Origin of the sequence: Sporichthya polymorpha DSM 43042 (assembly GCF_000384115.1) — a bacterium.
Taxonomy (GTDB): Bacteria; Actinomycetota; Actinomycetes; order Sporichthyales; family Sporichthyaceae; genus Sporichthya; species Sporichthya polymorpha.
Genome location: NZ_KB913029.1, coordinates 2,685,232 through 2,742,902, shown reverse-complemented (window position 1 = coordinate 2,742,902; position 57,671 = coordinate 2,685,232). Strand labels below are relative to the sequence as shown.

Annotated in this window: 47 protein-coding genes and 2 pseudogenes (2 of these 49 only partly in view); 20 read left to right on the top strand and 29 right to left on the bottom strand. The window is 71.4% G+C overall.

Going from position 1 to position 57,671, the window contains the following annotated elements; genetic code table 11:
- Nucleotides 1–957 carry the 3' portion of an FAD-dependent oxidoreductase gene (locus SPOPO_RS0113440; protein WP_028984756.1) on the top strand. The gene continues 360 nt to the left of window position 1, outside the view, so the window shows 957 of its 1,317 coding nt (coding positions 361–1,317); its start codon lies off the left edge, out of view; it ends in the stop codon at nt 955–957.
- A gap of 8 nt (nt 958–965) precedes the next feature.
- On the opposite strand, the gene SPOPO_RS0113435 is transcribed toward SPOPO_RS0113440, so the two are convergent.
- The 9 genes from SPOPO_RS0113435 to SPOPO_RS0113395 form a co-directional block, all read right to left on the bottom strand.
- Nucleotides 966–2,417: an HNH endonuclease signature motif containing protein gene (locus SPOPO_RS0113435; RefSeq protein WP_084671074.1), complete on the bottom strand. Its 1,452-nt coding sequence runs from the start codon at nt 2,415–2,417 to the stop codon at nt 966–968.
- A 200-nt stretch (nt 2,418–2,617) separates the two neighbouring features.
- Entirely contained in the window at nt 2,618–3,115 is a 498-nt protein-coding gene (locus tag SPOPO_RS0113430; protein ID WP_019875336.1) for a hypothetical protein, read from the bottom strand.
- Between the two features lie 121 nt (nt 3,116–3,236).
- Nucleotides 3,237–4,898, bottom strand: coding sequence for a PEP-utilizing enzyme (locus SPOPO_RS0113425; protein ID WP_019875335.1), 1,662 nt, complete (start codon nt 4,896–4,898; stop codon nt 3,237–3,239).
- Between the two features lie 9 nt (nt 4,899–4,907).
- On the bottom strand, nt 4,908–5,207 hold the full coding sequence (locus tag SPOPO_RS0113420) for a cytochrome C oxidase subunit IV family protein (protein ID WP_245541712.1): 300 nt from the start codon (nt 5,205–5,207) through the stop codon (nt 4,908–4,910).
- 26 nt (nt 5,208–5,233) lie between these two features.
- On the bottom strand, nt 5,234–5,827 hold the full coding sequence (locus tag SPOPO_RS0113415; protein WP_019875333.1) for a cytochrome c oxidase subunit 3: 594 nt from the start codon (nt 5,825–5,827) through the stop codon (nt 5,234–5,236).
- On the bottom strand, nt 5,824–6,573 hold the full coding sequence (locus tag SPOPO_RS0113410) for a hypothetical protein (RefSeq protein WP_019875332.1): 750 nt from the start codon (nt 6,571–6,573) through the stop codon (nt 5,824–5,826). Before SPOPO_RS0113410 ends, SPOPO_RS0113415 begins: the two co-directional genes overlap by 4 nt.
- The gene (locus SPOPO_RS32835) at nt 6,570–7,304 is read right to left on the bottom strand and encodes a DUF4386 family protein (protein WP_019875331.1); all 735 of its coding nucleotides are present in this window, start codon (nt 7,302–7,304) and stop codon (nt 6,570–6,572) included. The genes SPOPO_RS0113410 and SPOPO_RS32835 overlap by 4 nt, the downstream gene beginning before the upstream one ends.
- Before the next feature lie 106 nt (nt 7,305–7,410).
- Nucleotides 7,411–8,946, bottom strand: coding sequence for an acyl-CoA synthetase (locus tag SPOPO_RS0113400; RefSeq protein WP_019875330.1), 1,536 nt, complete (start codon nt 8,944–8,946; stop codon nt 7,411–7,413).
- Between the two features lie 9 nt (nt 8,947–8,955).
- The gene (locus SPOPO_RS0113395; protein ID WP_156869871.1) at nt 8,956–9,627 is read right to left on the bottom strand and encodes a hypothetical protein; all 672 of its coding nucleotides are present in this window, start codon (nt 9,625–9,627) and stop codon (nt 8,956–8,958) included.
- A gap of 185 nt (nt 9,628–9,812) precedes the next feature.
- Between SPOPO_RS0113395 and SPOPO_RS0113390 the strand changes: the two genes are divergently transcribed.
- Nucleotides 9,813–10,709 carry a hypothetical protein gene (locus SPOPO_RS0113390; protein ID WP_019875327.1) on the top strand — a complete coding sequence of 299 codons (897 nt, stop codon included), beginning with the start codon at nt 9,813–9,815 and terminating at the stop codon, nt 10,707–10,709.
- 7 nt (nt 10,710–10,716) lie between these two features.
- Nucleotides 10,717–12,495 carry a GMC family oxidoreductase N-terminal domain-containing protein gene (locus tag SPOPO_RS0113385; protein ID WP_028984754.1) on the top strand — a complete coding sequence of 593 codons (1,779 nt, stop codon included), beginning with the start codon at nt 10,717–10,719 and terminating at the stop codon, nt 12,493–12,495.
- Here SPOPO_RS0113385 and SPOPO_RS0113380 read toward each other — a convergent pair.
- Both SPOPO_RS0113380 and SPOPO_RS29485 read right to left on the bottom strand, forming a co-directional pair.
- The gene (locus SPOPO_RS0113380; RefSeq protein WP_019875325.1) at nt 12,461–13,576 is read right to left on the bottom strand and encodes a hypothetical protein; all 1,116 of its coding nucleotides are present in this window, start codon (nt 13,574–13,576) and stop codon (nt 12,461–12,463) included. The genes SPOPO_RS0113385 and SPOPO_RS0113380 overlap by 35 nt on opposite strands.
- Entirely contained in the window at nt 13,573–15,678 is a 2,106-nt protein-coding gene (locus SPOPO_RS29485; RefSeq protein WP_019875324.1) for a galactose oxidase-like domain-containing protein, read from the bottom strand. The genes SPOPO_RS0113380 and SPOPO_RS29485 overlap by 4 nt, the downstream gene beginning before the upstream one ends.
- 151 nt (nt 15,679–15,829) lie before the next feature.
- Between SPOPO_RS29485 and SPOPO_RS0113370 the strand changes: the two genes are divergently transcribed.
- Entirely contained in the window at nt 15,830–16,687 is an 858-nt protein-coding gene (locus SPOPO_RS0113370; protein WP_033385031.1) for a LuxR C-terminal-related transcriptional regulator, read from the top strand.
- A 494-nt stretch (nt 16,688–17,181) separates the two neighbouring features.
- On the opposite strand, the gene SPOPO_RS0113365 is transcribed toward SPOPO_RS0113370, so the two are convergent.
- From SPOPO_RS0113365 to SPOPO_RS29475, 3 genes and pseudogenes are all read right to left on the bottom strand, one after another.
- Nucleotides 17,182–17,826, bottom strand: a complete 645-nt coding sequence (locus tag SPOPO_RS0113365) for a TetR/AcrR family transcriptional regulator (RefSeq protein WP_156869869.1) — start codon at nt 17,824–17,826, stop codon at nt 17,182–17,184.
- Between the two features lie 98 nt (nt 17,827–17,924).
- Nucleotides 17,925–18,770 (bottom strand): annotated as a pseudogene (locus SPOPO_RS32010) (mycofactocin-coupled SDR family oxidoreductase).
- Nucleotides 18,771–18,821: 51 nt separating this feature from the next.
- A complete protein-coding gene (locus SPOPO_RS29475) occupies nt 18,822–19,748 on the bottom strand; it encodes a TIGR03621 family F420-dependent LLM class oxidoreductase (protein WP_019875319.1) in 927 nt (308 codons plus the stop codon).
- 30 nt (nt 19,749–19,778) lie between these two features.
- Between SPOPO_RS29475 and SPOPO_RS0113350 the strand changes: the two genes are divergently transcribed.
- The 3 genes from SPOPO_RS0113350 to SPOPO_RS0113340 are packed head-to-tail and all read left to right on the top strand — an operon-like array spanning nt 19,779 to nt 23,580.
- Nucleotides 19,779–20,780 (top strand): DUF2889 domain-containing protein, encoded by a 1,002-nt coding sequence (locus SPOPO_RS0113350; protein WP_019875318.1) that lies wholly within the window; start codon nt 19,779–19,781, stop codon nt 20,778–20,780.
- A complete protein-coding gene (locus SPOPO_RS0113345) occupies nt 20,777–22,306 on the top strand; it encodes an aldehyde dehydrogenase family protein (protein WP_019875317.1) in 1,530 nt (509 codons plus the stop codon). Before SPOPO_RS0113350 ends, SPOPO_RS0113345 begins: the two co-directional genes overlap by 4 nt.
- 38 nt (nt 22,307–22,344) lie before the next feature.
- Nucleotides 22,345–23,580 (top strand): acetyl-CoA hydrolase/transferase family protein, encoded by a 1,236-nt coding sequence (locus tag SPOPO_RS0113340; RefSeq protein ID WP_028984753.1) that lies wholly within the window; start codon nt 22,345–22,347, stop codon nt 23,578–23,580.
- Nucleotides 23,581–23,585: 5 nt separating this feature from the next.
- On the opposite strand, the gene SPOPO_RS0113335 is transcribed toward SPOPO_RS0113340, so the two are convergent.
- Together SPOPO_RS0113335 and SPOPO_RS29470 are read right to left on the bottom strand one after the other, a co-directional pair.
- Nucleotides 23,586–24,680 (bottom strand): acetate/propionate family kinase, encoded by a 1,095-nt coding sequence (locus SPOPO_RS0113335; RefSeq protein WP_019875314.1) that lies wholly within the window; start codon nt 24,678–24,680, stop codon nt 23,586–23,588.
- Nucleotides 24,677–27,055, bottom strand: coding sequence for a phosphoketolase (locus SPOPO_RS29470; RefSeq protein ID WP_033385029.1), 2,379 nt, complete (start codon nt 27,053–27,055; stop codon nt 24,677–24,679). The genes SPOPO_RS0113335 and SPOPO_RS29470 overlap by 4 nt, the downstream gene beginning before the upstream one ends.
- Nucleotides 27,056–27,209: 154 nt before the next feature.
- Between SPOPO_RS29470 and SPOPO_RS0113325 the strand changes: the two genes are divergently transcribed.
- Entirely contained in the window at nt 27,210–27,524 is a 315-nt protein-coding gene (locus SPOPO_RS0113325; protein WP_019875312.1) for a hypothetical protein, read from the top strand.
- A 45-nt stretch (nt 27,525–27,569) separates the two neighbouring features.
- Here SPOPO_RS0113325 and SPOPO_RS0113320 read toward each other — a convergent pair whose 3' ends face one another.
- The 8 genes from SPOPO_RS0113320 to SPOPO_RS0113285 form a co-directional block, all read right to left on the bottom strand.
- A complete protein-coding gene (locus tag SPOPO_RS0113320) occupies nt 27,570–28,823 on the bottom strand; it encodes a methyl-accepting chemotaxis protein (RefSeq protein ID WP_019875311.1) in 1,254 nt (417 codons plus the stop codon).
- On the bottom strand, nt 28,820–29,374 hold the full coding sequence (locus tag SPOPO_RS0113315; protein WP_019875310.1) for a PAS domain-containing protein: 555 nt from the start codon (nt 29,372–29,374) through the stop codon (nt 28,820–28,822). The genes SPOPO_RS0113320 and SPOPO_RS0113315 overlap by 4 nt, the downstream gene beginning before the upstream one ends.
- 193 nt (nt 29,375–29,567) lie before the next feature.
- On the bottom strand, nt 29,568–29,900 hold the full coding sequence (locus tag SPOPO_RS0113310; protein ID WP_019875309.1) for a cupin domain-containing protein: 333 nt from the start codon (nt 29,898–29,900) through the stop codon (nt 29,568–29,570).
- Nucleotides 29,901–29,931: 31 nt separating this feature from the next.
- Nucleotides 29,932–30,648 carry a respiratory nitrate reductase subunit gamma gene (gene narI / locus SPOPO_RS0113305; protein ID WP_019875308.1) on the bottom strand — a complete coding sequence of 239 codons (717 nt, stop codon included), beginning with the start codon at nt 30,646–30,648 and terminating at the stop codon, nt 29,932–29,934.
- A gap of 1 nt (nt 30,649) precedes the next feature.
- Nucleotides 30,650–31,366, bottom strand: a complete 717-nt coding sequence (narJ, locus tag SPOPO_RS0113300; RefSeq protein ID WP_019875307.1) for a nitrate reductase molybdenum cofactor assembly chaperone — start codon at nt 31,364–31,366, stop codon at nt 30,650–30,652.
- Nucleotides 31,366–33,033 carry a nitrate reductase subunit beta gene (gene narH, locus SPOPO_RS0113295; protein ID WP_019875306.1) on the bottom strand — a complete coding sequence of 556 codons (1,668 nt, stop codon included), beginning with the start codon at nt 33,031–33,033 and terminating at the stop codon, nt 31,366–31,368. The genes narJ and narH overlap by 1 nt, the downstream gene beginning before the upstream one ends.
- The gene (locus SPOPO_RS0113290) at nt 33,033–36,731 is read right to left on the bottom strand and encodes a nitrate reductase subunit alpha (RefSeq protein ID WP_019875305.1); all 3,699 of its coding nucleotides are present in this window, start codon (nt 36,729–36,731) and stop codon (nt 33,033–33,035) included. Before SPOPO_RS0113290 ends, narH begins: the two co-directional genes overlap by 1 nt.
- Complete coding sequence (locus tag SPOPO_RS0113285) at nt 36,728–37,975, bottom strand: MFS transporter (RefSeq protein ID WP_019875304.1); 1,248 nt, start codon at nt 37,973–37,975, stop codon at nt 36,728–36,730. The genes SPOPO_RS0113290 and SPOPO_RS0113285 overlap by 4 nt, the downstream gene beginning before the upstream one ends.
- A 145-nt stretch (nt 37,976–38,120) precedes the next feature.
- On the opposite strand from SPOPO_RS0113285, the gene SPOPO_RS0113280 reads away from it, so the two are divergent.
- Nucleotides 38,121–39,008, top strand: a complete 888-nt coding sequence (locus tag SPOPO_RS0113280; protein ID WP_019875303.1) for a universal stress protein — start codon at nt 38,121–38,123, stop codon at nt 39,006–39,008.
- A 32-nt stretch (nt 39,009–39,040) separates the two neighbouring features.
- On the opposite strand, the gene SPOPO_RS0113275 is transcribed toward SPOPO_RS0113280, so the two are convergent.
- Complete coding sequence (locus tag SPOPO_RS0113275; protein WP_028984749.1) at nt 39,041–39,901, bottom strand: universal stress protein; 861 nt, start codon at nt 39,899–39,901, stop codon at nt 39,041–39,043.
- 289 nt (nt 39,902–40,190) lie between these two features.
- On the opposite strand from SPOPO_RS0113275, the gene SPOPO_RS0113270 reads away from it, so the two are divergent.
- The 5 genes from SPOPO_RS0113270 (at nt 40,191) to SPOPO_RS0113250 (ending at nt 47,440) form a co-directional block, all read left to right on the top strand.
- Nucleotides 40,191–41,888, top strand: coding sequence for a SulP family inorganic anion transporter (locus SPOPO_RS0113270; protein ID WP_019875301.1), 1,698 nt, complete (start codon nt 40,191–40,193; stop codon nt 41,886–41,888).
- Nucleotides 41,889–41,983: 95 nt separating this feature from the next.
- On the top strand, nt 41,984–42,748 hold the full coding sequence (locus SPOPO_RS0113265; RefSeq protein WP_019875299.1) for an ABC transporter ATP-binding protein: 765 nt from the start codon (nt 41,984–41,986) through the stop codon (nt 42,746–42,748).
- A gap of 50 nt (nt 42,749–42,798) precedes the next feature.
- Nucleotides 42,799–45,303 (top strand): ABC transporter permease, encoded by a 2,505-nt coding sequence (locus SPOPO_RS0113260; RefSeq protein WP_156869867.1) that lies wholly within the window; start codon nt 42,799–42,801, stop codon nt 45,301–45,303.
- 3 nt (nt 45,304–45,306) lie between these two features.
- Complete coding sequence (locus SPOPO_RS0113255) at nt 45,307–45,945, top strand: hypothetical protein (RefSeq protein ID WP_019875296.1); 639 nt, start codon at nt 45,307–45,309, stop codon at nt 45,943–45,945.
- Between the two features lie 49 nt (nt 45,946–45,994).
- Nucleotides 45,995–47,440 carry an HNH endonuclease signature motif containing protein gene (locus SPOPO_RS0113250; RefSeq protein WP_169577196.1) on the top strand — a complete coding sequence of 482 codons (1,446 nt, stop codon included), beginning with the start codon at nt 45,995–45,997 and terminating at the stop codon, nt 47,438–47,440.
- A gap of 10 nt (nt 47,441–47,450) precedes the next feature.
- Here the strand turns inward: SPOPO_RS0113250 and SPOPO_RS34820 are convergent, their stop codons facing one another.
- From SPOPO_RS34820 to SPOPO_RS0113235, 3 genes are all read right to left on the bottom strand, one after another.
- Nucleotides 47,451–47,708, bottom strand: coding sequence for a DUF1918 domain-containing protein (locus tag SPOPO_RS34820; protein ID WP_281168165.1), 258 nt, complete (start codon nt 47,706–47,708; stop codon nt 47,451–47,453).
- Nucleotides 47,705–48,433 (bottom strand): Rossmann-fold NAD(P)-binding domain-containing protein, encoded by a 729-nt coding sequence (locus SPOPO_RS32830; protein ID WP_019875293.1) that lies wholly within the window; start codon nt 48,431–48,433, stop codon nt 47,705–47,707. The genes SPOPO_RS34820 and SPOPO_RS32830 overlap by 4 nt, the downstream gene beginning before the upstream one ends.
- Before the next feature lie 118 nt (nt 48,434–48,551).
- Nucleotides 48,552–48,962: a hypothetical protein gene (locus SPOPO_RS0113235; RefSeq protein ID WP_019875292.1), complete on the bottom strand. Its 411-nt coding sequence runs from the start codon at nt 48,960–48,962 to the stop codon at nt 48,552–48,554.
- Between the two features lie 281 nt (nt 48,963–49,243).
- Here SPOPO_RS0113235 and SPOPO_RS29460 point away from each other — a divergent pair, with 281 nt between their 5' ends.
- The gene (locus tag SPOPO_RS29460) at nt 49,244–49,795 is read left to right on the top strand and encodes a hypothetical protein (protein WP_156869865.1); all 552 of its coding nucleotides are present in this window, start codon (nt 49,244–49,246) and stop codon (nt 49,793–49,795) included.
- A gap of 40 nt (nt 49,796–49,835) precedes the next feature.
- Here the strand turns inward: SPOPO_RS29460 and SPOPO_RS0113220 are convergent, their stop codons facing one another.
- A complete protein-coding gene (locus SPOPO_RS0113220; protein ID WP_019875289.1) occupies nt 49,836–50,462 on the bottom strand; it encodes a DUF305 domain-containing protein in 627 nt (208 codons plus the stop codon).
- A gap of 309 nt (nt 50,463–50,771) precedes the next feature.
- Between SPOPO_RS0113220 and SPOPO_RS36055 the strand changes: the two are divergent.
- The 5 genes and pseudogenes from SPOPO_RS36055 to SPOPO_RS0113195 all read left to right on the top strand — a co-directional run.
- Nucleotides 50,772–51,512 (top strand): annotated as a pseudogene (locus SPOPO_RS36055) (glycosyltransferase family 2 protein); the annotation flags it as partial.
- Between the two features lie 204 nt (nt 51,513–51,716).
- Complete coding sequence (locus SPOPO_RS36050; RefSeq protein WP_342672911.1) at nt 51,717–52,925, top strand: glycosyltransferase family 2 protein; 1,209 nt, start codon at nt 51,717–51,719, stop codon at nt 52,923–52,925.
- A gap of 33 nt (nt 52,926–52,958) precedes the next feature.
- A complete protein-coding gene (locus SPOPO_RS33775) occupies nt 52,959–56,894 on the top strand; it encodes a glycosyltransferase (protein ID WP_019875287.1) in 3,936 nt (1,311 codons plus the stop codon).
- Nucleotides 56,891–57,283, top strand: coding sequence for a hypothetical protein (locus SPOPO_RS0113200; protein ID WP_019875286.1), 393 nt, complete (start codon nt 56,891–56,893; stop codon nt 57,281–57,283). The genes SPOPO_RS33775 and SPOPO_RS0113200 overlap by 4 nt, the downstream gene beginning before the upstream one ends.
- Nucleotides 57,268–57,671, top strand: partial view of a GDP-mannose 4,6-dehydratase gene (locus tag SPOPO_RS0113195; protein WP_019875285.1) — the beginning only. It continues 571 nt past the right edge of the window; only the first 404 of its 975 coding nucleotides appear in the window; its start codon is at nt 57,268–57,270; its stop codon lies beyond the right edge, outside the window. The genes SPOPO_RS0113200 and SPOPO_RS0113195 overlap by 16 nt, the downstream gene beginning before the upstream one ends.

Genomic DNA, 57,671 nt, shown 5'->3' with positions numbered 1-57,671 from the left:
CCCGGCAGCATCGCGGCCACCGACTTCGTCGCCTGGTACTGCGGGCACCCCGACGCCGAGACCCAGCCGGTGCAGCTCGACTCCCAGCACGCCGCGGTGATCGGCCTGGGGAACGTCGCCCTCGACGTCGCGCGGATCCTCGTCCGCAACCCCGAGGAGCTCTCCCCCACCGACGTGCCGGACACCGTCCTCGACGCGCTGCGCGCCTCCCAGATCCGCGACGTGCACATCGTCGGCCGTCGTGGCCCGGAGCACGTGAAGTTCACGCTCAAGGAACTGCGTGAGATGGGCGAGCTCGAGGGCGTCGACGTGATCGTCGACCCCGCGCACTTCGCGGACATCCCAGACGAGCTCGAGAAGAACCTGCAGAAGATGGTCGACGAGATGCGCTCGTGGTCGACCCGCGAGCGCACCGGCGCCGAGCGTCGCCTGCACCTGCACTTCTACGCGCCGCCGCAGGAGGTGCTCGGCACCGACCGCGTCGAGGGTCTGCGCATCAAGGCCGGCGACGGCAGCGAGGACCTCCCGGTCGGGCTGGTCTTCCGCTCGATCGGCTACCTCGGTGTCCCCGTGCCGGGCGTCCCGTTCGACGAGGCGAACAAGGTCGTCCCGACCGAGGACCACCGCGTCATCGGCGGTCAGGTCGAGCTCGGCGAGTACGCCGCCGGCTGGGTCAAGCGCGGCGCCACCGGCGTCATCGGCACCAACCGCTCCGACGCCGACCACACCGTCGAGGTGATCCTCGGCGACCGCGACGAGCTCCTGAAGCGCGAGGTCAGCCCCGGCGCCGCGCTGGAGCTCGTCCGCTCCCGCGTCGCCAAGCTCGTCGAGCTCGAGAACTGGAACTCCCTCGACGCCGCCGAGAAAGCCCTCGGCGAGAAGCGCGGCAACGCCGCCCGCGTCAAGGTCCACACCTGGGCCGGGATGCTCGAAGCCGCCGGCCACACCCTCGACTGACCAACGTTCTACTCGCGGCGGGGCGTTTCCGGTGGGGGCCGTGGCGGTTCCTCCGGCGGAACCTTGAGGCCGTTGCGGATGAGTTGCCAGTGGGCGTTACGTCTCGGGCGTTGCTCCGGGTCCACCCACTTCGGAGGGATCATCTCCGGATGGCCGTCGGCGGCCATCCGCACTCCCCAGCCCTTCCCTTGCAACGCGGTCAGTGGTTGCGGTGGGTCTCTGCGCGGTGATGATCGGATCAGATAGTGTTCGTGGGAGCAGACCAGGGCCATCTTGTCCACGTCGGTCGGTCCGTCGTCCCGGTCCCACCACTCAATATGGTGCGCTTCGCACCACGCTGCGGGACGGGTACAGCCGTCGCCGATGCAGCCGATGTCCCGGGCGACCAGCGCCGCCCACTGGGCCGGGGTGGCGGTGCGGACCTCGCGGCCCATCGCCAACGGCACCCCGAGGGTGTTCGCCACGATCGGGGTGATCCCCGCGTCGCAGGCGATCCGCTGCACGGTGGCGATGTCCAGGTCCTCACCGGTCGCGGTGCGGGCGAACGGGTGCCCGGTGTCCCCGGCCATGGTCTCCACCGACGCGGTCACGTGCAGGTGCGGCCGGACACCGTGGGACGGGGGGAGATCCCCGAAGCGCAGGAACTGGCGGAACACGTCCCCGAGCGCGTCGTGCCGGCGCTGCAGAGCTGATCGTTCGTCGCGCTGGCCGTTCACGGCGGGTCGCGGGGCGGCGAGGGGGTCGAGGGCGGCCTTGACCAGGGCCGCGACCTCGTCAGTCAGCTCCCCGCGGACGCGGTGCAGCCCGTTGCCCAGATCCGTGATCGTCAGCGACCGCTTCCGCTGCGCGCGGGCCGCTCGCTTGGACTCCGCCGGGGCGTCGCCGGTGGGGTCGTCCGGGTCCGGTGCCGGGGGTTTGCCGTCCTCGTCGATGACCTCTTCGATGTGCTTGCCCAGGCGCAGGATCGCCCCGGGGTCCACGCCGTGGGACTTGGCCAGCAGGAACGTCTCCGCCTTCGCGAGTTCCGATGCCGAGCCGATGGGTTCGATCTTGCGCAGACTCCGCGCGACCGCGCGGGCCTGATCCCGGTTGAGCTTTCCGTCGGCGAGAGCTTCGACGGTGGCGGTGCCCTTGCGAGAGAGGATGTCGGCGTCCTTGACCCGCGCCCGCGCCTCGACCGGGTGCAGGTTCAGCTTCTGGCCCAGCCAGACCGCGGTCGAGATCTTCCCGTCGGCCAGCGAAAGCCCGCGGACATCGGCCTCCCGCACCGCCCGCACCCCGACCGCCGCGACCGCGGAGTCGAGCTCAGACTGGGCGCGAAGGGTCAGCTCCAGGTCGGCGCTGGTGAGGGTCCAGACCTCTTCCGGAGCGAGCATCGCCACGGCCTTGCGAGTGAGCTCGGCGGCGTCCGCCAGCAGCGTCACTGCCGGATGCGTCCCCGCCACCGCCCCCACGGTCATGGACAGAGCTTACCGGTATTCGAACATATGTTCTAGTACTATGGCAACCTCGCCTGCCCCTGTAGTCACAGATTTCTGACGCTAAGTCAGCGAAGCGGAGCCCCGGTCTTGGCTGCACACGCCGACACGGGGACCCCCCGTGAGGGTCCCCGTGCCGGTACGGGCGCCGGAGGCGGGTGCGCCCAGGATCTGACGCGGCGTCAGCCGAGAAGGCCGCCGATGTTCAGGCCGCCGTCATCGTCGTCATCGGCGTCGCGATCGTTCCAGCGACGGTCCTCGAGGTCCTCGTCGCCGAGGTCAAGGTTGAGAAGCTCGACGCCCTCGGTGACGGTGATCAGCTGGAGGCCGCCGAGCTCGAGGACAGAGGCGCCGTCGTCGGAGTCGGAGTCGTCGTTCTCCCAGCGGAAGTCGCGGTCGTCGTCCTCGTCCTCGTTCTCCCAGTCCCACCGGTCGCTGTCCCACCGGTCGCTGTCCCACCGGTCGTCGTCCTTCCAGCGGTCGACCTCCTCGGTCCACCGGGACTCGTTCTCGTCCCAGTCGTGGCCGTCGCGGTCGCCGACGCGGTCGTGGGCACCGCCGAGGATCGCGCCGAGGACGCCGTCGTCGGCGGGCCGGGCAGCGGGGGACGCGGCCGCGGTCCCGAGGACGAGCGCGGCCGAGGAGCCGAGGACGAGCGCAGCGCGGGTGAGCTTCCGCATGAGGGCCTCCGACAGGCGAAAAATTCAGGTGCCCATCGTTCCGCCGGTCCGCCCAACCCCGGCTCATCCGAACGTGAGGAAATTACCAGGATTGTCCGATTTGTCCCTCAAGTCCCGACAATCACTCCAGCACCGTGACGATGCCGGCGTCGCCGTCGACCCGCACCCGCTGGCCGTCGGCGATGCGGCGGCTGCCGTCCTCGGTCCCGCAGACGCACGGCAGGCCGAGCTCGCGGGCCACGATCGGGCCGTGGCTGAGCATGCCGCCCTGGTCGGTCACAACCGCTGCGGCGACCAGGAAGAGCGAGATCCAGCCCGGGTCGGTGTTCTCGCAGACGAGGATGTCGCCGTCGTCGAACTCCGCGGTCGCGGGGTCGCGGACCACACGGGCGCGACCCTCGGCGACGCCGCTGCTGGCGGCAAGACCCTTCACGACCGCGCCGACCGCCGAGCCCTCGGCCGAGGGCTCCTCGACCTTGGTCAGCACCGGGACGCCCTGCCACGCCTGCGGAAGGCGCAGATCCGTGCGCTCCTCGTACAGCGCCCGCCGGGTCGCGACGAGGTCGGCCACCGAGAGCCCGCCCGGCAGGTCGGTCAGCCCGTCGACGAGCTCGCCGTGGGTGAGGTGGAAGACGTCCTCCGGGTCGGCGAGCACGCCGCGCTCCACGAGCAACGCCCCGAGCCGCCGGCAGGCCGCCTTGGTCACGTCGAAGGTCAGCAGGTAGCCCGCCTTGCCCTGCTCGCGCAGCGCCAGGAAACGGGCCGTCAGTTTCACCAGGAGCCGGACCTGCGCGCCCACGACCCGCGACGTGCTGCCGAGTTCCGCCGCCGCCTCGGCCCGCAGCCGCGCCTGCGCGGCGCTGCGGTTGCGCGGCGCCCGCGGGTCGTCGGCCGCAATGTTGCGGTAGTCGGCGAGCCGGTTCAGCACCGGTGACGGGTCCTCACGCCAGGAGACGCCGGAGATCTGACCCTCGTTCGGGCCGTGGTACCCGTGCCGGTCGAGGAACTCCGCCAACGAGAGCTGCTCGTGCGCAAGCTCCCACAGGTCGTTCGCGACCTCGTTCTCGTCCGACCCGACGCCGGAGAGCAGCCGCGCCTCCAACCCGGGCAGCCCGGCCTTGGTCGTGAGGTCGGTCAGCCGGTCGGCAAGGCCCGAGCTGACGAACGCGACGATGAGGTGCTCGAGCATGAAGCGCCCGAAGCGGTGCTTGGCGTCGCCGATCAGCTCGAGACAACCCGCCTCGTCGAGGTCGGGGACGCGCGCGAGCGACGCGAGGCGCCAGGCGCGCAGGTCGGCGAACATCGCGTCGTGCCGCTTCGGCAGCGTGGTCACCGCACGCGGCGCCTTCGCGAGGATCGCGGGGTACCGGTGCAGGCTGTTGTCGTCGACGGTCTCCGGCCGGACGTAGCCGAACAGCTGCTGCTCGATCGCCGTCGCCGACGTCCCCGGCAGCAGGCCGGCGACCCGACGGAACTGGTCGATGTTCGCCGCGGCCCGCCCGGCGAAGGCGTTCCAGAACTGGTCCTCCAGCCGCGGCGAGACGCTGAGCTCGTCGGCGGTGAAGACCCCGAGCGTGTGGAACATCCGCCGCATCGCGATCTCCATCGGCTCGTGCACGAAGGAGAAGGTGAAGGCGGTGAACACACCCGGGAAGGCGTCGGCGACGTTGCCCGTCGTCCAGCAGACGTCGGGCTTGCAGTCCGCGTTGTCGAGCGTGTCGACACGGCCTTCTGACCCCCCGACGAAGCGGGAGGCGGACCAGCGGGAGGAGGCGTCAGGCATTTCTCTCCGTCAGACGAACAGGTAGATCCCCATGAGGACTCCGAAGATCAGGACGCAGTAGGCCTCGAACGCGAGGCGGAGGGCGATCGGGGCATGGCGCAGCTCCATGAAGTGCAGCCCGACCAGGCGGACCTTGATCGCGCCGATGCCGATCACGACGGCGGCGGCCAGTTCCTTGTTCTCGATCAGGTGCTCCCCACCCAGGGCGAAGGAGGCGACCGTGAACACCACCAGCGCCGCCCACACCACGAACGAGGCCCGCACGGCCGGGCTCCTCAGCGCAGAGCCGGTCATCGATTCGACAGTCATCGGGGATTCCGCAGTCGGCGAGGTCATCAGCGCACCAGGTAGAGAGTCGCGAACAACATGATCCAGAGCAGGTCGACCAGGTGCCAGAAGCTCGCGACACCCTCCAACGCAGCCATCCGGTGAGTGCCACTGGCCGTCGGACGCGAGATCCGCATCGCGACCAGCAGACCACCCATGCCCAGCACCACGTGGCCGAGGTGGATGCCGGTGAACATGAAGTAGTAGGTGTAGAAGTCGTTCACCGACGCGGTGTGGTCGTCGGAGATCAGCGAGGTGTACTCGATCGCCTTCACCCCGGCGAACAACAGCCCGCACGCGATCGCGGCCAGGAAGAACATCGGCGCCCGGTGGTGCCGTGCCCGCGCCAGATGCATGCCGAGAACCACGAACAACGAACTCGTCAGCAGCACGATCGTGTTCGCGACACCCCACTCCAGGTGCAGCGTCTCGGCCGAGGAGGTGAACATCTCCGGCTCCCGGCCCCGCAGCACCAGAATCGTGCCGAAGAAGATCCCGAAGACCACCATGTCCCCGAGCAGGAACACCCACAGACCCGGTTCACCCGGGACATGCCCCTTGCTGGCTGGGCGTTCCGGCGGGGCTTCCACCTCCGCGGTCATGCGGGCACTTCCTTTCCGACGAGCGGGTTGGGAACGGCCTGCGCCGCCTCACGGTTGACCGCGCGCAGCGTGGACCAGAACAGGACGAGGATCCAGGAGAAGAACAGCACGGCCGCGAGCCAAAAGGCCAGCACGCCGTTCCAGGCAAAGATCCCGGTCTTGAAGTACGTGAGCGCGGCTCCGGGCAGGAAGCCGATCGCCACCCACACGTTCAGATACGCGACCCAGCGCGGGAAGACGGGCTCACCGTCGCCGGAGTGCTCCCCGCGGTCGGAGAAGATCGCGATCGCAATGACGACCGCCTGGCACGTCACCGTGCCGAGGTTCCAGACGAACAGGAACCAGCCGAGGTCGTTGAGCATCTGCGTGACATCGGGGTTCTGGCCGGGCCGGAACGCCGCGACGGCGAAGACGATCGGCGGCAGCGTGAAGACCCACACCGCGATGCCACCGGCCACCAGTTGGGCGAGCGCGAGTCCGTCGAACCGCCCGCGGATGCGGCGCATCTGCAGCGTCAGCACGGCGAAGAACGGGATCATCAGCGCGCCACCGAGCATCATCAGCAGCGTCCCGGTGCGGATCCGCCCGGTGTTCGAGGCGAAGAAGTCGGAGATCTCCTCGGCGCTGTCGTTCGGCGACGGCGGCGGGACGAAACCCGCGAGCAGGATGCCGGTGCCGTAGACGGCGCAGAACGCGAGGGCGCAGTAGGTCATCCCCCGCTGGGTGGTGGTCGAGAGTGTGTTCATGCAGGCAACAGGTCCGGAATCTGGGCGTCGGTGTCGGTGCCGCCCGCCGCGAACTGCTGCTTCACGGCGCGCAGGCAGGCCCAGGACATCACGAGATAGAAGCAGCCGAAGAAGACCGCGGCCAGCCAGAAGGTGAGCAGGCCGTCCCAGGCGAAGGGTCCGTCGTAGAAGAACGGCAGGGCGCAGGCCGGCAGGAACGCGATCGCGGTCCACATCAGGAAGTACGCGATCCACCGCGGGAAGACCGGGTTCGCCCGCCGGTCCGTGAAGATCACCGCCGCGATGCAGAGCGCCTCGACGAACGCCGGCGGCCAGTTGATGATGAACGGCACCCAGACGAAGTCGTTCAGCGCCTGGAGCAGTTCCGGGTCGCGGTTCTCGGGCCGGTAGGCGATCCCGAGAAAGAGCAGGACCGGCAGCAGAGCGGCGACCGTGCCGACCGCCCCGGCGACGAGGTTGAGGTAGGTCAGTGGCGTCCACCGGCCCTCGATGCGCGCCATCTGCGCGCTGACGATTGCCGCGAACGGCATCAGGAAGACGCAGCCGATCATCATCAGGACCATGCCGGCGCGGATCCGGTCCTGGTCGGCGACGTAGCGCTCGGCGATCTGCTGCGGGGTGTCGTCGGGCTGGATCGGCGGGAAGAAGCCACTGATCAGGAAGCCCGCGAAGAAGACCACGACGAACGCGACGCCGCTCCACGCCATCACGGTCTGGACTTGCTTGCTCACCGTCGTCTCCTGACGATCCCTCGGAGGACGCGGGATGCCTGTACAGAGTGACTGGACAGAGTGTCTATCCTGAAGGACGGCACACGGCCGGGTCAACCCCGGATCGTCACGACTTATGGCTCGAGCTGCCTCTCAGCCGGCCCTTCACGAGCTTCCCGGTGGGGGTGCGGGGCAGCGCGTCGACGAACGTGACCGTCCGTGGCGCCTTGTAGTGGGCGATCCGGGCGCGGACGAACTCGCGGAGCTCGGTCGCGAGCTCGTCGGACGGCTCGACCCCCGCCGGCACCTCGACGAAGGCGGCGACCGACTCCCCCATCTCGGGGTCCGGCACCCCGACCACCGCCACGTCGGCGACCTTGGGGTGCAGCGCGAGGGCGTTCTCGACCTCCTGCGGGTAGATGTTCACCCCGCCGGAGATGATCAGAAACGCCTTGCGGTCGGTCAGGTAGAGGTAGCCGTCGGAGTCGACGTAGCCGAGGTCCCCGACCGTCCCCCAGTTCGGGTGCTCGGGGTGCTGCGCGGACCGCGTCCGCTCGTCGTCCTTGTGGTACCGGAACGGCAGGTACTCCCGCTCGAAGTAGACGGTGCCGACCTCACCCGCCGGCAGCTCGCGCCCGTCGGAGTCACAGATGTGCAGGACCCCGAGCACCGGCTTTCCGACCGAGCCCGGCCGGGCCAGCGCCTGCTCGCTGTCGATGATCGTGACCCCGAGCGACTCGGTGGAGCCGTAGTACTCCCAGACGATCGGGCCCCACTCGGCGATGATCGCCTCCTTGACCTCGACCGGGCAGGGCGCGGCCGCGTGGACCGCGACGCGCAGGCTCGAGACGTCGTACCGGGCACGCACCCCGGGGTCGAGCTTGAGGATGCGGATCAGCATCGTCGGGACGAACTGAGCATGCGTCACCCGGTAGCGCTCGATGGACCGCAGCGTGGCCTCCGCGTCGAAGCGCTCCATCATCACGACGGTGCCGCCGTAGGCGTGGACGGAGTGGCACCACTTCACCGGCGCCGAGTGGTAGATCGGCGCCGGCGACAGGTACACGGTGTCGGCGTCAACGCCGTAGACGTCGTGGTTGAGCTGCACCAGCGGGTCGCCGGGCTCGTCGACCGAGGTCCGCGGCAGCGGCGGACGGACACCCTTCGGCCGGCCGGTCGTCCCGGAGCTGTAGAGCATCATCATGCCGCGCGGCTGCTCGGGCAGCGGGTCCGTCGAGGCGGCGGCGAGGACCTCTGCGTAGTCGTCGTAACCTGCGACGGGCCCGCCGAACGCCAGCGCGACCGCGACGTCCGCCGCCGGGCGCACCGCCGCCGCCAGCTCGGCCTTGCCGGCCGAGACGACGAGCGCCTTCACGTCGGCGTCGCGCAGGATGTACTCCACCTCCTCCGCCGCGAGGTGGTGGTTGATCGCGGTGAAGTACAGGCCCGAGCGCAGCGCGGCCCAGTAGACCTCGAAGGCCTCCAGGCGGTTGTCGGTCACGATGCCGACGACGTCGCCGCGGCGCAGCCCGGCGGCGCGGAACACGTGCGCGAGACGCAGCGAGGCCTCGTCGAGCTGACGGTAGGTCAGCGTCTCGCCGGTGCCCGCCAGGACGGCGGCCGGCTTGTCCGGCGTGGACGCAGCATGAACCCCGGGAAACACCCGGCGAGGTTACCCAGCCGCAGTTGCGCGCCGGCGCACCACCGTGACGCCGGCCGCGGCCACCCCGAGAGCCAGGGCCCCGAAGCCCGCCAGCTCGGGCAGACCCGTCGACCCGCCCGCCGGACCGGCGACGCCCTGCATGGGGACCCAGGCGTAGTCGCCGCCGAGCGCGGTGGCGGAGGTGTCGACCTGGAGCGGGAACAGCATCCCGCGGGTCCGGGACGGCGTGGCCGCCGCGTCCGGGACGGCCGCCGGCCGGGCGCTGCTCGGCCGGGCCGCGGCCGGGGCGCCGCGGACGCTGTCGACCGTCGTGCCGAGCGACGAGGCGGTCGGCCGCGCGACCCGGTCGACGACGCCGAGCTGGTCCCGGACCGTGTTGGTCTGGGTCTGGGTGCGCGCGTGCACGCGGGTGGCGTCGAGCCGCAGGACCGGACGACCGGCCGGGTCGTTCAGCGACACGAGGCGCTCGGGCGCGAGCGGCACCAGCCAGGCCGGGACCGCGAACTCCGCGTGGACCGCGACGGGGGTCGATCCGACCTGCATGCCGACCTGGCGGTGGGCGAAGGAGGGGGCCTCTCCGTCGGTCGTGCTCGCGTCCGCGAGGGCCGGGTTGGCGCCCAGGACGACAACGGCGGCCGCGGTCACGACCGCGCCGCCGGCGCTCCGAGCGTTCCACCGCACCTTCACAGCTCTCTATCAGATCACTGATGGCCCCGATTCGGTAGTCACAAAGGGGGTAAACCTGGCCCTTCGAACGAACGGACAAACCCGTGCGTAGGCCTCGCCAGCCCGCCCGAGCGATGTTTGAATCCGAAGTCCGCGCCCGTTTCGCCTGTTTCGCCCCCGGACGGCGGTGACCGATACCGATGCCCGACCTCGAGCGCCGCCTCCTCGGCCGGCGGCAGTTCCTGGTGCAGTTCGGCGTCCTCGGCGCGAGTCTGCTGGTCGCCCCGACGGCAGCCCGGGCCGACTCCCTGACCGAGGCCCTGACCGCGCCCCGCGCCGCGGCTCCCGCGCCGGCGGCCGACCCCGGGGCCGCGCTGCACGTGCTCTCCCAGGACACCTACCGGGGCCTCGCGGCCTGGGTGGTCCCGGGGAAGGACCCGTACTCGGTCGCCCAGGGCGAGACCAGCCCGACGCCGGGCGGTGTCGAGGCGGGCGCCGGCGAGTTCCTGCTGTACGGCCTCGACCGCTACGTCCCGGCCTCCGACGAGATGCTGCGCCCGGTCGCCCAGGCCCTGGCGACGGGCGTCAGCAGCACCGCGCCCGCTCCCCTGCCGGCCGTCCCACTCGAGGCGTTCACCGCCGTCGACGACGAGCTGCAGGCGCTGTTCGCCGGCGATCGGACGGTCCCGATCACGCTGGTCGTCGCGATGCTGCTCAACGGCCTGGCCGTCCAGGTCGACCCGGCGTCGGTCGCCGGGCCGTTCCCGGCGTCGCCGTACGCGAACCTCTCCCACGCGGGCAAGACCGAGGCGTTCCGGCGCCTCGAGGAGGACAGCCCCGCGATCGCCGAGCGCATCGACGGCGACCTCGCCGAGCCGATGCGCAGCGCGTTCTCCGGCGTCCTCGGTCTGCTCGGGGCGTCGCTGCCGAACTTCGCCGCCTTCGCGGTCTACAGCGAGTTCGCCGTCTTCGACCGCGCCACCCGCACCGCCCGCGAGCGGCCGCTCGGCTGGACGCTGTCGAACTTCGCGCCGGGGCGGAAGACCCCGCCGAACGGGCACGCCGAGTTCCGGGGCTACCACCGGGGGCTGCGGTGATGTCGGAATGAGGGACGTGATCGTCGTCGGCGCCGGAGCCGGCGGGCCGGTGGTGGCGAAGGAGCTCGCGGCACAGGGGCTCGACGTGCTCCTCCTCGAAGGCGGCCCGCGGCACGCGAAGCCGGAGTCGGAGTGGACCGACTACGAGAACGACGCGAACAACCTGATCGACGGCTACTTCCGCGTCGGGCCGAGCGACCGCTTCGGCGCCCCGCCGTGGTTCCGGGAGCTGCCGCAGCCGTCGTTCCTCTGGCAGGTCGCGGGCGTCGGCGGGACCACGCTGCACTACTACGCGAACTCGCTGCGCGCGATGCCCGGGGTGTTCGCCGGGTACACCGGGGCCGACCGCGCGGCCTACGACACCGCGCACCCGTTCCCGTTCTCCTACCGGCACTTCCTGCCGTACTACGAGTGGGTCGAGGAGACGCTGCCGGTCGCGCCGGCGGCGATGGGCACCAAGGAGGAGGTCATCTTCCGCGGCGCGCAGAAGCTGGGACTTCCGCTGAACCGGGGCCGGAACGTCGCGCGGAACTCCTACCGTCCGCAGCCCAACGCGATCCTGCAGCCGGAGGGCACCGCGGGCCGCACCAACGACGACCGGAAGCTGCTCTACCCCCAGGCGAAGGGCTGCACGATGTGCGGCTACTGCTTCCAGGGGTGCATCCAGCCGCGACGGGCGCCGCGCAACCTCAAGGCCAAGCGCTCGACGGACAACTCCTACATCCCGATGGCGATCACGGCTGACGCCTGGTCACCCGGCGGCCGGGCCGTCGAGCTGCGCGCGGACTCCTACGTCACGCAGGTGCACTCCGAGCAGCGCGGGTCCGAGACCGTGGCCACCGGCGTGACGTGGCGCGACGGCCGGACCGGCGAGCACCACCGCGAGGACGCGAAGGTCGTCGTCCTCGCCGGCGGGTGCGTGGAGACGCCGCGGCTGTGGTTGAACTCCGGCCTGCCGAACCCCAACGACTGGGTGGGGCGCGGCTTCACCGACCACGCCTTCGACTGGCTCGTCGGCGTCTGCGACTTCTACACCGGCTCGTCGAAGGGCACCGGCTCCTCGGCGCGCGTCGACTTCCCCGGCCACGGCTGCCTCGAGCACGTCGGGCTCCCGCCGGCGTTGCAGGCGTTCGCGACGACGTTCAGCGACTCGGGCGTGCGCGGTGCCTACACGAACGGACGCGGCATCACGGGCCCGTGGGACGGCCCGTCCGGCCGCCCGATCGGCAACGAGCTCAAGGAGATCCTCTCCGACGTCGACCGGCTGCTGAACTTCGTCACGCTCGTCGACGACGACGTCGAGCCCGGCAACCGGACCTCGCTGTCGGCGATGGTCGCCGACGAGCACGGCGCCGCCCCGAAGGTCAGCTTCGCCAAGCGCGCACGGAGCCGGCGGACGCTGGCCAACCGCGAGTTTCTGGCCCACCGCGCGGCCGAGGTCCTGCGCGCGGCCGGGGCGAAGAAGGTGATCCGGCTCGACTGGCCACCGCTGATCCTGCACGTGCAGTCGTCGATGCGGATGGGCCACGACCCTGCCGACTCGGTCCTCGACCCGACCGGCGAGGCGCGGTTCGTACAGCGGCTCTTCGTCGCCGACAACTCGGCGCTGCCGAACGCGATCGGCGGCCCGAACCCGACGCTGACCACGCAGGCGCTCGCCACGCGCACGGCCGAGCAGATCTTCGTCAAGTACTTCGGCGGCGATCCCTACGTGCGGACCGGGAGCCCGACGGTCTCGACCGACCGGCGCATCACGCGGCGACTCGTCGAGCTCGGCCTCGACTGACCGCGACCAGGCCGCCGGCCCCGAGCACCACCGCTCCCCCGACCAGCACCGGGAGCCACGGGAAGCTGCTGCCGGCGTCCCCGCCCAGGGCGCTCGGCGCCGTGTTCGCGGGGATCCACGTGAGTGTGCCGGTCAACGGAGCGGCCGTGCCGTCCACGGTCAGCGGGACCTCCCACCGCCCGAGCTCGGCCGGGCGCGCGGCGCGTTCGACGACCTCAGGCGGGCGGTCCGCGGAGTACTGCAGGCGCGGCTCCAGCCAGCGCACGCGGCCCGGTTCGCCGACCCGGACCCAGCCGGTCCGCCTGCCCACGGCGTCGAGCAGGTCGGGGTTGTCGCGGAAACTCACGCTGTCGGTGTTCACGAACGCGCCGTTGGGCCGCAGCCGCAGGAACGGCTTGCCGTCCCGGCCGGCGATCTCGACCCGTCGCTCCGACGGTGCGACGAGCAGGATCGCCGGGACCGACCCCGGCGCGACGGTCGCGGTGAGGCCGTCGGAGCGCGGGTCGGGCTGCGCGAGGAACGAGCCCGTGACGGTCCGTCGTTCCAGCGCTCCCTCGACGCGGACGTGCCGCTCGCCGTACCGCAGCCCGACCTGCCAGGTCGTCAGTTCCGGGTCCGCGCCGGTCGCCGGCTCGCGGCCCGGCTCGAACGGGTGCATGCGGGGCTCGAACCAGCCCCAGCTGCCCTCGCGGCTCAGGCGCACCCACTTCGCCTGCGCGCCCGGCTTCGCCGACTCCGGCAGGCGGGGAGTCACGCCCGGCGGGTTCAGCGTGCGGTGGAACCAGGGGCTGTTCACGTTGCCGTGCGTCCCCGTCCCGGCGATGCGCAGGAACGGGAGCCCCGCGGGGTCGAGGACGAGCAGCGGAGTGGCCGTCGGGTTGGCGACGATCAGCTGCTCGCTGACCGTCGTCCGGGCCTGGACGACGATCTCCGCCGGCAGCGCCGGGGCGATCTCGCGGACGATCGGGACCAGCGTCGGGTCCCCGCCGTGGGCGTGCGCGGGTGCCGCACCGAGGGCGGGGGCGACCGCGAGCAGCACCGCGGCCGCCGCCGCACCGGCGCGGGATCGGACCGACGTCACCGGGCCCGTCGGGTCAGGGTCACCGAACGCCGGCGACCGGGCCGCCGCCCGGACACCGTGCGGGACGCCGTGCCCGGGAGCACGGCGAGGTCGGCCACGTCCCGAAGCGGACCCTGGCTCGGGCCGGGGCTGCCGAGGTCACCGGCGGCCGGCACCTCGGGCACGCCGGCGAGCAGTTCACCGCGGACCAGACCCGACGCGCGCATCTGCAGGTCCTTGACCTGAGCCTTCGTCAGCTTGGCGTCGACGAAGACCTGCCGGGACACCGAGGGGATCTCGCCCTTGGCCGACTTCGTGTGGACGTACAGCATGTACGGGCCGGCCGGCAGGTAGTTGCTGTTCGGCACCTCGACGGTGACCGAGTTCTTCGACCGGCTGACGATCTTCAGCTCGACGTTGCGCTGGTCGCCGTCCATCAGGTGGGTGACCGTGGGGTTGCGCGTCAGGCGGACGCTGGAGATCTCGCTCGGCCGGTCGACGTTCACCGTCATCGTCCGGTTCGTCGACCAGTTCGGGTTCACCTTCGTGATCACCGGCCGCTTGCCCCAGTACAGGTACGGCGGGTTGAAGATCTGGAAGGTCGGGTCGGCGTAGTTGCGGGACATGCCGAGGTTCTGCTCGGCGGCGTCGGTCGGACGGCCGTAGAGGAAACCGGCCGGGGCGTGGCCGCCGACGAGGACGCGGCCGTCGGGCAGCAGCATCGCGGTCGGGTGGTACGTGCGGCCGTGCGACTGCGCGGCGGTGACCGTCCACTGGCCGGTCGCCGGGTCCCACAGCTCGGTCGTCCGGTTCGCGATGTCGATGCCGGGCGCCGCGAGGTGGTCGCGGTCGGCGCCGTTGACGACCCACACGTGCCCGGTCGGGAGCAGGACGCCGTCGTTGTACCAGCGCGGGCTGTGCAGGTTGCCGCTCGCGTAGGACTTGAAGCTGTTGCCCGGCCCGACCTCGGTCATCGTCGTGTACGGGACACCGAAGTAGCCGCCCGGCCACGCGAACGGCACGCCGCCGACCGAGAGGAACTTCGCGGTGGTGTCGCCCGGCTTGAGCGTCAGCATCATCGAGAAGCCGGAGCCGCGGAAGCCGAGCGGCAGGCCGCCGAAATCGTTGATGCCGAGGTCGGTCCAGGAGTTGGTCTTCGGGTCGAAGACCGACGTGAGGCTCCACGTCGCCTCGTCCCAGGCGTAGCCCATCGGATTGACGACCTGGCCCTGCGAGTTGAAGAACGTCCGGCCGTCGGGCAGCAGGTGCATGCGCGGGTACAGCGGGAGCGACTTGTTCGCCGAGTCCGGCAGCACCGTCCACGTGCCGGTCTTCGGGTCGAAGCGCTCGACGTGCCGCTCGTTCGCCGCCGAGTCCGCGGGGCGGTCGGGGTAGTACGGCTTCATCATCTTGGCGACGCCGCTGAACGTCAGGATCGAGCCGTCGGGCTGGGTCACCATCGTCGGGTACCAGCGCGCGTACTTCATCTTCCCGACCTCGCTCCACCGGTCGGTGCGCGGATCGAAGATGCGGGTGTTCTTCAGGCCATTGAGCTCGACGACGCCGTACTTGGTCCCGGGGATGCCCGGCTCCTCGTAGTACGCCGTCCCGCCGTTGGTGAGCAGGCGACCGTCGGCGAGGAAGTTGAGGTCGGCGCAGAACAGGTCGCCGTCGTTGTCGGTCTTGTCGTTGTTGTGCGGGACGAGCGGCAGGTACTCGTTGTCGGGGTTGCCGTTCGCGTTGATCAGCGCGTCGTAGGGCGCGGTGGGCTTCCACTTCGGGGAGCCGCTGCGCAGGTCGAGCAGGCGGGCGCCGCTGTTGAGCGCGGTGTGGCCGAACTCGGCGACGACGGAGAGCTCGGGCTCGTCCATGCCCTCCAGGCCGCTCCAGTAGATCTGGCGCCCGTCGGCGAGCTGGGAGACGGCGTTGGCGGTGGGTTTGCAGCGCGGGCGCGGGTCGTTCGCCGAGATGCAGTCGGTGCCGTACTTGCCCGCCGGCTCCTCGAACAGGGCGGAGAACAGGCCGGTGTCGGCCGCGGTCAGGGCCGGAGCCGCCGTGCCGAGGCTCGGCGTCAGGGGGACGACGAGCGCCGCGGCTCCCGCCGCCAGGATCGGCTTGCGCATGGAAACCACCTCACGCGGGCGTCCGCGGTCGCGGGGGCTGACCTCTGGCCGGACGCCGTGGCCTCATGGTGCACCGTGCAAAGCCCGCTTACCAGGGCAAACCCGGCCCAACCCCTCCATTTGTCGGGTTCCCTCGGGCAGAATGCGCGGGATGTACACGCGGATGCCTTCCGACGTCCCCGGTCCGGCCGCACCGCTCGACCTCGCGCCCTACGTCACCGCGCTGCGCGCGGCGGCGGGCACCGACATCGCCGCCGGCGGGATCTGCGACGGCGGTCCGCAGATGACGCTCACGACGCTGGTGGGCGTCCGCTCCGACGGGCTGAAGTTCCTCGACGTCCGCAAGGGCCAGGGCCTCGGCGGCAAGGCGCTCGCGCTCTCCCGGCCGGTGTGGGTCGCGGACTACTGGACCGCGAAGGGCATCACCCACCACTACGACGAGCCCGTGCGCGCCGAGGGGTTGCGCGCGATGGTCGCAGTGCCGTTCTCGCTGCCGGGCGGCCTCGAGGGCGTGCTGTACGCGAGCATGCGCAAGGCGATGGCGGTGGGCGACCGCGTCCTCGACCGCGTCGTCGACGTGACCCGGCGTCTGGAGACCGACGCCCGCGTCTCCGCGGAGGTCGACCGGCGCCTGGCCGAGCTCGTCCCCGGCGCGAGTGCCGACCCCGGCCGTCGCGACCAGTGCCTGCGCGACGCCCACGCCGAGCTGATGCTGCTCCGCGACGACGTCCCCGCCGCCCAGCGGGACCGCGTTGACGCCCTGCTGACCCGCATCGCCCACGCGATGTCGCCCGACCCGGCCGCTCCCCCGCCGGTCCGCCTGACGCGCCGTGAGCGCGACGTCCTGATCCAGGTCGCCACCGGGGCCAGCAACGCCGTGGTCGCCGACCGCCTCGGCCTCACCGAGGCGACCACGAAGTCCTATCTCCAGACCGCCTCCCGCAAGCTCGACGCCGGCAACCGCGTCGAAGCCGTCGCCAACGCCCGGCGGCTGGGCCTGCTGCCCTAGATCCCGCCGGGGCCTCTGCGTTTCACTCGCCGGGGCCTCTGCGCTTCACTCGCCGGGGCCTCTGCGCTTCACTCGCCGGGGCCGGCCCTCACTCGCCAGGTCGGGCGAGTAAAGCCTGTTCCCAGCGAGTGAAGCCGTCCCCGCCCGGCCACTTCCCTCGGCGGAACCCCCTTCCCTCGCGCGATCCGGCGAGGGAGGCCGCGTTGCGGCGAGGGAAGTGCGCGACGGAGCGAGGGAAGCGGTGCGACGCGCGAGCAGGCGGTGCGACGCGCGAGCAGGCGGTGCGACGCGCGAGCGGGCGGCGCGCCGGTGCGGCTTCACCAGCTGAGCCCTGCTTCACCGGCCCTGCGTGGCTGGTGAAGCAGGGGTTCAGCCGGTGAAGCTGACGCCCGGGCACCACTTCCCTCGGCAGAACCCCGCTTCCCTCCCGGGACCGGGCGAGGGAGGCTGCCTTGTGGCGGGGGAAGCGGCGAGGCGGGGCGGGACGGAGGGCGTCAGCGCTTGCGAGGCTTGGACGGGGTGGAGCCGGCGGCGGTGGCGACGCCGCTGAGGTAGAGGCGGAGGGCGCGGACCATCAGCTCCTCGCCGGTGGGGCTCGCGTCGACGGCGGCGCTGAACGAGGGGAACTGCTCGCGCTGGCCGCCGTTGGGGGCGCTCGGGCGGCCGCTGACCTCGGCCTGGGCGTCGCCGAACGCGAGACCGAAGATCAGCTTCTCCATGCCGCGCATGACCGGCCACTGGTCCTCGACCGGGACGCCGGCCTCGGTCAGCAGCTGCGCGCCGCGTTCGTGCGACGGGACGATGACGGTGTTCGGGAAGTACGCGAAGACCAGCCCGGCGGCGCGGGGGTGGCGCAGGATCAGCCGGTACGTCTCGACGCAGAGGTCGACGAACCACTGCTGCCAGTCCCCGTCCGCGGGGTACGGCGGGACCGGCGCCTCCTTGAGCAGCTCGCGGGCCGCTTCCTGCAGGACGTCGTCGCGGTTCTCGAAGTAGTAGTAGAGCGAGGGCGTGCGTACACCCATCCGGCGCGCGAGCTTCGACAGCGAGAAGCCGTCGTAGCCCTCCTCGTCGATCAGCTCCAGCGTCGTCTTGATCGCGAGCTCACGCGAGATCATCGGCGACGAAGGCCGTGCCACTCGTCCTCCCGATGCCGCCGCCGACAGTCCTTCCTTGCCGGGGATGTTAGCCCGGAGGCGGCCGGCCGCCCGATCCCGGCGACCGGCCGCGCGCGTCGTCAGGCCGGGGGCGTCCGCGGCACGCCGCGGTTGATGTAGCCGGCGTCGACCACCATCGTGTGGCCGGTGACGTAGCGACCGTCGTCGGACGCGAGGTAGACGATCGCGTTGCTGATGTCGACGGGCTCGATCAGGTCGACCGGCATCGGGTTCTGATACAGCGGGCTGGCGGCCACCTCGAGGTTGGCCATGACGAACGCGCCGTACTGCTCGTTCGCCACCATCGGCGTGTTCACCCCGGTGGGGTGGATCGTGTTGACGCGGATGTTGTACTTCGCGAGCTGCGAGGCGTAGAGGCGCATCAGGCCGACGACGCCGTGCTTCGCGGCGACGTACGCCGCCTGCCCCGGCGAGGTGTTGAGGCCGATGCCGGTCAGGCCCGCGCTGGAGCTCGTGATGATGATCGAGCCGCTCTGACGGGCAATCATGTCCGGCACGGCCGCGTCCATGGTGTTCCAGACGCCGGTCAGCAGGGTCTCGATGCCGTCGGTCCAGGCCTACAGCTGCTCGCCCTCGTTGATCACCGGCATGATCCCGGCGTTGGCGACGACGATGTCGATCTGCCCGAACTCGGCGACACCCGCGTCGTAGGCGGCCTTGACCGCGGCGCGATCGCGCACGTCGGCGACGACGGGGAGGATGCGGCCGTCGACGTCCTCGACCATCGAGACCGTCTCGTCGAGGTCCTGCTTCGTGGCCATCGGGTAGAAGACCGTCGGGATCTGCTCGCAGATGTCGAGGGCGACGATCGACGCACCCTCCTCCGCAAGGCGGATCGCGTGCGACCGGCCCTGGCCGCGGGCGGCGCCGGTGATGAAGGCGACCTTGCCGTCGAGCTTGCCCATTGCTGTTTCTCCTTCGTTGGCGGGGTTGGTGGCGGGGTGCGGTGTGGTGCGTCAGAGCAGGTTCAGGACCGGCTCGAGGCGGCGGGCGACGTCCTCGAAGGCGGAGAGGTAGGAGATTCCGCTCCGCTCCCGGAGGGCCAGGAGCTGGTCCGCCATGTCGGCGGGGTCGCCGACGAGGACGGTCGGGACGTCCCGGAGACCGTCGACGGTGGTGCCGAACGCGTCGGCGGTCCGCTCCAGGCGCGCGGTGTCGGCGGCGTCGATCGCGGCGGTCAGCGTCAGATGGAGTTCGAGTTCGGCGAAGCGGGACCCGGCGGCCTCGCGCAGGACCTCGATGCGGTCGAGCACCGCGTCGAGGGTCATCGACCGCGCGGCGGCCCGGTCGACGCGGCCGGAGCGGATGCGCGGGGTGATCCCGACGATGTCGGCGTGCTCCGCGGCGAGGCGGAGCATGCGCGGGCCGCCGGCGCCGAGCAGCAACGGGATCCGATGGGCATGCGGGACGGGGACGTTCGCGAGGCTGCGGACCGTGTAGTGCTTCCCGGCGAAGTCGAGCGGACCGTCGCCGTACGCGCGCAGGATCGCGAGCGACTCCTCGAGCCGGTCGACCCGCTCGGCGCCCGTGCGCCAGGGCGCGTCGATCACCTCGTGGTCCGCGGGCAGCCAGCCGGCACCGAGGCCGAGCTCGAACCGGCCGTCCGACATCGTGGCCAGCCAGGACGCGTCCCGCGCGACGACCGTGGGGTGCGTCACCTCGTTGTCGAGCACGAGGGTGCTCAGCGTCAGGGTCGAGGTCACCCCGGCCGCGAGCGCCAGCGCCGGGATCGCCGGCGCGATCGGCAGCGAGAAGTGCTGCGGGACGTGCAGAACGTCGAAACCGGTCGCCTCCAGACGGCGCGCGAGGTCCTCCCAGGCGGGCCGGGCGTAGTTACCCAGGCTGATCACGCCGAAGCGGAAGGGGCGAGGAGAGACGCTCACACGACTCAACCTATTGGGTTAAGGTAAATCGTGGTCGAGATTGCGCAGACTCGTCGCCTGCACCCGCGGCACGGGGTGCACGACCAGCGTGCGCGGACGCCGGACCGGGCGCCGGACTCCGTGCGCCGAACGATCTGGATCGACTCCTTCCGCTTCGACGGCCCGGCCGGTCCGACCACCGTGCTCGGCTCGGGCCGCGACCTGTTCACCCCGGCCGCGGGCGAGCCGCGCGTGCTCGCGACCGCGGAGGTCGAGGTCGTCCTCGCCCCGCTCCACGGCGTGGTCGCCGAGGTGCGCAAGCCCGCCGGTTACGACGCCCTCGTCGGGGCGGCGGTGCCCGCGGGCTGGCGGCGGGCGCTTCACCCGCTGATCCCGGCCGACGGGCGGAACGGCCTGACCCACCGGATCCTCGACGACTTCCCCGGTGCGTTCCTCGGCGCCGGCATCCCGGTCGTCGAGGCCGGCGTGTATCCGTACCAGCCGAAGGAACTGCTTTTCCTGCTCAATGTCTGTCGCGGGTGGTCCGCCGGCGGGACGCAGGAGGTCGACATCAACGCCGGCCGCTTCCCCAAGCCCACGGGCCCCTCGCCCACCGACATCTCCCGCCCGGACGACCCCTGGGCCTGGCACGTCACCGACACTCCGCGCGCGGATTTCACCCGCCGCAGCCGGCGCTTCGACGTCCGGCGCGAGGGCGACGACCTCGTGATCGACGCGCACTTCCGCGACGTGTGGCTGCCCGTGGAGGGCGAGCCCGAGGTCGTGCACGAGTACTCGCTGGCGGCCCGCGCCGACGGCGCCAGTTTCGAGATCAGGGCCGTGCAGGTCGACGCCCACACGCTGCCGTGGGACGACTGCAATTCCGTCACCGATTCCGGGGAACACCTGCTCGGCGCGACGCTGGGCAACCTGGAGACCCCCGTCCGGACGCGCCTGAGCGGCGTCGCCGGCTGCACCCATCTCAACGACACGTTCCGCGGGCTCGACGCGGTTCCGCTCCTCGCCGCGGCTCTCGACCAGGAGGTTCGATGACCACCACCGCTCCCGCCTTGATCGAGGTGCGCTGCCCGGCCGACGGCCGGATCGTCGGCACCGTCGCGAACCAGACGCGCGACGAGGTCGCCGCCGTCGCCGCGAGGCTGCGCGAGGCCCAGCCCGCGTGGGAGGCGCTCGGGCCGGAGGCGCGCGGCAAACACCTGCGCGACTGGCGCGACTGGCTGCTCGACAACGAGCGGCGCCTCGGCGAGCTCGTGCAGTCCGAGACCGGCAAGAGCTGGGCGGACGCGTCGATGGAGACGGCCCTCGGCGTCGACATCATCACCTACCTGACGAAGAACGGCCCCGAGTTCCTCGCCCCGCGCAAGGTCTCGCCGCACAGCCCCGCCGGCGCGACGAAGAAGATGCGCGTCGTCTACCGGCCGTACCCGGTCGTCGGCCTGATCACCCCGTGGAACGGCCCGATCGGCAACCCGCTGCTCGACGTGGTCGGCGCCCTGCTCGCCGGCACGACCGTGCTCACCAAGCCGTCGGAGTTCACGCCGCTGTCGTGGATCGAGGTCGTGCGCGGCTGGCGCGAGGATCTCGGCGCCCCGCAGGTGCTCGAGGTCGTCACCGGCGCGGGTGAGACCGGCGCCGCGGTCGTCGACGCCGTCGACATGGTCATGTTCACCGGCTCCGCGCGCACCGGGAAGCGCATCGCGGCCCGCTGCGGCGAGCGTCTGATCCCGTGCAGCCTCGAGCTCGGCGGCAAGGACGCGATGATCGTCCTCGCGGATGCCGACCTCGACCGCGCGACCTCCGCCGCCGCGTGGGGCGGTTTCCTGAATGCGGGTCAGGCCTGCATCTCCGTCGAGCGCGTGTACGTCGAGGCACCCATCTACGACGAGTTCGTCCGCAGGGTGACCGAGAAGGTCGCCGGCATCCGCGTCGGCATGGACTCCCCCGGCGAGTTCGCCACCGAGATCGGCGCGATCGCGACCGAGGACCAGCTTCAGATCATCGAGACCCACGTCGAGGACGCGAAGGCCAAGGGCGCCCGCATCACCACCGGCGGCCAGCGCCGGTCGTCGGGCCAGTTCTTCGAGCCCACCGTCCTCGCCGACGTCAACCACTCGATGGACTGCATGCGCCACGAGACCTTCGGCCCGACGCTGCCGATCATGAAGGTCGCGAACGAGGACGAGGCCGTCCGCCTCGCGAACGACTCGCCCTACGGCCTCTCGGCCAGCGTGTTCAGCTCGAACCCCGACCGCGCCCAGCGCGTGGCCGACCAGCTCCAGGCCGGCGCGGTCAACATGAACAACGTGCTGAGCAACCTGTTCCAGCTGACCCTCCCCATGGGCGGTTGGAAGGAATCGGGCATCGGCACCCGCCTCGGCGGCTCCAACGCGGTCCTGAAGTTCTGCCGCCCCCAGGCCCAGATCTCAGAGCGCGTTGCGATGAAGTCCGAGGTCTACTGGTTCCCGATCTCCAAGCGCAAGGCCGTGATGCAGGCCCGCGCCATGCGCATGATGGCCGCGGGTGACTGGCGCCGCCGCCTCGGACTGCGTGGCCGGTAGTAGCTTCACCGCCCTCCCCTGCGGGGAAGATGGGTCTCATGCGGGTCGTGTCCGAGCAGCAGTTGACGTCCATCCTCGGCGGACTGCCGGTCGAGTGTCCGCGTGTGGTCGCCAGCGGGAACTTCGCGACGCCGCGGACGCTGCTGGGCTTGGTGGACAAGGCGTTGGCCCGCTACCGGTTGTTCGTGCTGAACGCGCAGCCCGGCCTGCCCGACCGGAACGGCGTCGACCTCGAGACGCCGTTCGTCGGCGCCGGGATGCGGCGGAGCCCGCGGCTGCGGTACTTCCCGTCGCGACTCTCCCTCGTCCCGCTCCTGCTCAAGCAGAACCTGGCCCCCGACCTCGTCGTGCTGCACTGCTCGACGCCGCGAGACGGGACGGTCTCGATGGGCACGGAGGTGAACATTCTTCCCGCCGCCGTCGAGGCGGCCCGGGCGCGCGGCGCACTCGTCGTCGCCCAGGTGAACCCTCACATGCCGTACGTGTTCGGCGACGGCGTCCTCGCCTGCGACGAGATCGATTACGTCCTGGAGGCCGAGGAACCGCTCGGCTCGCCCGTCCCGCGTCCGGTCGCGGACACCTCGCGGACGATCGGTGGACGGGTCGCCCGCCTGATTCCCGACGGTGCCACGCTGCAGCTGGGGATCGGCGCGATTCCGGATGCCGTGCTCGGCGCGCTCCTCACGCGGCGCGGGCTCGCGGTGTGGTCGGAGATGTTCAGCGACGGCGTGCTGCGCCTGCACGAAGCCGGTGCCCTCGACGACACCCGAACCGTGACCGCGTCCTTCGTGTTCGGCAGCCCGGAGCTCTACGCGTGGGTGGACCGCAACCCCCGCGTCGTGCTGCTGCGGACGGAGAAGACCAACGACCCCGGAGTGATCGCTTCCCATCCCGCGCTGGTCTCCGTCAACGGCGCCCTCGAGGTCGACCTCTACGGACAGGCCAACGCCAGTCGAGTGCGCGGAGAGATCTACTCCGGCTTCGGCGGTCAGACCGACTTCGTCGTCGGCGCCCTGCACTCACCGGGCGGACGTGCCGTGATCGCGCTGCCGTCCTGGCACCCCAAAGCCGACCGGTCCACGATCGTGCCGCGGCTGGAGGGTTCGGTCACGTCGTTCCAGCACAGCTTCATCGTCACCGAGCAGGGTTCCGCCGCGATCTGGGGCCACGACGCGAACGACCAGGCCCGGCACATCATCGAGCACGCGGCGCACCCCGACGCCCGTGAGTGGTTGCGCGAGTCCGGCCGCACCCTGGGTCTACGCGTGCCCTGAATCGGTCAGGCGAGCCCGAGCGCCGCGCGGACGCCGTCGGCGATCACGAGATCCTCGCGGGCCCGGACGACGACGGTCCGCACCGCCGCGTCCCCGGCCGAGATGTCGACGTCCCCACGGACATCGGCGTTGCGATCGGCGTCGAGGGCGACGCCGAGGAACGCGAGACGCTCCGCGACGCGGGCACGCAGGTCGGCGCTGTTCTCCCCCACCCCGGCGGTGAACGCGAGGACGTCCAGCCCGCCGAGGGCGGCGGCCATCGCCGCGATCCCGCCGACGAGACGGTGGACGTAGATCTCGACGGCGACGCGGCAACGCTCGTCGCCCGCAGCCTCGCCGGCGAAGATCTCGCGCAGGTCCGCGGTGCCGGCGAGGGCGAGAAGTCCCGAACGGTGCTCCAGGGCTCCGGCGATCTCACGCTCCGTCAGGTGTCCGTTCTCCTGGAGCCAGAGCAACAGTCCCGGGTCCAGCGCACCGCACCGGGTCGCCATCACCAAACCGTCGAGCGGGGTGAAGCCCATCGTGGTGTCGACGGACCGGCCGTCCCGCACGGCGCACAGCGAGGCGCCCGCCCCGAGGTGACAGATCACGCTGCGGCACTCCGCCGGCGACCGGCCGGCCACCCGCGGCGCCTGTTCCGCGGCGTAGGTGAACGACAGGCCATGGAAGCCGTAGCGGCGCAGTCCCCACTTCTCCCGCCACTCGAGCGGGATCGGGTACACCGACGCCGCGGCCGGCATCGTCGCGTGGAACGCGGTGTCGAAGCAGGCGACCATCGGGGTGGCAGGCAGCAACTGCCGGACGATCGCGATCGCCGCCAGCGACTGCGGCTGGTGCAGCGGCGCCAGGCTGGTCAGCTCGGCGAGGCCCGCTTCGACCTGTGCGTCCACCACCGTCGGCTGGACGTACCGCTCGCCGCCATGGACGACCCGGACCCCGACGGCGTCGATCTCCCCCGTCGCCACCAGGCCGCGCAGGACGTCGATGTCGAGGTCGCCGATCGCATTGAGGTCGGCCGTGGCCACCACCTCGGCCCCGGCGAGCACCCGCAACTTCAGGCTGGAGGAGCCGGGGTTGACGACGAGAACGCGCGCGGTCACGAGGTGGCGTCGTCGTCCGGGACCTGCCAGCTGCGCACGGCCGGGAGGTCCTCCCCGTGGTCCCGCGTCCAGGCCCGGGCGCGGATGCGCTGGTCGAGCATGTGCTGCCGCAGCACTCCGGAGCTCTCCGCCAGGCGCGGCACGCGGTCGATCACGTCGACGACGAGCTGGAACCGGTCGAGATCGTTCAGCATGACCATGTCGAACGGCGTCGTGGTGGTGCCCTCCTCGACGTAGCCGCGGACGTGGAAGTTGTCGTGGTTCGTCTGACGGTACGTCAGCCGGTGAATCAGCCACGGGTAGCCGTGGTAGGCGAAGATGACGGGCTTGTCGGTGGTGAACAGGGCGTCGAAGTCCCGGGACGACAGTCCGTGCGGGTGCGAGTGCTCGTCCTGCAACCGCATCAGGTCGACGACGTTGACGACCCGCACCCGCAGGTCCGGCACGTGCTTGCGCAGCAGCGTGGCGGCCGCCACCACCTCGAGCGTCGGCACGTCACCGGCGCAGCCGAGGACGACCTCGGGGTCGTCGGCGCCCACGCTCGCCCACTCCCACACGCCGATGCCGCGGGTGCAGTGTTCGATCGCCGACTCCAGGTCGAGCCAGTCGGGCGTCGGCTGCTTGCCGGACACCACGACGTTCACGTAGTTGCGGCTGCGCAGGCAGTGATCCATCACCGAGAGCAGGCAGTTCGCGTCCGGCGGCAGGTACACGCGGATGACGTCGGCCTTCTTGTTCACCACGTGGTCGATGAAGCCCGGGTCCTGGTGGGAGAAGCCGTTGTGGTCCTGTCGCCAGACGTGGCTGGAGAGCAGATAGTTCAGCGACGCGATCGGCTGCCGCCACGGGATGTCCCGGGTCACCTTCAGCCACTTCGCGTGCTGGTTGAACATCGAGTCGACGATGTGAATGAACGCCTCGTAGCAGTTGAACAGCCCGTGCCGGCCGGTCAGCAGGTAACCCTCGAGCCAGCCCTGGCACAGGTGCTCCGAGAGCACCTCCATCACCCGGCCGTCGGGTGAGAGGTGGTCGTCACCGTCGATGGTCTCGGCGAGCCAGGTGCGGTCGGTGACCTCGAACGCCGCCGCCAGGCGGTTGGACGCGGTCTCGTCGGGGCTGGTCATCCGGAAGTTCGTCGGGTTCGCGGCCATCACGTCGCGGATCAGGCCACCGAGGACGCGCGTCGGCTCGCTGAACGACTCCCCCGGCGCGGAGACCTTCACCGCGTAGGAGCGGAAGTCGGGGATCGCCAGATCCTTCAGGAGCAGACCGCCGTTGGCGACGGGGTTCGCGCTCATCCGCCGCGTTCCCGTCGGGGCGACCGCGCGGAGCTCCGGGCGCAGGGCGCCGGTCTCGTCGAACAGTTCCTCCGGCCGGTAGGACCGCAGCCACTGCTCCAGCAGCGCGCGGTGACCCTCGTCGGACCGAGTCTCGGCCAGCGGAACCTGGTGCGAGCGCCAGGTCCCCTCGACCCGGCGGCCGTCGACCTCGCCCGGGCCGGTCCAGCCCTTCGGCGTCCGGAGGATAATCATCGGCCATTTCGGCCGGGTGCGGTCGCCGCCGGTCCGCGCGCGGCGCTGGATCTCGGCGATCTCGTCACAGACCGTCTCCAGCGTCAGCGCGAGCTCGCGGTGGACCGTCGCGGGGTCGTCGCCGGCGACGACGTACGGCCGGTACCCGTGGCCGACGAACAGCGCCTCGAGCTCGGACTCGGGCAGCCGGGCCAGCACGGTCGGGGCGGCGATCTTGTACCCGTTCAGGTGCAGGATCGGCAGCACGGCACCGTCGCGCGCGGGGTTGAGGAACTTGTTCGAGTGCCAGCTCGCCGCGAGCGGGCCGGTCTCGGCCTCGCCGTCGCCGACGACGCAGGCGACCAGCAGGTCCGGGTTGTCGAACGCGGCCCCGAAGGCGTGCACGAGCGCGTAGCCGAGCTCGCCACCCTCGTGGATCGAGCCCGGCACCTCCGGCGCGACGTGGCTCGGGATGCCACCGGGGAACGAGAACTGCCGGAACAGCCGGCGCAGGCCGTCGACGTCCTGGCTGACCGCGGGATGCACCTCGGAGTACGTGCCCTCGAGGTAGGCGTTGGCCACCAGCGCCGGACCGCCGTGCCCGGGGCCCGTCACGAAGATCGCGTCGAGGTCCCGCTCGCGAATCACCCGGTTGAGGTGCGCGTAGAGCAGGTTCAGCCCGGGTGTCGTCCCCCAGTGCCCGAGCAGGCGCGGCTTGATGTGTTCGGGCGCCAGCGGTTCTCGCAGCAATGGGTTGTCGAGCAGATAGATCTGCCCCACCGACAGGTAGTTCGCCGCCCGCCAGTAGGCGTCGATCCGGTCCAGGTCCTCGTCGCTCACCGTCGTTGTCGCCACGGGGCTCATCCTGCCCGGAGAACGATCACTTTCAACCCGGTCCCGACGCGACACCGACGGTCGGCCCGGGTCTTTCGAGTCGTTCGTCCCTGGGTCCGCGGTTCACGGAGCAACAGGATCGAGTCACGACATCAGAGAACGACATCAGCGAAAGGGATTCGCCATGTTGAAGCCACACGACCCGACGGACCTGCTGCTCTCCCCGGTCGCCCTCGAGATCGACGAACGCCTGGAGCAGATGGCGAAGCTGGACGCCGCGGCACTCACCCGCCAGATCGCCTGGGAGACCAACATGGAGCCGCGCAACGCCGACGAAGCCGCGCGGGCCGTGATCGCCTCGGTCACCTACCTCGTCGACACCCACGGCTGGGAGGTCTCCTGGGACCCCCGCGGTGTCCGCCTCCACCACGAGAACCACGACATGGTCCTCGGCGTGCCCCGCAACCTCGTGGAGTTCGTCTCCGCGGCCGCCGGCTGAGCGACCTGGCCCGGGTTCCCCCCGCCCGGGCCAGGTCCCCGGTCCTCAGGCGAGTTGAGCGAGGAACCGGTCGATCTCCGCGCGCAGCGTCGACGAGAGCTTCGAGAGCTCCAGCGCCGCGGTGGTGAGGTCGGTGCAGGCGACGCTGGTCTCGCGCGTGCTGGTCGTGATCTCGGTCACGTCGACCGACAGGGTCTCCGTCACCGCGGCCGCGGCCTGGGTGTTGCGGCTGATCTCCGCCGTGGCCTGCTCCTGCTCACCGACGGCGCCGGCGATCGCGGCGACGCTGGAGCCCATGTCGCGCATCGCGTTGGTGATGCCGTCGATCGCGGTGACGGTGCGCTCGGTCGTCGCCTGGATCTGCTCGACCTGCGCGGCGATCTGGCTCGTCGCCTCGCCGGTGCGGGCCGCGAGTTCCTTGACCTCGTTCGCGACGACCGCGAAGCCCTTGCCCGCCTCGCCGGCGCGCGCCGCCTCGATGGTGGCGTTCAGGGCCAGCAGCCGCGTCTGGCTGGCGACGTGGTTGATGACGGACACGACGGTCTCGATCTCGCGCGACGCGAGGGCGAGGCTGCGCACGGTCTCGTCCGCCCGCTCGGCGTCGGCGACGGCGACGTCGCTGGCGGCCTTGGAGCGGTTGGCCTGCTTCTCGATCTCGCCGACGGTCGCGACCATCTCCTCGACACCCGCGGCGACCGACGTGACGGCCTGCGAGGCCTCGACGGAGCCGGCGGCGACGCGGTCGGCGCGGGTCGCGGTGGACTCCGCCGCCCCGGCCAGGCCGCGGGCGGTGGACTCGAGCTCCGCGGAGGCCGCCGCGACGGACTCGGCCACGCCGAGGATCGCGGTCTCGAAGTCGGTGGCGATCTGCCGGCGCTGGGCCTCGGCGGCGGCGATGCGCTCCTCGGCGCCTGCCATCTCGGACGTGGCCCGGTTGATCGTCTCGGCGCCGGCCCGGAACGAGCCCTGCATGCCGCGGACGAGGAAGCGCCGGAAGAAGCGCTTGTCCGAGGCGTACTCCAGCGAGGCACCCGCCTCACGGACGAAGGCGTCGGTCAGGTCGAGCATGTGGTTCAGGGCCTGACGAACCGTCACCAGGTCGTCCTGCTCGCCGAGGTTCCCGACGCGCGGCTCCAGGTCACCGGTCGCGGCCGCGCGGCAGACGTCGGCGACGGCGCGCACCGCATTGCGGTACTGCGCGAGCTCGGCCTCCAGCTCCGCGAGACGGTCGGGCGCTTCGGCGGGCCCGGACTGCGTCGGCAGCGCAGCGCTCGTGATCGTGTCCGTGGTGGTGCTCATCGGGCGGCTCCCGTCAGGCGCTCGGTGTCGAGGGACCAGACCCATTCGTCGTAGCTCAGGCCCTGCTCGGCCAGCTTGTCGGCGAACAGGCGCGCGCCCGCCGCGGCGGCCTCGGACGCGTTCGTGTGCCGGCGCTCCTCGCGCAGCAGCTCGGCGTACACGGGCTCGACCTGTGCCAGCGCGCTCCGCGCGGCGGTGCGCCGGTTCGAGTGGAACCCGACGATCTGTCCGCGGCTGTCGAAGGTCGGCGTGACGTGCGCGAGCACCCAGTAGTGCGCGCCGTCGCCCGCCAGGTTGACGATGTAGGCGAAGAGCTCGTGACCGGACCCGAGGGTCTCCCACAGGAGCCGGAACACCGACCGCGGCATGTCCGGGTGCCGAATGATGTTGTGCGGCTGCCCGATCAACTCGTCCTCCGCGAAGGCCGAGACCCGCAGGAAGACGTCATTGACGTACAGAATCCGACCCTTGGGGTCAGTCTTGCTGACGATGATCTCGTCCTCGTCGAACGTGCGTTCCTGACCGGTCGGCCGGATGGTGGTGGCGCGCATCGAGTCCCCTCGTTCCGGTGGGTTTCCACCGTCCTGATCGGCCGTCCGGCGCCGGACGTGAGCCCGCCCGGCGATCTTCGCGGGGCCGGTGACGAAGGTCCCGAACGATCCCCGACGATCGGCCCCCGGCGGAGTGGGACCGCCTCGACGAGGTCCGCCGCGCGGTCGAGTCCGTCGCCGGGGCGGCCTGACCTCAGGCGCGGGTCGCGACCGTCAACAGGACGACGGCGTCGGTCTCGGCCACGAGGTCGTGACGGACCGGCGGGATCGGCAGGTGGTCGCCGGCGTGACCGGTCCACGTCTCGTCCCCGGCGTGCATCTGCACCGTTCCCTGCAGGACCTGCAGGGTTGCCTCCCCGGGTGCCTCGTGCTCGCCGAGCGCCTTGCCCGCCGCGATGGCGATCAGCGTCTGGCGGAGGTCGTGGGCGCGGCCGCCGTAGACGGTGTGGGCCGCGCGCCCACTCGCGGCGGTGCGGGCGGCCGCGAGCTGCTGCGCAGCGATCTCGGTCAGCGACTGGCTCTGCATGAACGTCCTCCGGAGTGGTCGGAACGGTTGGTCACCCCACACGCTCCCATCCGCGACGCGGACGGTGGGAGCCGAGTTGCTCGTCGCGGCTGCGGTAGACGATGTAGGGGCGGGTCAGGTAACCCACGGGGGCACTGAACACGTGCACGAGCCGGGTGAACGGCCAGAGCGCGAACAGCAGCATCGCGGCCAGACCGTGCAGCTGGAAGCCCAGCGGGGCCTCCGCCATCAGCTCGGGGTGGGTGTCGAAACGGAAGATGCCGCGGAACCAGACCGAGACGCCCTCGCGGTAGTCGTAGTGGTCGATGATGTTCGCTCCGACGGTATTGGCGAGCCCGAGCACGATGACGGTCCCCAGGACCAGGTACATCACCTTGTCCATCACCGTCGTCGCGGAGAAGACGGGCCCGACCGTGCGACGGCGATAGATCAGGATCGCCATACCGATCAGCGTCCCGGCGCCGGCGATCGCGCCGACGGACACCGCGAGGAAGTGGTACAGGTCCTCGGAGATCCCCACCTCCTCGGTCCACGACTTCGGCACGCCGAGACCCATCACGTGGCCGAGGAAGACGGCCAGGATCCCGATGTGGAACAGCGGGCTTCCCCACCGCAGCAACCGGTCCTCGTAGAGCTGCGAGGACCGGGTGGTCCAGCCGAACTTGTCGTAGCGGTACCGCCAGTAGTGGCCGACGACGAACGTCGTGAGACAGACGTACGGCACCACGACCCAGAGGAACTCGTCCACGTCACCCCCTCCGCAGCCCGGGCATGGGCAGGTCGACGGGCGCGGCCGGCGCCGGCACCGCCGGGCCGACGTCGAACCCGGGCGTGCCGTAGGGCGTGAGTCCGACCTCCTCCTCCGGCGGACCCGCCGCGATCAGCGCCTCCACCGCCGCGGCCTCGTCCCCGGCCAGCGCCGGGAGGGTGGCGCACACCGCTTCGAGGGCACCCGCCCAGCGGGCACCTTCCCCGACCAGGGCACGGCGCAGCACCTCCAGCCCCGCCCGGTGGTCGCAGAGGAGCCGATGGGCCACGGCGGCGTCGACGGTGGCGCCGTACTCGAGCACGACGCAGAGGTGGTCCGGCAGCTCGGCCGCCGTGAGCACGTATCCGGACGCCGCGTAGGCCTCGGCGAACCGCAGCAGCGCCATCCCCCGCCGGCGCGTGTCCCCGTGCGTGAAGTAGGTGAGGAACAACGCATGCTGCCGACGGCGGTCGAAGGTCTCGACGTACTCGGCCTGCAGCTCCGACAACGGCGCCGAGGCCAGCTCGGCGACCGTGCGACGCAGCGGTTCGGCGAGCACCGACGGCAGGGCGTCGGAACCGCGGTGCACCAGGTCCAACCGAGAGACCAGGTCGTCGTCGGGGTAGTCCAGCAGGAGCGAGGCCGCCTGCCAGGTGATCCGTCGCTGATCGTCGGTCAGGTCGCCGATCGCGGTCCGGCGGCGCAGCAGTGTCCTCATCATTTCTCGGCCCCGTCGCCGTTCCGCGGGGGGAACAGGCCGTCGGGCGCTCCCTTGCCGTCCCAGTTGAGCAGGTTCACCCGTCTCGGTTTGTCACCCGGCTCCACGAGCGTGTCGCCCTGCTGCCGCTGCCGCAGCATGTGGAAGTTCTCCACGGCGATCGGAGCCACGGCGCCGGACCCCTCGCCGAACGGGCCGGAGCCGCCCATCCCGGGCCCGCCGTCGTAGTCCAGCGAACAGTCGGTCGCCAGCTCCTCCAGCGCGTGCGCCTGCTCGGCGTGCGCCGGTGGGATGACGTAGCGCTCGTCGTACTTCGCCAGCGCGAGGAGGCGGAACATGTCGTACATCTCCTCCTCGCCCATGCCGACCGCGGCGGGGATCTCGGCGTTCGGCTCGCGCCCGAGGTTGATGTCGCGCATGTACGAGCGCATCGCGGCGAGCTTACGCAGCACCGCGTCGACCGGGGCAGGATCGCCGGCCGTGAACAGCTCGGCGAGGTAGCCGATCGGGATGCGCAGCGCATCGATGGCGGCGAAGAGATTCTCCGCACGCTCCGCGTCGGTGCCCGTCTCGCGCACGACGTCGACGACCGGCGACAGTGGCGGGATGTACCAGACCATCGGCATCGTGCGGTACTCCGGGTGCAGCGGGAGCGCGACGCGGTAGCGGGAGATCAGCGCGTACACCGGCGAGCGGCGGGCCGCCTCGATCCAGTCCCGGGGGATCCCGGCCCGCTCGGCCTCGCGCGCCACGGCCGGGTCGTCGGGGTCGAGGAAGATCGAGCGCTGCGCCTCGTAGAGACCGTGCTCGTCCGGCGTCGTCGCCGCCTCCAGCACCCGGTCCGCGTCGTAGAGGACCAGGCCGATGTACCGCAACCGGCCGACACAGGTCTCCGAGCACACCGTCGGCAGTCCGACCTCGACGCGCGGGAAGCAGAACGTGCACTTCTCGGCCTTGCCGGTGCGGTGGTTGAAGTACACCTTCTTGTACGGGCACCCGGAGACGCACATCCGCCAGCCGCGGCACCGGTCCTGGTCGACGAGGACGATGCCGTCCTCGCTGCGCTTGTAGATCGCGCCACTCGGACAGGACGCCGCGCAGGACGGGTTGAGGCAGTGCTCGCAGATGCGCGGCAGGTAGAACATGAACGTCGACTCGAACTCCATCCGGACCTGCTCGGAGATCCGGGCCAGGACCGGGTCCGACGTGGCCGTCGCTGCGGAGCCGCCGAGGTTGTCGTCCCAGTTCGCCGACCACTCGACCTTCATCGGCCGGCCGGACAACAGCGACTGCGGCTGCGCGACCGGGGTGTGCTCCTGGGCCGGCGCGTCCGTGAGCGTCGCGTAGTCGTAGGTCCAGGGCTCGTAGTAGTCGTCGATCGACGGCATCTTCGGGTTGGAGAAGATCGTCGCGAGCTTCTTCAACCGGCCGCCGCCCTTGAGCGCCAGGCGACCGCGCTTGTTCAGCGTCCAGCCGCCCTTCCACTCCTCCTGGTCCTCGTACCGGCGCGGGTATCCCTGCCCCGGCCGGGTCTCGACGTTGTTGAACCAGACGTACTCGGTGCCGGTCCGGTTCGTCCACGCCTGCTTGCAGGTCACCGAACAGGTGTGGCACCCGATGCACTTGTCGAGGTTCATCACCATGGCCATCTGGGCCATCACGCGCATCAGTACCGCACCTCCTGCGAGCGCTTCCGGATCACCGTGACCTCGTCGCGTTGGTTGCCCGTCGGCCCGAGGTAGTTGAACGCGAACGACAGCTGGGCGTAGCCGCCGATGAGGTGGCTGGGCTTGATCAGCAGCCGGGTGAGCGAGTTGTGGATGCCACCGCGCCGACCGGACGTCTCGGCGAGCGGGACGTCGATGAGCCGGTCCTGCGCGTGGTGCATGTACACCGTGCCCTCCGGCATCCGGTGGGACACGATCGCCCGCGCGACCACGACGCCGTTGCGGTTGACCGCCTCGATCCAGTCGTTGTCCGCGATGCCGACCTTGGCCGCGTCCCGGTCGGACATCCAGATCGTCTGCCCGCCGCGGGAGAGGGAGAGCATGAACAGGTTGTCCTGGTACTCGGAGTGGATCGACCACTTGTTGTGCGGGGTCAGGTAGCGCACGGTCACCCCGAGCTCCCCGACCGTCCCGATCGCCGGTTCCCCGAAGACCGCGCCCATGTCCAGCGGCGGCCGGTACACGGGCAGGTTCTCCCCGAGCTCGGTCATCCAGTCGTGGTCGAGGAAGAAGTGCTGACGTCCCGTCAGGGTGTGCCACGGTTTGCTGCGTTCGACGTTGATCGTGAACGGTGAGTACCGGCGGCCGCCGGTCTCCGACCCCGACCACTCGGGCGAGGTGATGACCGGCACCGGCGCCGCCTGGGTGTCGGCGAAGGTGATCTGCTTGCCCTCGTGCTCGGCCGCGAGGTCGTGCAACCGGGTTCCGGTGCGTTGCTCGAGGGTCCGAAAGCCCTGGGTGGCGAGGTGGCCGTTCGTCGTGCCGGACAGCGCGAGGATCGCCTCGCACGCGTGGACGTCACGCTGCAGCGACGGGCGGCCGGCGGCCGGGCCGCCCCGGATCGCACCGTTCTTCGACCGTAGGTACTCGACCGCCGTACCGACGTCGTACGTGATGCCCTTCGTCGTCGTACCCAGGGTGTCGAGGAGCGGGCCGAGGGCACGCATCTGGTCACCGACGGCCCCGTAGTCCCGCTCGACCGTCACCAGCTTCGGCATCGTGCGCCCAGGCTCGGGCTCGCAGTCCCCGGCCTTCCAGTCCCGTACCACGCCGTGCGGGTTGGCCATCGCGTCCGGGGTGTCGTGCAGGAGCGGAGCCGCGACCACGTCCGTGCGGGTGCCCAGGTGGTCGCGCGCCAGCTCGCTGAACCGCGTGGCGATCGTCTGCCAGGCGTCCCAGTCGGTGCGGGTCTGCCACGGCGGGGCGATGGCCGGGTTGAAGGAATGGATGTACGGATGCATGTCCGTCGTGTTCAGGTCGTGCTTCTCGTACCAGGTGGCGGCCGGCAGCACCACGTCGGAGAACAGCGTCGTGCTGGTCTGCCGGAAGTCCAGCGAGAGCAGCAGGTCGAGCTTGCCGCTGGGCGCCGTGTCGTGCCACTCGATCTCGCGGGGCCGCCGGTCCGGCGCCGCCTCCGTGGCGCGCAGCGAGCTGTCCGCCCCCAGCAGGTGGCGCAGGAAGTACTCGTTCCCCTTCGCGGAAGAACCCAGGAGGTTCGCACGCCACACCGCGAGGACGCGCGGGAAGTTCTCCGGTGCGTCCGGGTCCTCGCAGGCGAACCGCAGCGCGCCGGAGCGCAACTGGTCGACGACGTACTCCCCCACTGGTCGCCCGCTGGCCCGCACCTCGTCGGCCAGGTCGAGCGGGTTGCGGTTGAACGTCGGGTGCGAGGGCATCCATCCCATCCGCGCGCTGAGCGCGATGAGGTCCGCCGTGCTGCGGTTCGCGAACCCTCCCGGCCCGGAGGCGGCGCTCAGCGTCCCGGCGTCCACCTGGTCGTAGCGGAACTGGTCGGTGTGGAGGTACCAGTAGGCGGTCTGGATCATCTGGCGCGGCGGTCGGACCCAGTCCGTCGCGAACGCGAGGTGCGCCCAGCCAGTGACCGGCCGGCATTTCTCCTGCCCGACGTAATGCGCCCACCCGCCGCCGTTGACACCCTGACACCCCGTCAGCGTCGTGAGGGCCAGGAATCCGCGGTAGATCGTGTCCGAGTGGAACCAGTGGTTGGTGCCGGCCCCCATGAGGATCATCGACCGGCCGCGCGACTCTTCGGCGTTGCGGGCGAACTCGCGGGCGATGCGAGCCGCGGCGACCGCCGGCACACCGGTGATCGCCTCCTGCCAGGCCGGGGTGTACGGCTGCGGGTCGTCGTACCCGGCCGGCCACGTCCCGGGCAGCGCCTGCCCGGCGACGGTCCGGCTCACCCCGTACTGCGCGAGCATCAGGTCGAACACCGTGGTCACGAGGTGGTCGCCGACCCGGCGCACCGGTACTCCTCGGACCAGGTCGCCCGGCGCCCCGGTGTCGAAGCGCGGCAACCGGACCTCGACCGCCTCCGCCCCGTCCTCCAGCAGCGAGAGCCGTGGTTGCAGGTCGCCCAGCTCGAGGTTCCAGCGGCCCGCGCCCTCCGGGCCGAAGCGGAAGCCCAGCGACCCGGTCGGTACCGCGGGGGCCCCGGTGACCTCGTCGACGACCACGGTCTTGAAGGCGGCGTTCTCGGTGCCCGCGTGCTCAGGCAGGTCGGCCGCCGTGAGGAACTTGGTCGGGCGGTACCCGCCGCCGGGGGCCGGTTCGAGCCGGACCAGGTGCGGCAGGTCAGTGAACCGGCGCGTGTAGTCCGCGAAGTACGGCACCGCCCGGTCGACGAAGAACTCCCGGAGGATCACGTGGCCCATGGCCATCGCCAGCGCGCCGTCGGTGCCCGGCGCGGGTGCGAGCCACTCGTCGGCGAACTTGACGTTGTCGGCGTAGTCGGGCGCGACGACGACCACCTTCTGCCCGCGGTACCGCGCCTCGGCCATCCAGTGCGCGTCGGGCGTCCGTGTGACCGGGACGTTCGAGCCCCACATCACGAGGTAGCCGGCATCCCACCAGTCGCCGGATTCGGGCACGTCGGTCTGATCGCCGAACACCTGGGGCGAGGCGACGGGAAGGTCGGCGTACCAGTCGTAGAAGGAGAGCATCGCCCCGCCGATCAGCGAGGTGAACCGCGCGCCGGAGGCGTGCGAGACCATCGACATCGCGGGAATCGGCGAGAATCCGGCGACCCGGTCCGGACCCCAGCGGCGGATCGTGTGCACGTACGCGGCCGCCACGATCTCGGTGGCCTCGTCCCAGGACACGCGGACCATGCCGCCCTTGCCGCGGGCCGACTTGTACGCGCGGGCGCGCTCGGGATCGTCGGCGATCTCGGCCCAGGCCAGCACCGGGTCGCCGAGTCGAGACTTCGCCTCCCGGTACATCTGAAGCAACGTGCCGCGGACGTAGGGATAGCGGATGCGCGTGGGCGAGTAGGTGTACCAGGAGAAGGCCGCGCCTCGCGGACAGCCACGGGGCTCGTACTCGGGACGGTCCGCACCCGCTGACGGATAGTCAGTCTGCTGGGTCTCCCACGTGATGATGCCGTCCTTGACGTACACCTTCCAGGAGCAGGAACCGGTGCAGTTCACGCCGTGGGTCGAGCGCACGACCTTGTCGTGGCTCCACCGGTCCCGGTAGAAGTCGTCGGCGGCCCGGCCGCCGCGCTTGCTCAGCGTCCGCCGGTCCGCCGACACGGTTCCTTTGGTGAAGAACCGGCGGCTGCCGACCAGCAGATCGGCCAGTGCCCCGTCCAACCCGGGCTCGTCGACGCGCTTCACGCGCTCACCTCCGTGGGCGTTGCGGTCCTCGTCGCCGCGGTGTGGCGGACGACGGTCAGGGTGAGCAGCAGCATCACCGCCGACGTGGCGGCGAGGAGACCGAGACCGATCGCGTAGGAATCGGTGCGGCCGTAGACGTAGCCCATGAGCAGCGGCGGCGCGAACCCGCCGAGCCCACCGGCCGCGCCGACGAGACCGGTCACGCCTCCGACCCGACTCGGCTCGGTCGCCTGCGCGATCAGGGCAAACACAGCACCACTGCCGGCACCGAGGGCCGCCGCCATCGCGAGGAAGACGACCGTGCCGAGGCCCGCGAGCGGCGGGTTGCCGGCCGCGATCGCGGCGCAGACCGTCACGATCGCGAACACCCCGGTCAGCACCGGAACGGCCCCGAGGCGGTCCGAGAGCCATCCCCCGGCCGGGCGCATCACGACCGCAATGACGACGAAGCCCGCCATGCGGTTCGCGGCGTCCGCGGCGGTGAGATCGTGAGCCGTCTTCAGATAAGCCGGCAGGTACACGGAGAAGGCCACGTACCCGCCGAACGCCACCGCGTAGAGAGCACACGCCTGCCAGGTGATGGGCAGCTTCGCGTTGGACACGACGCGCGTCACCAGGGAAGTGGTGGGTGCCGTCCGGCCCGGCGCGTCGCGCAGGATCAGCCAGGCGACGATCGCGTACACCGCCAGCGCGGCCGCGGTGAGAAGGAACGGCGCCCGCTCCCCGACGTTGTCGGTGAGCTTGACCGTGGTCAGCGCCGAGATGGCGGTGCCGCCCATGCCGGCCCCGAAGATCCCGATCGCCAGGCCTCGTCGTTCGGGCGGGAACCAGGCGTTGACGAACGGCACCCCCACCGCGAAGACCGTCCCCCCGATGCCGAGGAAGAAACCTCCGACCAGCACGAGCGCGTAGGAGTCCAGGGCGAAGAACGCGAGGAACAGGACGGGGACGATCGTCAGCGCCGAGACCAGCGGGAACATCACCCGCCCGCCGTGGACGTCGGTGAGCGCGCCCACGACGATGCGCCCCAACGACCCGACGATGACCGGCACCGCGACCAGCAGCGCCACGTCGGACTCGCTCAGATCGCCGAGCGCCCCCGAGTCACGCCACGCCGGCCCCAGGGGGCTGATCAGAGCCCACGCCCAGAAGTTCACCGCGAACCCGACCGTCGCCAGCGTCAGCATCAACGCCGGCGAACCTCGTCGGTCGGTGTCCGCTGCTGCCGCGCTCAGCTGCGTCATCGCCCTCGCCTCCGCGTCCCACCTTGGCCCGTTCCGGCTCCCGACGCACGTACCCCAACACGCGCGTCGGCAAGCTGGACACTCTCAGCAAGTTCCCTGGGAAAGGGTGATTGCATGAGGACCACCGGATCGCGGGGAGGCAGCAGTGAGCGAGGGGTTCGTCTGGCCGGCCGGAGCAGGGACCCGGGTGCTGGTCGGCTACGACGGGTCGTTGGGGGCGAACGCCGCGATCGACGTCGCGACCGCGGTGCTGCCGCGTGCCCACGCCCTGATCTGTCACTTCTGGGCGATGCCCTTCACCGACACCGGTGCCCGGCAGCGCCTGAGCCGTGAGTCCGCCAACCTGGCCGAACTCACCGCGGCGATCGAACGCGAGGGCGGGCATCAGGCCGAACGCGACGCCCGGACCGGAGCGGCGGTGGCGCAGGCCGCGGGCTGGGCGGCCGACGTCCTGGCCCGACGAACCTTCAGCGCGGAAGGTCTGGCACTGGCGGCGGTCGGGAAGGAGGTCGACGCGGACCTGATCGTGATCGGGTCCCGCGGTCTGAGCGGCACCCGCGCCGCCCTCGGCAGCGTCTCGGACGCGGTCGTTCACCACAGCACGAGCCCGGTCCTGGTCGTGCCCTATCCGTTGATGATCGCCGAGTACGAAGCCCTCGCCGCGGGTCCCGTCGTCGTCGGTTGGGACGGCTCGGCCGGCGCGGCCGCCGCCCTGTCGGGAGCGGCCGCCCTGTTCCCGGACCGCGACTTGATCTGCACGGCGGTCGGAGCCGAGGACGAGCCGCTCGACCTGGAGAAGGCTGACGTCCCGGGGCGCGATCTGACCCGCGAGCGCCGGGTGCGCCGCCGGTCGGTCCTCGCCCGCGGCGTCGCCGCCGAACTCACGGCCAGCGCCCGTGACCACCGGGCGAGCGTCCTGGTCGTCGGATCGCGAGGTCGCTCGGCGGTCAGCGAGATCCTCCTCGGCAGCGTCGCGATGGCCACCGCCCACCACGCCCACCGACCCGTCCTCGTCGTACCCATTCCCGAGTAGGCACGGGGTCGTCGGAGCTGCGCCGACCGGATTCACGGCCGGTTCGGATCCGGGGCGCGCACGACCATCACCGGACACCGGGCGTGCCGGATGAGCTTCTGCCCGACCGAACCGAGCAGCAGCCCGGCGACCGGACCACGTCCGCGGGTGCCGACGACGATGAGGCCGGCTCCCCCACTGGCCGCGATGAGCACCTCGGCCGCGCGGCCCTCGCGCGGGGCCTGGACGGCCTCGACGCCGGGATGCTTCTCGGCGAACCGGTCGACCAGCTCGTGGAGCCAGTCGAGATGGTGCTCCCGCACCAGTTCCTCGTCGGCATCGAAGGTCATGAGGCCGTCCGGGCCCAGCCAGTGCAGGCTGCTCCAGCTGTGCACGACCAGGAGCGGGGCCTCACGCAGCGACGCCTCGCGGAAGGCAGCCTCGAGCACCTCCTCGGCGTGGTCGCGGTCCACGCCGGCGACGACCGGGCCGTCGATCGGGGCAGCGGAGCCGCTTTCGCCGACCACCAGCACGGGACAAGGGGCGTGGGTGGCCACCTCGAGGGCGACCGAGCCCGCGACGCGCGCCAGCAGGCCGACGTTCCCACGACCGACCACGAGCAGCTCGGCGTTCTCGGCCTGCTCGCACAGCACGGACGCGGCCGGCCCGAGACGGTCGAGCACCGTCACCCGTCCGTGCGGGAGTGCGGACCCGACAAGTTCGACTGCCTCGGCGAGCGGGTCCCGGCCCTCCTGGCCGGCGCGGACGAGGTCCCAGCCCTCCTCCTCCGCGTGGACGATCAGCAGCGTCCGACCCCGTCGCACGGCTTCACCGACGGCCACCGTCAGCGCGGCGCGCGCCGTCGGTGTGCCGTCGTAACCGACGACCACGCGCGGTGATGTGGACAGGCTCATCGGTGTTCCTCCGTCATCGGTCGGATCCGCACGTACGTCGTGCGGAACGCGGTCGCTCATCGCGATCCCCGGGGGCCGCGGGAAAGAAGTGCTGAGCACACCGAGAGTCCCGCGCCGGGGCACCCCGCGGGCAGGTCCACTCCGCCCGGATCGTTCGGGTCATTGGTCACGGCGTGACCCGCCGACCGGCACTGCCGCGCAGCGGACGGTCACGGCCACACTGGGCAGGCATCCGCGACCCTTCCACCGAGATCCACGCCCGTCTGCGGCGAAGCACGGAGGCACGTCCATGTTCCGCCGCGTCGAGAGGGTCGCGCCACCGTGGTGGCGCGGCTACACGCGCGCCGATCTCCGGCACGACGTTCCCGCCGGCGTGACGGTCGCGGCGTACCTGATACCCCAGGTCATGGCCTACGCCCAGGTCGCGGGGCTCCCGCCCGCGGCCGGGCTGTGGGCCGCGGTCGCCGCCCTCACCGTCTATGCCGTGCTCGGCAGCTCGCCTCAGCTCTCGGTCGGCCCGGAGTCCACCACCGCCCTGATGACCGCGGCGGCCCTGGGCCCGCTTGCGGCCGGCTCGCCCGACCGGTACGCCGCCCTCGCCGTCCTGCTCGCCGCGATGGTCGGCACCATCTGCCTGATCGCCTCCGCCGCGCGGCTCGGTGCCCTGGCCGACCTGCTGTCCAAGCCCGTCCTGGTCGGGTACCTCGCCGGAGTCGCAGTTCTCATGACGGTGGGGCAGCTCAAGAACGTCACGCGCGTGACAGTCGAGGGCGAGTCCATCGCCGAGCAACTGGACAGCCTGTGGGGCAACCGGGACCAACTGCATGTCCCGACGTTGGCGCTCGCTGCCGCGGTCCTCGTCCTGATGCTGGCGCTGCAGCGGTGGCGCCCTCAGGTGCCGGGAGCGCTCGTGGCCGTCCTCGGCGCGACCGCCGTCGTCGCGCTCTTCGACCTGGACCGCAACGGGATCGCCGTGGTCGGCTCGCTCCCGGGTTCGCCGGCGTCACCGGACCTCGGCCTGGTCGAGAGTGACGACATCCGGCTCCTGATCGCTCCCGCCATCGGACTCGCGGTCGTCGGATTCACCGACAACGTCCTGACCGCGCGAGCATTCGCCAGCCGCCGCAACCAGACGATCGACGGCGGCCGCGAGCTTGCCGCCCTCGGCGCCGCGAACCTCGGCGCAGCCACGGCCGGCGGGTTCCCCGTCAGTTCCAGCGGGAGCCGCACCGCGCTCGGCGACGCCGTCGGCAGCCGCACCCAGTTCCATTCCCTCGCGGCCGCGGCCACGGTGATCCTGACCCTGGTCCTCCTCCGCGACGTGCTGGCGGACTTCCCGGTCGCGGCGCTCGGCGCGCTCGTGCTCTACGCCGCAGTGCGGCTCGTCGAGATCGCGGAGTTCCGCTACCTCAACCGCTTCCGGCGCAGCGAACTCCTGCTCGCCCTGGCGACGACCGGGGCCGTGCTCACCCTCGGTGTGCGCGACGGGATCCTCGCCGCCGTTGTGCTGTCGCTCGCCGACCTGCTGCGGCGCGTGGCGCGGCCCCACGACGCGATTCAGGGGTTCGTCCCCAACCTGGCCGGTATGCACGACGTCGACGACTACCCCGACGCCGAGCTCGTGCCCGGCCTGCTCGTGTACCGCTACGACTCACCGCTGTTCTTCGCCAACGCCGAGAACTTCCACCGGCGCCTGCTCGCTGCTCTGCGCGGCACCGAGCCACCACCCCGCTGGGTCGTGCTGAACGTGGAGGCGATGGTCGAGATCGACGTCACCGCCGCGGAAGTGCTCGCCCGCCTGCACACCGAACTTTCGGCCCAGGGCGTCGTTCTCGCCATGGCGCAGGTCAAGCAGGACCTCCGCCGCGACCTCGACGCCGCCGGCCTCACCGACCGCATCGGCGCCGAGCACCTGTTCCCGACGCTTCCGACCGCAGTGGCGGCCTTTCGGGTGGACGAGGGGACCTCAGACACCCCTGTCCGGTGACGCCCGGCCCTGCCGTCGCGCCCCTCGCAGGCCCGACGGTGGGAGTCATGAATCCGCTGTCACCCGCGTTGCACCGCGTCCGGAACCGTTCCGCAGTGCCCGCTCCCTCGTCCACGCCCGAGAACGACGCTCCCGCACCGGCCGCGGCAGAGACCGTCGGCGCGACCCGCCGGTACGGCCAAGGAGCCGTCGCCGTGCGGGCGCTGGACGACGTGACCGTGCGGTTCGAGCGCGGTCGCTTCACCGCGATCATGGGGCCGTCCGGATCGGGCAAGTCGACGCTGCTGCACTGTGTAGCCGGACTGGACGAGCTGACCTCGGGTCACGCCTTCATCGGCGAGGTGGATCTGCAGTCCTTGAAGGACGACGCGCTCACGATGCTGCGCCGCGACCGGATCGGGTTCGTCTTCCAGGAGTTCAATCTGATCCCCACCCTGACCGCGCTGGAGAACCTGACGCTCCCGCTCCGGCTCGCCGGCCGGAAGGCCGACCCGGCGTGGCTCGACACCGTGGTGGACACGCTCGGTCTCCGTGACCGCCTGACCCACCGGCCGGGAGAGCTCTCCGGCGGCCAGCAGCAGCGGGTCGCGATCGGCCGGGCCCTGATCACCCGGCCCGACATCGTCTTCGCCGACGAACCGACCGGCAACCTCGATTCCCGTGCGGGCACCGAGGTGCTCGACTTCCTCCGACGCGCGGTCGACGAGATGGGCCAGACCGTCGTGATGGTCACCCACGACCCCAACGCGGCCGCCCGGGCCGACCGCATCCTCTTCCTGGCCGACGGCCGCGTCGTCGACGAGATGACCGACCCCACGAGCGAGCGCGTTCTCGCCCGCATGCAGCAGTTCCAGGCCTGAGCGCCGTGGGACTGACCGCCGTGCGGAACCTGCTCGCACACAAACTTCGCGTGGCCGCGACGGCACTCGCGGTGCTGCTCGGCGTCGCGCTGATGTCGGGCACCCTGGTCTTCACCGACACCGTCACCCGTACCTTCGAGGACCTGTTCGCCGGCGTGTACGCGAACACCGACGTCGTCGTCCGGGGCAAGGCGGCCTTCGACGCTCCCGACAACCTCGGGGCGCAGCGCCCTCGCGTGGACGAAGCCCTCGTCGCGACGGTGGCGGCGGTGCCCGGCGTCGCGGCCGCCGAGGGCGAGATCCTCGGCTACGCCCGCCTCATCGACAAGTCCGGCCGGGCGATGGGCGACCCCGCCTACGGCGCCCCGACGTTGGGGTACGGGTGGCCGGGCACCGCGGAGCTGAACCCGTTCCGCCTGGTCGCCGGACGCGGACCGGCGGTGGACGACGAGGTCGTGATCGACGCCAAGAGCGCCCGCGAGGCCGGCTTCGCCGTCGGGGACAACGCGACCGTGCTCGTGCAGGGCGGAGCGAAGTCGTTCCGCGTCGTCGGCATCGTCAAGTTCGGCACCGCGGACAGCCCGGGCGGGGCCACGGTGGCGGCCTTCGCCTCCGACACCGCGCAGCGTCTGATCGCCCAACCCGGGAAGTTCGACGACGTCGCCGTGGTCGCCGCGGAGGGCGTCAGCGCCGAGGACCTCGCGGCGCGGATCGCTGCGGTCCTGCCGAGCGGCGTCGAGGCTGTCACCGGCGCGACGGTCACCGCCGAGACGACCGACCAGATGCACGAGATGCTCGGCTTCTTCACCACGTTCATGCTCGTGTTCGCCGGCGTCTCGCTGCTCGTCGGTGGATTCATGATCTTCAACACCTTCACGATCACGGTCGCGCAGCGGACGCGCGAGCACGGGCTGTTGCGGGCGCTCGGCGCCCGGCGACGGCAGGTTCTGACGGTGGTGCTCGTCGAAGCTTTGGTCGTCGGTGTCGTGGCCGCCGCACTCGGCACCGCACTCGGAGTGGTCGTCGCCGGTGGCCTCCGGTCGCTGCTCGACGCGCTCGGCATGGACATCCCGACCAGCTCGCTGCTGTTCCGGCCTCGCACTGCCGTGGTGTCGATGCTGGTCGGGGTCGGGGTGACGGTCATCGCGGCGCTGCTGCCGGCGCGTCGGGCCTCCCGGGTATCGCCCATGGCCGCGCTGCGCACGATCGACACGCCGCCGATCTGCGTTCCCGTTGCTCGGTTGATCGCCGGCCTCGGCCTGCTCGGCGGCGGCATCTCCGCGCTGCTGGCCGGGCTCTACGACGACCCACCGCACCGGGTGGCGGTGGTGGGGGCAGGCGTCCTCGGCCTCTTCGCCGGCATCACCGTGCTGGGGCCGACCTTCGCTCGCCCGCTCAGCGGCGCGATCGGCTGGCCGGTCGCCCGCATCCGCGGCGTCGCCGGTGGGCTCGCCCGCGAGAACGCCATGCGCAACCCCCGGCGGACCGCGGCCACGGCGGCGGCCCTCATGATCGGGGTCGGACTGGTCGGGTTCATCACGGTCTTCGTGTCCTCCGCCAAGACCTCGGTCGACCACGTCGTGCGCGATGCGTTCACCGGAGACCTGGTCGTGGACAGCGGTGCCGGGTTCGTCGGCGGACTGGATCCGGCCGTCGCCACGCAGCTGCGGGCGCTCCCGGGGACCGACGCCGTCACCGGAGTCCGGGTCGGCACGGCGGAGATCGATCGTCGACCCACGCAGATCGTCGCGATCGACCCGTCCGACGGGTTCCGGATCCTCGACGCCGGCGTGGTGGCCGGCGATCCGGCCGACCTCGGCGCGGACGCCATCGCGGTCCACGCGGACGAGGCCCGCGAGCGCGGACTCGCACTCGGGGACCGTGTGCCGGTCCGCTTCGCGCAGAGCGGTGACGTCGCTCTCCGCGTCGCGACGATCTACCGCGAGTCCGACCCACTCGGGAAGTACCTGCTGGGGACCCCGGCGTACGAGGCGAACTTCGCCGATCAGTACGACTGGCAGATCTTCGTGCGGAAGTCGGCCGACACGTCCGTCGAGTCGTTGCGCGCCGCCGTCGCGGCCGTGACCGCGACGACTCCCGGCGTCGAGGTGATGACGGCGGACGAGTACGTCGACCGCGTCACCGCTCCGATGGATCAACTGCTGGCGCTCGTGTACGCCCTGCTCAGCCTGGCCATCTTGATCGCCCTCCTGGGCATCGCGAACACCCTCGCGCTGTCGATTCACGAGCGCGTGCACGAGATCGGGTTGCTCCGAGCCGTCGGGATGACTCGCCGTCAGCTCCGGACCGCGATCCACTGGGAGTCGGCCATCGTCGCTCTCCAGGGCACACTGCTCGGCCTCGGCATCGGTGTCTTCCTCGGCTGGGCCCTCACCCGGGCCATGGCTGACCAGGGGATCACGACGTTCCACGTTCCCTGGGGTTCGATGGCCGTCATCGCCGGCGCGGCGATCGTCGCCGGCGTCGTCGCCGGCCTCGCGCCCGCTCGCCGCGCCGCTCGGCTCGACGTCCTCCGCTCCGTCGCGGCGCGCTGACCGATGATCGACCTCTACTGGCTGCCCCTGGGAGCGGGTGGCCACGTCGTCCGGTGGAACGGACGCGTGTACGAGCACCTCCAGGCACGCCGTGAACACCGCCCGCCCGGCGAAATCCATCACGCAGCCCTCGACGTCACCGCCGCCGGGACCCGCACCGTCATCGAGATGGCTCCGGTGTGGAACTGCGCCGCCCCAGATCGTGGAACGGTCGTGGTGGGACCGGTGGGCGCCGCGGTTCTCGGCCGGTTCCGGATGTTCCGCTACGAGGTCCGCTGCTGGCGCAACGGACGCATCCCCGATGCCGCCGAAGCGACCGCGATCGTCCGGGTCAGCCGCGACGAGCGCCGTGCCGCGGCTGTGCTGGACTCGGTCCCCCAGGTTCCACCTCTCACCTGGGGCCGCGACGATCTCGGCTGTGGCGAGATGTGGAACTCCAACTCCCTCGTCGCGTGGCTGCTCGCCGTTACCGGCCACGAGATGGCTGCCATTCGACCCCCCGCCGGCGCGCGTGCGCCGGGGTGGTCAGCCGGCCTTGCGCTGGCAGATCGCGAACGGCAGATGATGACGCGGCACACAACCGCGCCTCAGGACCGCTTTCCTGCCACTGCGTCAGAAAGTAGTGACTGTAGGGACAAATGAGGTTGCACTTCTACTAGAACATATGTTCGAACGCGGGTAGAATCGTGGTATGTCCGCAGGGGTGGGGATGCATCCGGCACTGGCGACGATCGCCGGTGCGGTGGAGGACGTCCGCAAGGTGGCGGCGATGCTCACCGCGGACGAGGTCTGGACGCTCACCGACGCGGATCTCGAGCTCATGGTGCGGGCGCAGTCCGAGTTGGACTCCGCTGTCGCCGCTCTCGGTGTCCGGGCGGTGCGCGAGGCCGACGTCCGCGGGCTTTCTCTGGCCGACGGGAAGATCTCGACCGCGGTCTGGCTGGGCCAGAAGCTGAACCTGCACCCGGCCGAAGCGCGGCAGCGCGTCAAGGACGCCGACATCCTCTCCCGCAAGGGCACCGCCACCGTCGAAGCTCTCGCTGACGGCAAGCTCAATCGCGACCAGGCCCGTGCGGTGGCACGGAGCCTGCGCAAGATCGAACCCGTCGGCTCGGCGACCGAACTCGCCAACGCCGAGGCATTCCTGCTGGCCAACTCCCGCGGTGCCGACCCCTCCGGGATCCTGCGGATGGGCAAGCACATCGAAGAGGTCATCGACGAGGACGGCAAGCCCCCGGCACCGGACCCGGACGACCCGACCGGCGACGCCCCGGCGGAGTCCAAGCGCGCGGCCCGCGCGCAGCGGAAGCGGTCGCTGACGATCACCGATCTGGGCAACGGGCTGCACCGCATCCGCGGCGAGCTGACCGACGAGGTCGCCGCCCTGGTCAAGACCGCCCTCGACCCCCTCGCCGCCCCGCGACCCGCCGTGAACGGTCAACGGGACGAACGCTCAGCACCCCAGCGGCGCCACGACGCGCTCGGGGACGTGTTCCGCCAGTTCCTCCGCTTCGGGGACCTCCCTCCCTCCCACGGGGTGCGCCCGCACCTGCACGTGACCGCGAGCGTGGAGACCATGGCCGGGGACACCGGGCACCCGTTCGCGAGGACCGCGACCGGTGAAGATCTGGACATCGCCACTGTGCAGCGGATCGCCTGCGACGCGGGGATCACCCCGATCGTGGCCAACACCCTCGGGGTGCCGTTGGCGATGGGCCGCGAGGTCCGCACCGCCACCCCCGCCCAGTGGGCCGCGTTGGTCGCCCGGGACATCGGCTGCATCGGCGAGGGTTGTACCCGTCCGGCGGCGTGGTGTGAAGCGCACCATATTGAGTGGTGGGACCGCGACGACGGGCCCACCGACGTGGACAAGATGGCCCTGGTGTGCTCCCACGAACACTATCTGATCCGATCATCACCGCGCAGAGACCCACCGCAACCACTGACCGCGTTGCAAGGGAAGGGCTGGGGCGTGCGGATGGCCGCCGACGGCCACCCAGAAATGATCCCCCCGACGTGGGTTGATTCCGAACAGAAACCAAGACGCAACGCGCACTGGCAACTCATCCGCAACGGCCTCAAGGTTCCGCCCGAGGAACCGGATCCAACCTCGCCGGGCCCGGCGCCGCGGGAGTGAACCGGGCTCGTCAGGATGTCGAGCCGACAGCGACCCGTTCGATCCGGGCGTTGCCGGGCGGGTAGAGCAGGGCCCGCTGACCGTTGTCGGACCACACCACGACGTACGGCGGGGTCCCATTGCCGTTCTGGACCTCGACGACCACGGCCGCGCGCTCCTGGCCGGGCACGCCGGTGGGAACGAGCACACGATCCCCGACGCCCGCATCCAGACCTTCGGGGCGACGAGAACGCGGCAGGGCGTGTGCCCCGGACTTCCGGCGCTTCACGACGTCTCGCCCGCGATGCCGGTCCAGTCCGCGAGCACCGCGGCCATGACACGACGCCGATTGACCAACTGCACGGCCTGCAGGTCGCGGGGCACCTTCGGCGCGAAGTCGACACTGCCCGTTGCCCGGGAATGGCCGGCCGTCCGTAACCCGGAGGTGGCCAGAAAGTCCTCGGTGATCAGATAGTCCGTCGCGGCGCCGTCACCGGCCACGAGTTCACCGTGGGCCCAGGCCCCGACGACGACGAACCGGGCCCCGCGCAGGGCGTGGTCACGGTGGGGTGTGACGAGGAGCCGCGCTCCGCTTTCGCCGGCGAGGTCCTGCGCCTGGGCGATGAGCTCCTCGCTCGGCCACATCGGTCCCGGCGACGAGATCCGCACATCCATGCCGAGCAGTGTTCCCGCCAGCAAGAGGGACCGCGCGATGTCGGCCTGCCCATCGCCGACGTAACAGACCGCGATGCGGTTCAGCGGCCGGCGGGCCTGCTCGACCATCGTCAGCAGATCGGCGAGGAGGTGCACCGGGCGCCGAAGTTCGAGGACGGGGGTCGCCCCGCACGGCAGCGTGGAGAAGGGGAAGTCGGGGGCGGCGGTCCGGCGCGGGTCACTGGCCCGCTCCAGGAGCGCGACGCTCTGGACGCGGTCGAGCCGGAGGGTGCCGGCGAGGTCGAAGAGGTCGACATCCTCGACCTCGAACGCCCGTGGCGGGCGGGTCAGCAGGGCCATCAGAACACTCCTCCGGGCTGGCGTTCTCTGTCTCTCCACAGTCGCGGGCCGGTCCACCGAGAGTCAGGGCCGAACGGCCCCGGTGTGGGGAGCACACGTCCCGATTGGATCGAGACCGTCAGGAGGCGTTCCTTCTCGGACGAGCGAGGGGCAGGCCGGGCAGGATGCCGACCAGTCGGCCGTCCGCGATGACGAGTCCCGGCAGGCGCTCGGGAACCACGCGATCCTGCGGTCCGAGCACGGACAGGGCCTCGACTGGCCGGCACACCGCGCCGACGAGGAGGTCGTGGGACTCGGGACGGGTCGTCAGTTCTACGAGATCGACGGTGCCGACCAGGGCACCCTGTGCGTCGATCACCGGGTAGACCGCACCCCGCCGAGCGCCGGACACGAGCGAGGCCACCGGCGTCCACGACGGCACCACACGAAGCGCGCTGATCATCGCGTCGACTGCGCGCGGGTACGACGTGATCGCAGCGCGTGGCCGCGGGACGCGCCGGCGGCTGAGGCGCAGGACCCGTGCGTTCATGGTGGACTCCGGGGTGGGTGCCAGGTGTCTGGTCCGGTGGAGTTCCAGGGTGGCGCGCCGGGACGATGGCGGGGCAGGGCCCGAGGGTGCCGTTAGCGGGGGCCCAACGGCCCCCGGTCGGAGAGCCGGCCTGCCCTGCCGTCGATCCGCCGGAACGAGAGATCGTGAATTCCGATCATCCGGCTGTCAGCGACGGAGTCCACGTGAGGGAGAGCACGCCGCCTGGGCTCGCCCGTGTCGCAGGCTGGATCTGGCGGTGTGCGGCCGCGGAGACCATCGGCATGACCGCGGCGGCACTGGCCGCGCACGGCGCCGACACCCTCCCTCGGGACCGTGTCGGGGTCACCGCCGCCCTGGGGCTGATCGTGCTCGGAGGGCTGGTGGAGGCGCTCGCCATCGGGCAGGCCCAGGAGCTCGGCCTCCGCCGAGCTGGTCTGATGGTCCAGCGGCGTCTGTTCCTCGGCGTCACAGCGCTCGTGGCAGGCCTCGGATGGGCGGCGGCGTCCGCCCCCGCGACGTTGTCGTCCGACGTCGACGGGACGACCCCGCCAATCGGTTTGATCCTGCTCGGGGCCGCGGTCCTGGGCGTGAGCCTGGGCGCGGTCCTCGGGTCCGCGCAGGCAACGGCCCTGCCGGAACAGCGCCGACGCTGGATCGGGGCCAGCGCGTTGGGCTGGGGCGTTGCGATGCCGATCATCTTCGCGGGCGCGACCGCGCCGGACACCTCATGGCCGCTGGCCACCGTGCTCCCTCTCGCAGCCGGCACCGGCGCCCTCGCCGGGGCCGCCCTGGGAGCGGTCCTGGCCGGCACGGTCCGGGGCCGAACCGTCTGATCACCCGGTCGAGCGGATCAAGGCCGGTGACGAGTTCAACTTAGGCGCGTCCGTCGAACCACTCGCGCAGCCAGCGCTGCATCTGCAGGATCTCGTCCCGCTGGGCGGTGGCCACCTGTTCCGCGAAGTCCCTGGCCTCGTCGTGTCCGGCGAGGCCCTGGCCGACAAGCATCTGCGACGACATCACGGCGTGCATGTGATGCGGGATCATGTCGGCGAGAAAGGCTCGGTCGAGGGCGTCACCGGAGAGAGCCGACAGGTCGCGCATCATCGGCCGGTACGGACCGGCCATGGCAGCGCCCGGGTACCACTCGCGTAGCCAGGCCCGCATGCGCTCGATCTCGACCGACTGGGTCTGCACGATCGCTGAGCCGAGGGCGCGCAGTTCCGGACGGGTGGAACGGTGCAGCTCGAGCGCCGCGGCGACCGCCTCCTCGTGATGCGGAATCATCTCGGCCAGGTAATCCCGCTCGCTCTGCACGTGCATGTGGCCGGCGGTCATCCCACCGGGGCCCATCATCATGCCGGGACCCGTCCCGGGAGCAGCTGTGGCGGTCAACGACTGGCCGGCAGTGTTCGTCGTCGAATCGGTCTGGGGCGCTGTGACCGCGACGGCGGCCAGCAGCAACGCGCCCGCACCGACGGCAAGAGTCAGGTGGTACGTCATGGGGTCCTCCTCGTCGGACGACTCCAGACTGTGCCGTCTCCGGGAGGGTGCGACAGATCCGTTCGTCCCTGGATCCAGGTGACAAGGTTCCCGAGTTGGCCGAAAGCGACCGATCTCGGGAACTTGAGGGTCCGAACGTCCTGACTTTGCACCAATAGCAGCGAAGGCCGCGTGGGACCTCCGAACCGATTCCAGGCGGCAGAGGTCCCACGCCGCCACAAGGACCCTGACGCACCGTCATCGTGCCCGCACTCTGAATCTGTCCGAAGGCGCATCTTCAGCCTTCCGCACCCGAGAGCGAGGCTTGTCGTGACTGTCGAGACCACGGTTCCCGCGCAGCGGACCACCGATCAGCTGCCGTCGCCGCGCGTCAGCGTGGTTGTCCCGACCTACAACGAGGCTGCGAACCTGCCGTACGTCTTCGAGCGGATGCCCCTCGACGTGTACGAGGTTGTCGTCGTCGACGGCGGCTCGACGGACAACACGGTTGAGCAGGCCGAGTACCTCTGGCCCGGGGTACGGATCGTCAAGCAGACGCGCACCGGGAAGGGAAACGCCCTCGCGTGCGGATTCGCCGCTGCCCGCGGCGACATCGTCGTCACGCTCGATGCCGACGGGTCCGCTGACCCGGCGGAGATCCCCCGGTTCGTTGCGGCGTTGGTGGCCGGCGCCGACTACGCCAAGGGCAGTCGGTTCGCTGCCGGAGCGGCCGGTTCGGTTGACATCACGCCGGTCCGCCGCCTGGGCAACCGGGCGCTCAACGGGCTCGTCAATCTGCTGTACGACGTCGACCACACCGATCTCTGCTACGGCTACAACGCGATCTGGCGCCATCACGTCGGCGTGTTCGGCCTGGACGCCGAGGCCCCGGCCCCGTCGGACGGGGGTCGCCTCTGGGGTGACGGCTTCGAGATCGAGACCCTGATGACCCTCCGCGCTCTTCAGGCCAAGCTGACAATCGCCGAAGTCCCGAGTTTCGAGCGGCCCCGCCGGCACGGTGCGAGCAACCTGCACGCCACGACGGATGGCTTGCGCGTGCTTCGCACGATCGGTCGCGCCGCTGCCGAAGATCTTCAGGTTCGTCGCGCGGCACGCGTCGCCCACGCTCTGACGACGTCCGCTCCTGAGTCGTGGACGCCGACGGTCCTCACCGAGGTCGAACTGTCGCAGCCCCTGCCCCACCTGCGCCGGACCGGGGCGGACGCGCACCGTACGCGGATCCTGGTCCGCCTGCACGGTCACCCCGTCGGCGAGATGGAGATCGACCTCCCGGCCGCCGGTCTCCCGCCGGCCGACCTGGCGCTTCTTCTCCGTGCTGACCTGGGCGCCGAGATCTGTGACCACCTCCAGGCGGACGGGATCAGCGCCTCGGCGGTACTGACGGCGACCGGTCTCCCCCCGTCCGCCGCCGAGCCGGCGTGCCTGCGCGCCCGTCGGACGGCACGGGAGTCCGGCCCGCACCTCACCGTGGTCGTCGCCACGCGCAACCGCACCGCGAGCCTGCTCCGCACTCTCCGCGACCTTGAGGACCAGGACTACCCACGCTTCGACGTGCTCGTCGTCGACAGCGCTCCGTCGGACCACTCGACCGCCCGGGCCCTGCACGACCTGCGGTGGAACGGACCCGAACTTCGCTACCTCCGCCTGGCCGAACCCGGGCTCGCCGTCGCCCACAACGCCGCGTTGCCGCACGTGCGCGGCAGCTGGGTGGCCTTCACCGACGACGACGTCGAGATCGACTCCGGCTGGCTGACCGCGATCGCGACGGCTTCCCTGGAGGGGCCGGACGTCGGGTGCGTCACCGGCCTGCTCCTCCCGGCCGAGCTGGAGACCTACGCGCAGGACCTGCTGGAACAGTTCGGCGGGTACGGGCGCGGATTCACTCCGCAGACCTGGTCCCTGGCCGCCACGCAAGGCGAACCCCTCTTCCCCTACGCGGCCGGGCGCTTCGGCAGCGGGGCGAACATGGCCTACCGCGTCGACGCGCTCCGAGACGTCGGCGGCTTCGACCCCGCGACTGGTGCCGGCACCGAGGCCCGCGGGGGCGACGACCTGCTCGGATTCCTGCGGATCCTGCGCGGTGGCTACGCGCTCACCTATCGTCCCGACGCGATCGTCCGGCACCACCACCACCGCGATCTCGCCGCCCTGCAGCACCAGATCACCGGCTACGGGACGGGCCTGGGCGCCTACGTCACCGCGGCCGTCGCCGCGAACCCGTCGACCCTCCTCGACCTCCTCCGCCGCGCCGCGCCGGCCGCGCGCCACCTCGTGCTGCCGTCCTCGCCCAAGAACCGCGCCAAGAGCAAGGACTTCCCGCGGTCCCTGACGTGGGCCGAGCGACGCGGCCTGCTCGCCGGCCCCCGGGCCTACCTCCGCAGCCGGCACACCGCACAGGCGCGCCGGTCCACCGGCCCGGCCGAGATCGCGACCGTCGCCGGCGCGACGCCCGCCTCTCGCTGAATAGCGGCACCACCGACCACCGGAGCATCCGCGATGACCGCCACCCTGCCGGAGCCGGCCCCGCTTCCACGGGCCCCGGCCACCCCGGTCGCCACCTCGGCGCACCGCGGTGCAGCGCTGCGCAGTGGGCACTTCCTCGTGGCGAACTCGGCGCTCACGGCGGTGTCCGGACTCGTCTACTGGCTCGTGGCGGCACGGGCTTACGACGCCGACGACGTCGGCCGCAGCCTGGCGGTGATCTCGGCCGTGACGTTGTTGGGCGGCGTCGCCCAGGCCAACGTCATGACCGCTCTGCTGCGCTTCGTGCCGTACTCCGGCGCCGCGAGCCGCCGGGTGGTCCTGCGCGGCTACCTGCTGGCGGGGGTCCTCACCGCTCTGGCCGCGGCGGTCTTCGTCGCCGGGCTCGGCCGGTGGTCGGACGAGCTGCGCTTCCTCCGCGACGACCCACTCCTGGCGGGTTGGTTCGTCGTGTCGGTGACGGTGTGGGCGTGGTTCTCGATCCAGGACCACGTCCTCACCGCGGTCCGGCGGGCGGCGGTCGTCCCCGTCGAGAACGCCGCGTTCGCGGTGCTCAAGCTCGTCCTGGTGATCGGTCTGGCCGTCGCGGCCCCCGCGACCGGAATCTTCCTGTCCTGGACGATCAGTGCCGCCGTCGTCGTCGCGGTCACCTCGGCCTACGTCCTGTTCCGGGCTGTCCCCGCCCACATGGTCGAGCGACCGGTGGAGCAGGTGCCCGCCCTCCGCACCATGGGGCGCTTCCTGGCTCTGGACTACGTCGCGAGCCTGTTCCTGTTCGCGGCGGTCTCCGGTCTGCCCCTCGTGGTCATCGCCCGGGTCGGCGCGGTGGACACGGCCGGCCTGCTGCTCGCGTGGACCATCTCGTACTCGCTGTACCTCGTGCCGCTGGCGATGGGCCAGTCGCTGGTCGCCCACTCCGCCGACCCGGGCGCGGATCTGGATCGGGACGTCCGGTCCCTGATCGCGCACACGATGATGCTCGTCGCCCCGGCGGCGTTCCTCGTCGTGGTCTTCGCCCCGCAGATCCTCGCGCTCTTCGGTCCCGACTACGTCGTCCACGACACGACCCTGCGGCTCCTCGCCCTGTCCGCGGTTCCGAACGTCCTGATCGACCTGCGCGTCAGCGCCGCCCAGGTGCTCCAGCGAATGCGGGTCGTCGTCGGCACCCGCATGGCCCAGAGCGTCCTGGTGATCGGTCTCGCGCTGTACCTGATGGACAGTCAGGGAGTACGCGGCGTGGCCGCGGCCTGGCTGATCGGCCAGACCGTGGTGGCCGTGGTCCTGGCCCGGCTCGGCGGCGGGCCGACGCCGGTGGTCGGGCGGCCGGCCGCTCCGCCCCCTCCGGTGGTGGCGGCGCCGCCCGTCACGGTCAGCGTCGTCATCTGCTGCTGGACCGACGCCCGGTGGGAACAGCTCGTGGCCGCCGCCGAGTCCCTGCGGGCGCAGACGACGGAGCCACTCGAGGTGATCGTGGTCGTCGATCACAACCCCGAGCTGCTGGACCGGGTGCGCGCAGCTCTGCCCTGGGCCAGAACGGTCGCCAGCACCGGACAGCCGGGTCTGTCGGGGGCACGCAACACCGGAGTCGCGCTCGCCGCCGGCGACGTCGTCGCCTTCCTCGACGACGACGCGGCCGCGGGTCCGGAGTGGGTGGCCGCCCAGGCCGCGGCGTACGCCGACTCGACCGTCGTCGGCACCGCCGCGCGGATCGAGCCCGTGTGGGCCGCCGCCCGGCCCGGCTGGTTCCCCCCGGAGTTCGACTGGGTCGTCGGGTGCAGCTGGACCGGCGGACCGGAGGGCCCGGCCGAGGTGCGCAACGCCGTCGGTGCCGGCATGTCCCTGCGCCGAGTGCCGGTCCTCCTGCTCGGGGGATTCGACGAGGGACTCGGCCGGGTCGGCACCGTGCCGGTCGGGTGCGAGGAGACGGAGCTCTGCATCCGGCTGCGGCAGGCGCACCCGGGCGTACGGATCGTCAGCGTCCCCGCGGCCGTGACACACCATCACGTCCCGGCGGAGCGCGGAACGTTCCGGTACTTCCGGTCGCGCTGCTGGGCGGAGGGCATCTCCAAGGCCGGCGTGGCGGAACGTACCGGCGCCGACTCGCTGGGCACGGAGCGGTCGTACGCGACCCGCGTCATTCCTCTCGCCGTCGCCCGCGCGCTTCGTGACCGGCGTCCACGGCGTGCCCTGGCGCTGCTCGCCGGGGTCGCAATCACGGCCGCCGGTTACCTCAGCGCGCGCCTGCTGCCGCAGTCCGCGGCGCGAGCGCAAGCCGGCCGGGTGCTGCGGCTCGCGGCGGCGACCCTGCCACTCGCGGCCGGCGTCGCCACCTGGCTGTTCTCGCTCCGCGGAGTGGATCCCGCCGCGATGACCGACCTCGGCCTGGTCTCGGTCCTTCCGCCGGCCTGGTTCCTCGCCCTCGGCGGGATCGTCGTTCTCATCGCGCTGCACATCGCCCGCGGTTCGGCCGGTGCCGTCATCGGCGCGCACCTGGTCGGGGCACTGCTGGTCCTGCACGCCACGCCGGCGTTGCTGTACGACGAACCGCGGTACTCCTGGACGTTCAAGCACCTCGGCGTCGTCGACTACATCAACCGCCACGGGGGCATCGACCCCTCTGACCCGACGCTCGGGGTGTACCACTCGTGGCCCGGGTTCTTCACGTTCTCGGCGTTGCTCTCGGACACGACCGGGATGGATCCGGCGACGCTCGCGCGCTGGGCTCCGGTGTTCTTCCCGCTCGCGTTCGGTGTCCCGGCGCTGGTGGCTTTCCGCGCGCTGACCGACGACGTCCGCCGCGTCTGGCTCGGCGTCAGTCTGCTCGCGCTGACCAACTGGGTCGGGCAGGACTACTTCGCTCCGCAGGCGATGACCTTCTTCCTCTTCCTGTGCGTCGTGGCGCTGGTGCTGCGGTGGGGCCCAGGAACTCCGCGGGCGACGACGATCCTGCTCGCCGCGCTGATGCTCGCGGTCACCGGCAGCCACCAGCTCACACCGCCCGTCCTGTTCGGCGTGCTTCTCGTCCTGGCGATCCGACCGGGGTCGGCACCGCGCTGGCTGCCGCTGCCGATGGCGTTGTTCACCGCGGTGTGGATGGCGACGCTGGGCCGCGAGTACCTGGCCGCCCACTCCGCCGGACTGCTCGCCACGCTGGGCCGCCCCGACAACAACGCGGCGGAGACGTTGGCCTCCGCGACGAGCACCGAGCAGGCCGTCGTCATCTGGGCCGGCCGCGCCCTCGTGCTCCTCGTCGCCGCTCTCGCGGCTCTCACCCTGTTGCGCGAGCGCCGCGACGTACGCACCCTCACCGCCGCCCTGCTCGCCCTGGTTCCGGTGCCGCTCGTGGTGAGCAGCTACGACGGCGAGATCGTCTTCCGCGTCTACCTGTTCGCGCTGCCGTGGGCCGCGCTGCTTGCAGCCGGCGCCGTGGCTCGCCGGCGACGACGCCTGGTCCCGACGACGGCCCTCCTCCTGACGCTGACCGCGCTGTTCACCCTGGCGTACTACGGCAAGGAGCGCGCGAACTACTTCGACGCCGAGGAGCGGGCCGCCAACGTCTGGGTCCGGGAACACGCCGAGCCCGGGTCCGTCCTCGTCGGAGCAGCACTCGACTTCCCGTGGAAGGACCGCGACTACGAGCGGTTCCGGTACGCCTGGCTCTCGGAGTTGCCCGTCGAGAAGCGCCGGGAGCTCGCCACCGATCCGACCTCGGTCGTGATCGACCTCATGGGCGAGTCGGAAGCCTTCACCGGCTATCTGCTCCTCAGCGACGCCCAGGACGCCGCGCTCGACTACGGCACCGACCTCCCCCACGAGATCCAGGACACGATCGCCGGTGCGCTCCTGGCGTCGGGGGACTTCCAGCTGGTGTACGCGAGCCCCGGAGCGCTCGTGCTCCGGCACGAGTTCGTGGTGGCGACCGACCAGCAGTGGTGGGGAGCCACGCCATGAATTCCTTTCTCGGGCCTCGGTTCCCGGCGCTGACCGCCGTCCTGGTCGACGCGCTCGCTGCCGTCACGACGATCACCGTGGTCGTCGGCGCACCCGTGGCGATCCGTTCGGTCTGCGTCCTGAGTTTCGTCCTCGTCGGCCCCGGGGCCGCGATGGCAGCCCTGCTCGGCATCCGCGAGGTCGCCTCGTGGGCGTCCGTCACGCTCGGGGGCAGCATCGCCGCCGGCGTCCTGATCTCCGGCGCCGCGGCCATCGCCGGCTGGTGGCACCCGACCGTTCTGATCGCCCTGCTCGCCGTGTTCAGCACGGCGGGCGCGACTGCCGCGTGGTGGCGATCCCGTCCTCTGACCCACCTTCACGAGGAGGCACGACCATGCACGTCGTCGTGACCGGCGGAGCCGGTTTCATCGGATCCCATGTCGTCGACGCACTGCTCGACCGCGGACTGACCGTCAGCGTGATCGACAACCTGACGACCGGGCACGTCTCCAACCTGGAGAACGCCCGCCGGCACGGGGCGCGTCTGCACCGCGTGGACGTTCGCGACACAGCGTTGGTCCGCGGACTCCTCGCGGCGGAGCGGCCGGCGATCGTCGTGCATCTCGCGGCGCAGGTCGACGTCCGGACCTCGGTCGACGACCCCGCACTCGACGCCGACGTCAACGTTCTCGGCACGATCTCGATGCTCGAGGCGGCCCGCGCCGCCGGTGCTCAACGCTTCGTCCTGGCCTCGAGTGGCGGAGCGGTGTACGGGGATCGGGTGGCCCTGCCGACCTC

Bases quoted from the DNA above. Each gene is read 5' to 3' on its own strand.
- SPOPO_RS0113435 (WP_084671074.1), bottom strand. From the start codon at position 2,417: ATGACCGTGGGGGCGGTGGCGGGGACGCATCCGGCAGTGACGCTGCTG.
- SPOPO_RS0113430 (WP_019875336.1), bottom strand. From the start codon at position 3,115: ATGCGGAAGCTCACCCGCGCTGCGCTCGTCCTCGGCTCCTCGGCCGCG.
- SPOPO_RS0113425 (WP_019875335.1), bottom strand. From the start codon at position 4,898: ATGCCTGACGCCTCCTCCCGCTGGTCCGCCTCCCGCTTCGTCGGGGGG.
- SPOPO_RS0113420 (WP_245541712.1), bottom strand. From the start codon at position 5,207: ATGACTGTCGAATCGATGACCGGCTCTGCGCTGAGGAGCCCGGCCGTG.
- SPOPO_RS0113415 (WP_019875333.1), bottom strand. From the start codon at position 5,827: ATGACCGCGGAGGTGGAAGCCCCGCCGGAACGCCCAGCCAGCAAGGGG.
- SPOPO_RS0113410 (WP_019875332.1), bottom strand. From the start codon at position 6,573: ATGAACACACTCTCGACCACCACCCAGCGGGGGATGACCTACTGCGCC.
- SPOPO_RS0113390 (WP_019875327.1), top strand. From the start codon at position 9,813: ATGCCCGACCTCGAGCGCCGCCTCCTCGGCCGGCGGCAGTTCCTGGTG.
- SPOPO_RS0113385 (WP_028984754.1), top strand. From the start codon at position 10,717: ATGAGGGACGTGATCGTCGTCGGCGCCGGAGCCGGCGGGCCGGTGGTG.
- SPOPO_RS29485 (WP_019875324.1), bottom strand. From the start codon at position 15,678: ATGCGCAAGCCGATCCTGGCGGCGGGAGCCGCGGCGCTCGTCGTCCCC.
- SPOPO_RS0113370 (WP_033385031.1), top strand. From the start codon at position 15,830: ATGTACACGCGGATGCCTTCCGACGTCCCCGGTCCGGCCGCACCGCTC.
- SPOPO_RS0113345 (WP_019875317.1), top strand. From the start codon at position 20,777: ATGACCACCACCGCTCCCGCCTTGATCGAGGTGCGCTGCCCGGCCGAC.
- SPOPO_RS0113340 (WP_028984753.1), top strand. From the start codon at position 22,345: ATGCGGGTCGTGTCCGAGCAGCAGTTGACGTCCATCCTCGGCGGACTG.
- SPOPO_RS29470 (WP_033385029.1), bottom strand. From the start codon at position 27,055: ATGAGCCCCGTGGCGACAACGACGGTGAGCGACGAGGACCTGGACCGG.
- SPOPO_RS0113325 (WP_019875312.1), top strand. From the start codon at position 27,210: ATGTTGAAGCCACACGACCCGACGGACCTGCTGCTCTCCCCGGTCGCC.
- SPOPO_RS0113320 (WP_019875311.1), bottom strand. From the start codon at position 28,823: ATGAGCACCACCACGGACACGATCACGAGCGCTGCGCTGCCGACGCAG.
- SPOPO_RS0113315 (WP_019875310.1), bottom strand. From the start codon at position 29,374: ATGCGCGCCACCACCATCCGGCCGACCGGTCAGGAACGCACGTTCGAC.
- SPOPO_RS0113310 (WP_019875309.1), bottom strand. From the start codon at position 29,900: ATGCAGAGCCAGTCGCTGACCGAGATCGCTGCGCAGCAGCTCGCGGCC.
- narJ (WP_019875307.1), bottom strand. From the start codon at position 31,366: ATGAGGACACTGCTGCGCCGCCGGACCGCGATCGGCGACCTGACCGAC.
- narH (WP_019875306.1), bottom strand. From the start codon at position 33,033: ATGCGCGTGATGGCCCAGATGGCCATGGTGATGAACCTCGACAAGTGC.
- SPOPO_RS0113285 (WP_019875304.1), bottom strand. From the start codon at position 37,975: ATGACGCAGCTGAGCGCGGCAGCAGCGGACACCGACCGACGAGGTTCG.
- SPOPO_RS0113275 (WP_028984749.1), bottom strand. From the start codon at position 39,901: ATGAGCCTGTCCACATCACCGCGCGTGGTCGTCGGTTACGACGGCACA.
- SPOPO_RS0113270 (WP_019875301.1), top strand. From the start codon at position 40,191: ATGTTCCGCCGCGTCGAGAGGGTCGCGCCACCGTGGTGGCGCGGCTAC.
- SPOPO_RS0113255 (WP_019875296.1), top strand. From the start codon at position 45,307: ATGATCGACCTCTACTGGCTGCCCCTGGGAGCGGGTGGCCACGTCGTC.
- SPOPO_RS0113250 (WP_169577196.1), top strand. From the start codon at position 45,995: ATGTCCGCAGGGGTGGGGATGCATCCGGCACTGGCGACGATCGCCGGT.
- SPOPO_RS32830 (WP_019875293.1), bottom strand. From the start codon at position 48,433: ATGGCCCTGCTGACCCGCCCGCCACGGGCGTTCGAGGTCGAGGATGTC.
- SPOPO_RS0113235 (WP_019875292.1), bottom strand. From the start codon at position 48,962: ATGAACGCACGGGTCCTGCGCCTCAGCCGCCGGCGCGTCCCGCGGCCA.
- SPOPO_RS29460 (WP_156869865.1), top strand. From the start codon at position 49,244: ATGACCGCGGCGGCACTGGCCGCGCACGGCGCCGACACCCTCCCTCGG.
- SPOPO_RS0113220 (WP_019875289.1), bottom strand. From the start codon at position 50,462: ATGACGTACCACCTGACTCTTGCCGTCGGTGCGGGCGCGTTGCTGCTG.
- SPOPO_RS36050 (WP_342672911.1), top strand. From the start codon at position 51,717: ATGGAGATCGACCTCCCGGCCGCCGGTCTCCCGCCGGCCGACCTGGCG.
- SPOPO_RS33775 (WP_019875287.1), top strand. From the start codon at position 52,959: ATGACCGCCACCCTGCCGGAGCCGGCCCCGCTTCCACGGGCCCCGGCC.
- SPOPO_RS0113200 (WP_019875286.1), top strand. From the start codon at position 56,891: ATGAATTCCTTTCTCGGGCCTCGGTTCCCGGCGCTGACCGCCGTCCTG.